Origin of the sequence: Grimontia sp. SpTr1, from assembly GCF_947387585.1 — a bacterium.
In the GTDB taxonomy this organism is placed as follows: domain Bacteria; phylum Pseudomonadota; class Gammaproteobacteria; order Enterobacterales; family Vibrionaceae; genus Enterovibrio; species Enterovibrio indicus.
This window is the reverse complement of record NZ_CANDOD010000001.1, coordinates 346,030-403,700: the sequence shown is the minus strand read 5'-3', so window position 1 is coordinate 403,700 and position 57,671 is coordinate 346,030. Positions and strand designations below refer to the sequence as shown.

General features: G+C 47.9%; 43 protein-coding genes (1 of these 43 running past the window's edge). 21 read left to right on the top strand and 22 right to left on the bottom strand.

Annotated features, from left to right (window positions below):
* Positions 1–50: 50 nt before the first annotated feature.
* The 3 genes from QL223_RS01900 to QL223_RS01890 all read left to right on the top strand — a co-directional run bounded on the left by QL223_RS01900 (position 51) and on the right by QL223_RS01890 (position 5,619).
* Positions 51–3,044, top strand: coding sequence for a methyl-accepting chemotaxis protein (locus tag QL223_RS01900; RefSeq protein WP_281543694.1), 2,994 nt, complete (start codon positions 51–53; stop codon positions 3,042–3,044).
* Between the two features lie 85 nt (positions 3,045–3,129).
* Positions 3,130–4,809, top strand: coding sequence for an Hsp70 family protein (locus tag QL223_RS01895; protein ID WP_281543693.1), 1,680 nt, complete (start codon positions 3,130–3,132; stop codon positions 4,807–4,809).
* Between the two features lie 273 nt (positions 4,810–5,082).
* Complete coding sequence (locus QL223_RS01890; RefSeq protein WP_281543692.1) at positions 5,083–5,619, top strand: hypothetical protein; 537 nt, start codon at positions 5,083–5,085, stop codon at positions 5,617–5,619.
* Between the two features lie 114 nt (positions 5,620–5,733).
* On the opposite strand, the gene QL223_RS01885 is transcribed toward QL223_RS01890, so the two are convergent.
* From QL223_RS01885 to QL223_RS01865, 5 genes are all read right to left on the bottom strand, one after another.
* Entirely contained in the window at positions 5,734–8,523 is a 2,790-nt protein-coding gene (locus QL223_RS01885; protein ID WP_281543691.1) for a J domain-containing protein, read from the bottom strand.
* The gene (locus QL223_RS01880) at positions 8,520–9,299 is read right to left on the bottom strand and encodes a DUF1266 domain-containing protein (protein WP_281543690.1); all 780 of its coding nucleotides are present in this window, start codon (positions 9,297–9,299) and stop codon (positions 8,520–8,522) included. Before QL223_RS01880 ends, QL223_RS01885 begins: the two co-directional genes overlap by 4 nt.
* A 130-nt stretch (positions 9,300–9,429) precedes the next feature.
* Positions 9,430–10,065, bottom strand: a complete 636-nt coding sequence (locus tag QL223_RS01875) for a YdcF family protein (RefSeq protein WP_281543689.1) — start codon at positions 10,063–10,065, stop codon at positions 9,430–9,432.
* 99 nt (positions 10,066–10,164) lie between these two features.
* The gene (locus QL223_RS01870) at positions 10,165–11,517 is read right to left on the bottom strand and encodes an AarF/ABC1/UbiB kinase family protein (protein WP_281543688.1); all 1,353 of its coding nucleotides are present in this window, start codon (positions 11,515–11,517) and stop codon (positions 10,165–10,167) included.
* 148 nt (positions 11,518–11,665) lie between these two features.
* Positions 11,666–12,001: a zinc ribbon domain-containing protein YjdM gene (locus tag QL223_RS01865; RefSeq protein ID WP_002541208.1), complete on the bottom strand. Its 336-nt coding sequence runs from the start codon at positions 11,999–12,001 to the stop codon at positions 11,666–11,668.
* Positions 12,002–12,482: 481 nt separating this feature from the next.
* Here QL223_RS01865 and QL223_RS01860 point away from each other — a divergent pair, with 481 nt between their 5' ends.
* From QL223_RS01860 to QL223_RS01850, 3 genes are all read left to right on the top strand, one after another.
* Positions 12,483–14,117, top strand: a complete 1,635-nt coding sequence (locus tag QL223_RS01860) for a methyl-accepting chemotaxis protein (protein WP_281543687.1) — start codon at positions 12,483–12,485, stop codon at positions 14,115–14,117.
* 332 nt (positions 14,118–14,449) lie between these two features.
* Positions 14,450–16,378 (top strand): EAL domain-containing protein, encoded by a 1,929-nt coding sequence (locus tag QL223_RS01855; RefSeq protein ID WP_281543686.1) that lies wholly within the window; start codon positions 14,450–14,452, stop codon positions 16,376–16,378.
* 150 nt (positions 16,379–16,528) lie between these two features.
* Positions 16,529–17,719 carry a diaminopropionate ammonia-lyase gene (locus tag QL223_RS01850; protein ID WP_281543685.1) on the top strand — a complete coding sequence of 397 codons (1,191 nt, stop codon included), beginning with the start codon at positions 16,529–16,531 and terminating at the stop codon, positions 17,717–17,719.
* 70 nt (positions 17,720–17,789) lie between these two features.
* Here the strand turns inward: QL223_RS01850 and QL223_RS01845 are convergent, their stop codons facing one another.
* Complete coding sequence (locus tag QL223_RS01845; protein ID WP_281543684.1) at positions 17,790–18,275, bottom strand: Lrp/AsnC family transcriptional regulator; 486 nt, start codon at positions 18,273–18,275, stop codon at positions 17,790–17,792.
* 235 nt (positions 18,276–18,510) lie between these two features.
* Here QL223_RS01845 and QL223_RS01840 point away from each other — a divergent pair, with 235 nt between their 5' ends.
* From QL223_RS01840 to QL223_RS01815, 6 genes are all read left to right on the top strand, one after another.
* Positions 18,511–19,284, top strand: a complete 774-nt coding sequence (locus QL223_RS01840) for an Asp/Glu racemase (protein ID WP_281543683.1) — start codon at positions 18,511–18,513, stop codon at positions 19,282–19,284.
* A gap of 87 nt (positions 19,285–19,371) precedes the next feature.
* Complete coding sequence (locus QL223_RS01835; protein WP_281543682.1) at positions 19,372–20,547, top strand: M20 aminoacylase family protein; 1,176 nt, start codon at positions 19,372–19,374, stop codon at positions 20,545–20,547.
* A gap of 122 nt (positions 20,548–20,669) precedes the next feature.
* Complete coding sequence (gene dctP, locus QL223_RS01830) at positions 20,670–21,713, top strand: TRAP transporter substrate-binding protein DctP (protein WP_281543681.1); 1,044 nt, start codon at positions 20,670–20,672, stop codon at positions 21,711–21,713.
* Between the two features lie 88 nt (positions 21,714–21,801).
* Positions 21,802–22,344, top strand: a complete 543-nt coding sequence (locus tag QL223_RS01825; protein ID WP_281543680.1) for a TRAP transporter small permease — start codon at positions 21,802–21,804, stop codon at positions 22,342–22,344.
* Positions 22,344–23,690 carry a TRAP transporter large permease gene (locus QL223_RS01820; protein ID WP_281543679.1) on the top strand — a complete coding sequence of 449 codons (1,347 nt, stop codon included), beginning with the start codon at positions 22,344–22,346 and terminating at the stop codon, positions 23,688–23,690. The genes QL223_RS01825 and QL223_RS01820 overlap by 1 nt, the downstream gene beginning before the upstream one ends.
* Positions 23,691–23,717: 27 nt before the next feature.
* Positions 23,718–24,899, top strand: a complete 1,182-nt coding sequence (locus QL223_RS01815) for a Xaa-Pro peptidase family protein (RefSeq protein WP_281543678.1) — start codon at positions 23,718–23,720, stop codon at positions 24,897–24,899.
* On the opposite strand, the gene QL223_RS01810 is transcribed toward QL223_RS01815, so the two are convergent.
* The 5 genes from QL223_RS01810 to QL223_RS01790 all read right to left on the bottom strand — a co-directional run bounded on the left by QL223_RS01810 (position 24,889) and on the right by QL223_RS01790 (position 27,991).
* Positions 24,889–25,491, bottom strand: coding sequence for an HAD family hydrolase (locus tag QL223_RS01810; RefSeq protein ID WP_281543677.1), 603 nt, complete (start codon positions 25,489–25,491; stop codon positions 24,889–24,891). The genes QL223_RS01815 and QL223_RS01810 overlap by 11 nt on opposite strands.
* Before the next feature lie 3 nt (positions 25,492–25,494).
* Positions 25,495–26,010 carry a GNAT family N-acetyltransferase gene (locus QL223_RS01805; protein ID WP_281543676.1) on the bottom strand — a complete coding sequence of 172 codons (516 nt, stop codon included), beginning with the start codon at positions 26,008–26,010 and terminating at the stop codon, positions 25,495–25,497.
* Between the two features lie 29 nt (positions 26,011–26,039).
* On the bottom strand, positions 26,040–26,363 hold the full coding sequence (locus QL223_RS01800; RefSeq protein ID WP_281543675.1) for a hypothetical protein: 324 nt from the start codon (positions 26,361–26,363) through the stop codon (positions 26,040–26,042).
* Between the two features lie 5 nt (positions 26,364–26,368).
* Complete coding sequence (locus QL223_RS01795) at positions 26,369–26,719, bottom strand: hypothetical protein (protein ID WP_281543674.1); 351 nt, start codon at positions 26,717–26,719, stop codon at positions 26,369–26,371.
* A 129-nt stretch (positions 26,720–26,848) separates the two neighbouring features.
* Entirely contained in the window at positions 26,849–27,991 is a 1,143-nt protein-coding gene (locus QL223_RS01790; protein WP_281543673.1) for a patatin-like phospholipase family protein, read from the bottom strand.
* 289 nt (positions 27,992–28,280) lie between these two features.
* Here QL223_RS01790 and speB point away from each other — a divergent pair, with 289 nt between their 5' ends.
* Positions 28,281–29,195: an agmatinase gene (speB, locus tag QL223_RS01785; RefSeq protein ID WP_281543672.1), complete on the top strand. Its 915-nt coding sequence runs from the start codon at positions 28,281–28,283 to the stop codon at positions 29,193–29,195.
* A 20-nt stretch (positions 29,196–29,215) separates the two neighbouring features.
* On the opposite strand, the gene QL223_RS01780 is transcribed toward speB, so the two are convergent.
* The gene (locus tag QL223_RS01780) at positions 29,216–30,103 is read right to left on the bottom strand and encodes an alpha/beta hydrolase (protein ID WP_281543671.1); all 888 of its coding nucleotides are present in this window, start codon (positions 30,101–30,103) and stop codon (positions 29,216–29,218) included.
* Between the two features lie 189 nt (positions 30,104–30,292).
* On the opposite strand from QL223_RS01780, the gene QL223_RS01775 reads away from it, so the two are divergent.
* Together QL223_RS01775 and QL223_RS01770 are read left to right on the top strand one after the other, a co-directional pair.
* On the top strand, positions 30,293–30,769 hold the full coding sequence (locus tag QL223_RS01775) for a DUF523 domain-containing protein (protein ID WP_002541197.1): 477 nt from the start codon (positions 30,293–30,295) through the stop codon (positions 30,767–30,769).
* 307 nt (positions 30,770–31,076) lie between these two features.
* Positions 31,077–32,099 carry a LacI family DNA-binding transcriptional regulator gene (locus tag QL223_RS01770; RefSeq protein WP_002541195.1) on the top strand — a complete coding sequence of 341 codons (1,023 nt, stop codon included), beginning with the start codon at positions 31,077–31,079 and terminating at the stop codon, positions 32,097–32,099.
* Positions 32,100–32,173: 74 nt separating this feature from the next.
* On the opposite strand, the gene QL223_RS01765 is transcribed toward QL223_RS01770, so the two are convergent.
* From QL223_RS01765 to QL223_RS01740, 6 genes are all read right to left on the bottom strand, one after another.
* Positions 32,174–35,632 carry a hypothetical protein gene (locus QL223_RS01765; protein ID WP_281543670.1) on the bottom strand — a complete coding sequence of 1,153 codons (3,459 nt, stop codon included), beginning with the start codon at positions 35,630–35,632 and terminating at the stop codon, positions 32,174–32,176.
* Between the two features lie 118 nt (positions 35,633–35,750).
* Positions 35,751–36,719: an ABC transporter ATP-binding protein gene (locus tag QL223_RS01760; protein WP_281543990.1), complete on the bottom strand. Its 969-nt coding sequence runs from the start codon at positions 36,717–36,719 to the stop codon at positions 35,751–35,753.
* A gap of 14 nt (positions 36,720–36,733) precedes the next feature.
* Positions 36,734–37,687 carry an ABC transporter ATP-binding protein gene (locus QL223_RS01755; protein ID WP_281543669.1) on the bottom strand — a complete coding sequence of 318 codons (954 nt, stop codon included), beginning with the start codon at positions 37,685–37,687 and terminating at the stop codon, positions 36,734–36,736.
* Positions 37,687–38,658 (bottom strand): ABC transporter permease, encoded by a 972-nt coding sequence (locus tag QL223_RS01750; RefSeq protein WP_281543668.1) that lies wholly within the window; start codon positions 38,656–38,658, stop codon positions 37,687–37,689. The genes QL223_RS01755 and QL223_RS01750 overlap by 1 nt, the downstream gene beginning before the upstream one ends.
* Before the next feature lie 11 nt (positions 38,659–38,669).
* Entirely contained in the window at positions 38,670–39,644 is a 975-nt protein-coding gene (locus QL223_RS01745) for an ABC transporter permease (protein WP_281543667.1), read from the bottom strand.
* Between the two features lie 40 nt (positions 39,645–39,684).
* Complete coding sequence (locus QL223_RS01740; RefSeq protein WP_281543666.1) at positions 39,685–41,319, bottom strand: ABC transporter substrate-binding protein; 1,635 nt, start codon at positions 41,317–41,319, stop codon at positions 39,685–39,687.
* An 840-nt stretch (positions 41,320–42,159) separates the two neighbouring features.
* On the opposite strand from QL223_RS01740, the gene QL223_RS01735 reads away from it, so the two are divergent.
* The gene (locus tag QL223_RS01735; protein ID WP_281543665.1) at positions 42,160–42,858 is read left to right on the top strand and encodes a hypothetical protein; all 699 of its coding nucleotides are present in this window, start codon (positions 42,160–42,162) and stop codon (positions 42,856–42,858) included.
* 74 nt (positions 42,859–42,932) lie between these two features.
* Here the strand turns inward: QL223_RS01735 and QL223_RS01730 are convergent, their stop codons facing one another.
* On the bottom strand, positions 42,933–50,147 hold the full coding sequence (locus tag QL223_RS01730) for a hypothetical protein (protein ID WP_281543664.1): 7,215 nt from the start codon (positions 50,145–50,147) through the stop codon (positions 42,933–42,935).
* A gap of 662 nt (positions 50,148–50,809) precedes the next feature.
* On the opposite strand from QL223_RS01730, the gene QL223_RS01725 reads away from it, so the two are divergent.
* From QL223_RS01725 to QL223_RS01710, 4 genes are all read left to right on the top strand, one after another.
* A complete protein-coding gene (locus tag QL223_RS01725) occupies positions 50,810–52,294 on the top strand; it encodes a carbohydrate porin (RefSeq protein ID WP_281543663.1) in 1,485 nt (494 codons plus the stop codon).
* Between the two features lie 74 nt (positions 52,295–52,368).
* Entirely contained in the window at positions 52,369–53,940 is a 1,572-nt protein-coding gene (locus tag QL223_RS01720) for a glycoside hydrolase family 16 protein (RefSeq protein ID WP_002541187.1), read from the top strand.
* 194 nt (positions 53,941–54,134) lie between these two features.
* Complete coding sequence (locus QL223_RS01715) at positions 54,135–54,857, top strand: YebC/PmpR family DNA-binding transcriptional regulator (RefSeq protein WP_281543662.1); 723 nt, start codon at positions 54,135–54,137, stop codon at positions 54,855–54,857.
* Positions 54,858–54,930: 73 nt separating this feature from the next.
* A complete protein-coding gene (locus QL223_RS01710) occupies positions 54,931–55,281 on the top strand; it encodes a hypothetical protein (protein WP_281543661.1) in 351 nt (116 codons plus the stop codon).
* Positions 55,282–55,332: 51 nt separating this feature from the next.
* Here the strand turns inward: QL223_RS01710 and QL223_RS01705 are convergent, their stop codons facing one another.
* The 3 genes from QL223_RS01705 to QL223_RS01695 all read right to left on the bottom strand — a co-directional run bounded on the left by QL223_RS01705 (position 55,333) and on the right by QL223_RS01695 (position 57,320).
* Positions 55,333–55,692 (bottom strand): hypothetical protein, encoded by a 360-nt coding sequence (locus tag QL223_RS01705; protein ID WP_281543660.1) that lies wholly within the window; start codon positions 55,690–55,692, stop codon positions 55,333–55,335.
* 209 nt (positions 55,693–55,901) lie between these two features.
* Entirely contained in the window at positions 55,902–57,011 is a 1,110-nt protein-coding gene (locus QL223_RS01700) for an agmatine deiminase family protein (protein ID WP_281543659.1), read from the bottom strand.
* A gap of 87 nt (positions 57,012–57,098) precedes the next feature.
* Positions 57,099–57,320, bottom strand: a complete 222-nt coding sequence (locus tag QL223_RS01695; protein ID WP_046306133.1) for a DUF2798 domain-containing protein — start codon at positions 57,318–57,320, stop codon at positions 57,099–57,101.
* 84 nt (positions 57,321–57,404) lie between these two features.
* Here QL223_RS01695 and QL223_RS01690 point away from each other — a divergent pair, with 84 nt between their 5' ends.
* Positions 57,405–57,671, top strand: partial view of a LysR family transcriptional regulator gene (locus QL223_RS01690; protein WP_002541180.1) — the 5' end (the start) only. 645 nt of this gene lie beyond the right edge of the window; 267 of the gene's 912 nt are visible here — the first part of the coding sequence; the start codon lies at positions 57,405–57,407; its stop codon lies off the right edge, out of view.

Sequence of the window (57,671 nt, the reverse complement as noted above, 5' to 3'; positions counted from 1 at the left end):
TCCTACACTCTTAACAATGCGACACTGATTTGACTCGGAGGGGGCGACCTGTGCTCGAAAATTGGAAACGACAATTTGAGGATTATGCACTCGTAAAGAAGATGACCGTCATCCTCTGTTTGATTGGTCTGGTACCCACCATCATTACAGCGTTTATCGGTCTCTACAGCTCGTCCAATTCCATCGAACAGCAGAAAAGTGAATCCCTTCAAGCCATTGCTCAGTTAAAGGCAGACTCGGTCGAACTTTACTTTCAAAACTCCAACGCAGTATTAAAAAGCATTGCCCAAAATCCGCTGACAGTGAACGCCATTACGCCTTTTCTGGAAGCCTTTCGCGAATATCCAGAAGAAAGCACCCAGCAAAAGATGCAAGACCTCGCAGCGTTTTATGAAGATAGCTTTGCCAAGACCTATCAATTTGAAACAGACTCGACATTAGAGACCGACTCACTGATGGAAGGCGCCAACGCGACCATGATTGCGTTGCAGCATGCCTACATTGTGAAGAATCACTACCCCATAGGACAGAAAGACCAGCTCCGTCAGGCTGGGCGTACTCCCTACGATGAAGCTCATAAGCGGTTTCATCCCACTTTCCGCCAGTACCTGAGTAACTTCGGCTTTTACGACATTTTTCTCGTGAGCCTCTCTTCCGGTGACGTGGTCTACTCCGTTTTCAAAGAGATCGACTTCGCCTCCAATCTGATTGAAGGTCCTTATGCGAACTCCGGTTTGGGCGAGGTGTACCGTACACTCAAAAGCAAACTGCTTAATGGCGAGCAAGTCGACACCGTCTTTCATGACTATAGCCAGTACCTGCCATCTTACGATGCGCCAGCTGCGTTCTCAGCCACACCTGTGTATGTGAATGGCGTGCCTAAAGCCGCGCTGATTGTTCAATTGCCACTTGGGCAGATCAGCACTGTGATGAGCAAAGGCTATGGACTGGGTGCCACGGGAGAATCTTATATCGTCGGCGCTGACCGCAAACTGCGTTCAGACACCTTTCTTAGCGAAGACATGACGGTCGAATCAGCGTTTCGAGATAACAAAACCATCAATACAGTAGCGATCGAAACGGCGCTTAGCAGCCAATCTCAGGTTCCTGATACCGCGATTCATGGATTGAATTACCGCGATCACGATGTCTTTACCGTGTTCAGAAAAATACAGATTGGTGATAACGCAGATTGGGTGATCATCGTAGAACAGGATGTCAGCGAAGCCTTGGAAGCCATCACTGGCCTGCAACTTATTTATCTTGTAGTCGCACTGGTGCTTATCGCTTTGGTGCTATTTTCTGCCAAACACTTTGGCCAACTCATTGCCAGGCCGATTCAAGAGCTTTCGGCTTTTATTCTTGGTCTTCGTCAAAGCTGGCGTTTTTCTGATCGCGCCAATGTACACAGCAAAGATGAAACCGGACAGGCAGCTGAGGCGCTCAATACCATGCTGGCGTCTTTGGACACTGCCGTCGGCAGCATTTCCAACACCATGGAAGGCCTTTCTGAAGGCGACTTCTCACAGCGCGTGAACTCCGACATGGCTGGCGATTTGCAGAAACTCAAACTCAGTATCAATGAATTTGCCAGCGAAATTGAAGTCACCGTGAAAGGCATTGGTCATGTGATGGCGAAAATCGAACAAGGTGATTTCAGCTCTCAAGTGACTACTGATGCCAAAGGGCAACTCGATGTACTGAAAACACAGGTTAACAGTTCAGCCCGCGCCACTGCTGCCTTTATCAAAGACGCCAAGCTGGTGATGTCATCCCTTGAAGTCGGTGACTACAGCAAACGCATCACCACGCCTGCCGCCGGAGAGCTTGCTTCCCTTAAAGAGTCCATCAACCAATCTATTGCCAATACAGAAGGCGTCATCGTTAACATCTGCGGCGTGATGGAATCTATTAGCCAAGGGAAATTCGGACAAACGGCGTCGATTGAAGCTGAAGGTAAACTGGACGAAATGAAAACAGCGGTGAACCGCGCCTCAACCTCCATTAACGGGGTGGTTGCCAATATTGTCACCGTCATGGCCCAGGTGTCAGAAGGTGATTTTTCGGCTCGATGCCAGACAGAAGGCGTCTCGGGCGATTTGCTCGAATTGGCAAACGCAGTGAATCAATCAGCAACCAACATTGACGACACCCTCGCCCACACTCAACAGATATTGGAAAAGCTGTCCAAAGGTGATTTGACTGAAACCTTCGACCATAAAGTGACTGGCGATTACCAGAAGCTGAAATCAGGCATTAACGACACCATCATTAGCCTGGCGTATATGGTGCAGGAGATTCAAACGTCTGCCTCAACCGCCACCAACAAATCAGAAGAAACCAATGCTGAGGTGTCGGATCTGAACCGTCAATTAGATGCGCAAGTCAAAGGCTTGAAAGATGTCACGCTGCGCATGGCGGCGATGCGCAGCAATATTGAAGAAACATTGGATCACGCCAAAGTCTCCGTTTCTGTCTCCCAAACGGCACTGGACCACGCCCATGAGAGCGAAGTGCTGGTGAAAGAAGTGGAAGATGCGATGAAGTCCATCACGGATTCCAGCCGTAAAATGCAGGTCATCATCGAAACCATCGAAGGGATCGCCTTCCAGACCAACCTTCTTGCACTCAATGCCAGCGTAGAAGCCGCAAGAGCTGGCGAGCAAGGACGTGGATTCTCTGTGGTAGCCGGTGAGGTGAGAAATCTGGCCCAACGCTCCGCTGATGCAGCGAAAGAGATTTCATCATTGATTAAAGAGTCTGATAACCGTGTCGCGTTGGGCGCGGAGAAGGTGAATCTGTCCGGTGAGTTGCTATCAAAAATCACCCAATCGAATAGCGAAGTCTGTGCCAATTTTGAACGGGTGAACATCTCTATCAAAGCGCAGTTTGACCGCGTCAGGGAAGCCTCAGAAGGGGTGACTGGTGTGGGTGACAACATTCAACAATGCGCGCGTATTTTGAATCGCATCAACAGCAATATGGATGGGGTAAACGAACAAGCTGAAAACCTCAACCGTATGATTGGTCGATTTAATTATTAGACCCTCAAGTCTCGATATCGATCATTTAAGCCGGAAAATTCTGCTGTTACCCTGTGCAGAGTAACGATGGACATGGATGTACAGGATGACAGCTCCAAACGAATTGGCGATCGGCATTGATTTAGGCACCACCAACAGCGCGATTGCTGTTTGGCGAAATGGAAACGCTGAACTGATCCCCAATGCCCTTGGCCACTTCCTCACCCCTTCAGTTGTCAGTATCGACGACAGCGGACAGGTGTTGGTGGGTGATGCTGCGCACTCTCGTTTGGTGACCCGCCCTCAGGAAACCGCTGCTGCTTTTAAACGTTACGTTGGCTCCGACAAGCAATACCAACTCGGCAAACAGCGTTACACGCCCACAGAGCTTTGTGCACTCATCCTGCGTTCACTCAAAGCGGATGCGGAAGCGTTTCTCGGTCATGCCATCAGCGAAGTCGTTATCTCCGTTCCCGCTTACTTCAGCGATCAACAACGCAAACAGGTTCACCTCGCTGCAGAACTGGCTGATCTGATTGCTGTTCGCCTGATCAACGAACCCACTGCTGCCTGTCTTGCATACAGCCTTCACGAATCTCATGAACGCCGGTTTCTTGTTTTCGATCTTGGCGGTGGTACCTTTGATGTCACCGTGGTGGAGCATGCTGACGGTTTTGTTGATGTGCGCGCCTCTGCTGGCGATAACCGTCTTGGTGGTGAAGACTTCACCCGCAAGCTAGCTGATTATGTCATCGATAAAGTCAAAACCGATGACGGTGATATTGCCCTGAATGACATGGCAAAGATCATCAGCGCCTGTGAAAGCGCCAAGAAAATCGGCGAAGGCGACGTTGTCATTAACCTGCCGGAACCCTTTGCCCAGTCAATGTCACTCACCCCATTCATGCTTGATGAAATCTGGAAGGAGACCATGTTGCGACTCTCCCAGCCACTTCGTCAGGCATTGAGCGATGCGCGTATTACACCGGAAGATATTGATGAGCTGATTTTTGTTGGCGGTGCCACGAGATTGCGTCAGGTTCAACAACTCGCCACTCGTTTGATTGGACGTTTCGGAAAGATTTCCATCGACCCTGACTTGGTCGTTGCTATGGGCGCTGCCACTCAAGCGGCGTGCCGTTTGCGCGATGAAGCGGTCGAGGAAATTGTGCTGACAGATGTCTCCCCTTTCAGCCTCGGCATCGCTTCAAACCGCAATGGTCAGGTGGATGTATTCAGCCCAATCATTGAGCGCAATACCGTCATCCCTACTTCCCGTGTTGAGCGTTACTACACCACCACTGATAACCAAACAGTCGTAAGAATTGCGGTCTATCAGGGTGAGCGCTACTGGGTTCGCGAGAATATCTTCATCAACGAATTTGAAGTGACCGTGCCAGAAAACAAAGCGGGCGAAGAAGCGATTGATGTACGTTTCAGTTATGACATCAATGGTCTGTTGGAAGTGGATGTGACTGTACTGTCGACACAGAAAAACACTCAGAAGGTCATCGACCGCACCCCTGTTGGCATGAATGAAGACGACAAGGCCGCCAGCCGCGAACGACTCGCCATGCTGAAAGTCCACCCCCGCGACAAACTGCCTAACATTGCGATGTCAGAAAAGCTCAACCGCCTCTACGAAGAAAAACTCGCAGAAGAACGCCAGTTGGTAGAGGAGCTTATTGTTGCCTTCACACTGGCTTTGAATAGCCAGGATGAGCGCATCATTCGCGAAGCGAGAGAGTCGGTTGATAAGCAGTTAAAGGTTCTGGGATTTAGTTGAGTGGGTGACTTTTATTCAAAATACACTCCGAGTTTCTCTCCGAGGATCTTATCTCATATTCACTATTACCGCTAAAATTATGAAATCACTCTTAAGTGTAAAGTAATTAAATCGCCCAGTCTCATAATTTATCCATTGCAAATACTTTGAGATCACTTTTCACTTGAAATAAACGCTACTTGGTCAATTATCAATTAGTGCTTTACCAAATTGAAAGCTAGTAAGTTAAACCAACTAGCTCATACTTCACTACATAACGAAATGGGAAACCTAATGAAAATGTCTCTAAAAAGCATTTATTTATCTTTATTCTCTTTGGTATTAATCGCGGGATGTAGCAGTAGTCAAAAAGCGCCTTCAGTTGATACAACAGAAAAGTTTCAAATCAAAGAGATATCTCTTAAGTTAATTGAACGTGTGACTCCAGAAATTACATATCATACTGCCAATGAAATTGAAAATAGGGTTTCGAGTGATATCAAAGGTCAGTTAAAAAAGGCCAACCTAATATCTTCAGATCCTACAATGAATACTTTGAAAATAACAATGACTTATCATAGAAGATTTGCAGGTGATCAAACGCCATTTCCATCTGACTCCCTAATTTATCCTAATTTCGATTATGACATAGAAATTTATGATGGAAATGATTTGCTAACAACTATCTCTAAGAGAAACCTCACATATAGCGGGGGGTTTAAAATGAATTTAGAAGTGCTAGGCGGTTCATTAAGAAGTAAAGAAGATGAGATAGTATTTTTCAACGCTCTATCAAACACTATTATTGATAGAATTAAAAGCCTGAACTAAAAAGCGTCAAAATAGTAAGGAGAAGCTCTGACTTCGCATTTATACTTCATCAGCTTCTCCTTTTTGAGTAAATCCCACATTGACTCCAACTTATGCCCAATTGGTTTCCATTCTCTAATCCTTAAACCCCAACACTTTCCTCATATTGATCTCCCTTCTTGCCACCACTTTTCTATCCCAACCTCCCCGGGAGTAAAGATCATTCAGCCCATTGGCTGTCATGTAGTGGGTAATAACATTGACGAAAGCGAGGAAGACTGAGCGGAATATGATGGCCGCCAGCAAGGTGAATACGCTGTAAAACAAATATTTCTTCCTGTTGCCTTTGGTGATGATAGGACGTGAAACCTGCCAAGCTAAAAGGCTGTGGGTGATGAACAGAAAGATGACCATGCCTCCCAACGTTTCTTGAGAGACGTCAAATCCCGCCATTACAGTCATTGGGAAAACAAATACCCAGGCCGCAAAGAAAACGAACGAGAGAAACTTCAACTTGGTTTTGCTGTAAGTTGCCGCCTTCTCGCCTTTCTCAGCGATGTCTTTCTCTAGCTTCTGACGATACATTTCGTCAAGGAACTCAACGGCTACGTCCGTGGTTTCCTGCTGAAGTTCAGTTTGCTTTTTACGCCTGTCTGCCAGCGCTTTGAGCGAAGCCATGTTGTATCCATCTCCCTCCAGCCCTAAATGCAGTTGGGTGAGAAGAATGCACATGGGGTAATGGAAGTCTTTCGCTTCGTCTTCTGGTGAATGTTCTTCAAACTCTTCAGGTGGCGCAAACCAAGCCCTGTTTGTGGTGATCATCGCATGAATAAACTCTGGCTTATCGTAATGGTAAGTCTCTTTCGCCAACCCTTTTTCTTGCTTTAATCGAATGAGAGTTTGTTGTTGCCAGTCCACCACCACATGGAAATGCGGATTGGCATCCAGGTTGGCTGCAACCAGATTCCAAAAGACAATCGCTTCGTCAAAATGCTCCTCGGCCAATAGACGGGAAAGCGCGATAGTGGCGCAAAGATCACGCGCTTTAGCCCTTTCCATTAACGTCTCGATACTCTCACTTTCGATCAGTAACGACACTTGGCTATCAACCACCAGCCGATAGACAAACTGTTCAGGGAATTGGTTAAAAGCATCGATACTCTCGGGCAGATAGTCATAAGGCTTGGCGGCAAAAGGCAGAATGAGCGAAATCGGCCCGCTAAGTTGCCGTTCAGGCAGTGGTGGCAAGGTATCCATTACCGGTTGCTTGAGTGCCCCACCTGCTCCGAGGTGGGAAAAGAACATCAGCGCCCAGTCAAAAACGCCCTCAAACGCAGTTTTCTGCCATACACTGGTAATCTCATACTGCGGGTTGGCACTTCGATAGAAACAGAGTGAATCTGCATAGTAAGGATACATATTGCTTTCATGAAGCTCTTCCATGACCAAAACTTCCGCTTGCTCCAACTGTCGATACCAAGTGTCAGGCAGCAAAGGATGGCGACGAATGCACTCGAGCCAATCATCCTTGGATAGTGAACTTAGCTCCTCCATGGTCAGGGCTTCTTGTGAGAAGAAGGCGTCGGTTTCATAGTGCGCTAATTTTTGCTGTAGCGTTTCAGAACCACCCTGCGTTTCCATCACTTCTTTTAAGCATTGCTGCGCGAGAAGAATGGCGACACGTTCACTGCCATTTCCCAATGACTCCAATTCCTGCTTTAACGCTTGCTTGAGCGAATTCATCCATGCCCAGCTTCCGGAATGCATCGCCCACAGCACTTTGACGACCAACGCTAAGGGTCCCTCTGCGCCGGTAAAATCCAATCTGTGGCTAATCGCATTATTGTCATGCCCAACAAGCTGACCACAAAGCCAGTCATACATCAGTTTTTCTGGGGCGCTTTCGGGTACCTCTAACAGTTTTCGCTCATTGCGCCAAAATACAGGTGGCAGCGGGTTCCAGCGCTGACGTAAACATGCCAATACCAAGGCCAATAGGCGATCTTGACTGAGTGCGGAGAAATACTGCAGATCGGCGGCCTCAGACCAGGCTTTGAGTGAAAGGAATTTTTCCGTCACTATTTCGATCGCTTTTGAATGACCGGTAAGCTTGGCTGCCTCCGCAATCACCTCCCATTGAGCGAGCGTGAGGGTTTCTGCCGGGCGTTCAATAAGCTCAGACACCAAGGCCTCGACGACTGACGATGACGCTGTTTTTATAGCGACATGCGCTTTAAGGAGGCTGATTTGAACATCGAGCAGGTTTGGCATGACAAACGTCAGCGGCTGCTGCAGGTGATAGTGCAACGCATCCACTTGCCCACGTGACAGTGCAATATGAAGAGGACGCAAAAAGCTCAGTACAGCCCTTTGTTCTTGTGCACTCAACTGAGCCAGCTCTTCGAGGGAGACAGACAGGGGAAACTGTCGCCACTCATCGAGAAATTCACCCAGTTCAACTTGCTGTTGGTCTCCGTTTAACAAGAGATTCCAACTTAAACCGTGCCAAAGCACATCAATGATCGCGGGGGGCAACCAGCGGTTTGCTAACACCAGAGTAACAGCGTCGTCTGAGATCTTCTGCTGCTCATCGATTTGCAGCATCTGGCCGGTTTCTGTCCAGACTTTCCAGCTCGTCAATTCCATCCGCTTTGACGCATCTTGAAGCAGTGCTTTCAACGCGCTGATGTGCGGGTGTTCTGTCGCTGTTTCTGGGTTTTCGGGGGCTGATTCCCTGTTGGTTTCTCCATTGTCATCAGCGCCGTCTTTCAGCCATTGAAGAATATTTTCATACGCTTCGCGTACCCGCTTGAATCCTTCTGGATCGTCTTCTGGGTGATGTTGGCGAAGCTTGACGCGATACGCCTTCTTGATGACCGATTCATCTTGCGTAGGTTCAAGGTCGAGGGTTTCCCACATGTTCATGACTGTGTCTCCCCTTCTTCTTCACTCAACAACGCGCGGAGTGATTCCGGCTGAGGGATCACCGGCAGCACGGTGCTCCATTCCAAAGCGGGAATGGGACAGTCTTTGTCTTGCTCAAGGCTTTGAAAGAAATTACTGAATCCGATATAGAAACCGTTATTGAGCAGGTATTTGACGTTGTCGATATCTTCATCTTGATCGTTGATATATTCCCAATAGTTGCGACCAAAAATGAAGCTCTGACTGTATTGTTCCCAGCTTGAGAAGTGCTTTTGAACTTGAAGACAGAAATAGTTGAGCAGGAAGGCAAATTCTTCCTGGGTTACTTTGCCCGCACTGAACCCAGCACGGGTAAGAAAAGAACCACGGCAAAAATCCCACGCTTTAAAACCGGCAATACCAACGTGGCGGTAAGCCGCATCGAGATACTGCATTTCAGCCTTAGCGACCTCATTCTGCACACTGTCGATACGTTGTTGCCATTCATTGGCGCTCATGCAGGCGCGGCGTCCGAACTCTCCTTCCCAGACATCACCGTGAACTTCCCCCATTGCGAGACGATGGATCATCTGGTGCCATTCACGGCGGGTTTCAATCCCCCAGCTATCAGCAAAGCTTTTCCCCCACGCTTCCGGATCCTCTGCATCGCGTTTTAGGGTGGGCAAGTCGTAGTCATATTCGCCACGGTTATAGCTAATTTGGGGAGAAGTTATCGCCAGCCACCATTGGCAATGGGGCAAGGACAAGTCGAATGTGTAAGGAGTTTGCGCTGTCATCCTGAGCCTGCTTTTCTTAATTGCTTCATGCAATTAGCTCAGGATGACGTTTTCGGGCGTTAAAGTGTAGTGAGATGGATCAGGTTATCGGGCATTGAGCAGTCTGGCTCAGTTTAAGTGTTCCCTTGTCTCACCAAAGTCCCGCTTTCTTAATCTCGTTATAGGCAGACATAACGTCATCAGGAATCACTTGTTCAATCTGAAAGCCTTGGGCTGGGTAATCCTTAATGCGCTCGAAATCACTCACTGTGGCTTCAACAACATGGTCAAACGTAAGGTCTGCCGTCGGATATTCCAGGAACGGGATTGGCGGGGAAGTACAAACAACGCTTTCCACGTCATCAGGCCACTGTTTTAGAAACGTCGCGTAAGCCCTGCGCTCCATAAAAGGCTTTTGCACCAGAATGAAACGGCTGAACGTCAATCCCTTCTTTGACAATACCTTGTGTGACAGCGTCACGTTTTCACCTGTGTTGGTGGCTTGGCTTTCCAGCAGTATTGCTCTGTCTGGCACACCCTCATCACGCAAAATCTCGGCAAACGTTTCGGCTTCCGATTTTTCGAAAACGTCTTCAGTAAACCTGCCTCTTCCCCCGGACACCAGTACGTAAGGTGCCATTCCTCGACGGTAAAGGTCGGCGGCGTGCTCAGCGACTCTCAAATCATTGCTGCACAATACAAACAGGCAGTCTGCGGGCTTAACTTCATGCCCCATAAGGTGGTAATTCCAGATGGTTTCAAGATGTTGATATAGACGTGCAGGCATTTCAGTATTCCCAGATAACGATGTATGGATACCAATACTCCTAACGCCCTTTCATTTCAAAGCAATGACACGCATTTTCTGAAATTCGGAAGCGAATGGTTAATTCGCCACCACTTTGGCAAGCTCAGACTCTGATTCCCAAGCAAATGGGGCAAACAGTTCAGGTAAATCGACACTCACGCCAAGACGCGCTGCGAGCAGGTACAAACCGCCGATTTTCCGGTGAAGGAAAAGTGCATCCACGGGTGGTGTGTGCCAATACCCTTGCTCGGTGCTCAGTGCCATGCCGGCATCATGAATGCGCTTGGCAAGATCACTGTGGCCGAAATCATAGGGCCCGTTATGGCGCAGAGGCTCACAGGCCGTCATCACCAAATTCACCACTGCGTTTTTTTGTTCTGGAAAGATATGCTCGCTGAAAAAGCCAATTTGGGACATGGCGTCCGCCACCCCTTCCCTGTCGTTGTGCATCGCTGACGTCAACAGCTTCTGGTAGCCCTGACTTATTGTGTTTGAATACAAACGGGTTGCGCCAAAATCCAACAAGACGATTTTTCCGGTTTCGCGCTGGTACAGGTAATTGGCAAAGTTGGGATCGGTCTGAACACGTTGGAAGTCGAACACTTCGCGGAACAACAAGGTAAACAGATTCGAAACAAGCTCGGTTTTCTCCGTATCTGGCAAATCACCGAGATTTTCAATCTGTTCGCCCTGTTCGTACCTCATGGTCAATATCGACGACGTGGTCAGCGCATCATTGATTGAAGGCACGACGAATCGGTCATCCTCTTTCAACAGCTCACCAAACACCTTGGCATGTTCGGCTTCCAGTTGATAATCCGCTTCGGCATGAAGTTGTTTTTTAGCTTCTTCAAGCAGGCTTTTGTAATCGACTTCTTTAGGCACTAGCCCTGTCAGGCGAAACAGTGTGACGACATTATCGACATCGCTGCTGATGCTTTTCTTTACGCCAGGATACTGCACCTTTACCGCCCGTTCCGAACCGTCGTCGTCATAAGCGAAATGTACCTGACCAATTGATGCTGCAGCGATAGGCTTGAATTTGAAGGAAAGGAAGTGTTTCTGCCAATCTGTGCCCCACTCGCTCGCCAATACATCAGCAAGTTGCTTTGCAGGCATTGGCGCGGCGTCAGAACGCAGTCGGGCGAGGATATCGGTGAGCTCTTTTGGCAAAGCATCACCCGCATCCATACTCAACAACTGGCCAACTTTCATTGCTGCGCCACGAAGCTGTGCAAGCTGGTCGGTAATATTAGAAATGTTCTTTGGAGTCAGCAGCAGGTCTTTGGCTTTCGGGCGCTTGCCTGCCATCAATTGCTTGGCACCTTCTGCCGCCATGTTGGTCGCTACTTTGGTGACCACAGAGCCAAACATACCGACTCTGCTCATTCGATGGGTAGGAACCTTTTTACCGTCGTCGTACTCAGCCACGATGTGTGTCCTTTTTGTTGTTTTTCCTTGAACCAGTACGAACCGAACAGAGAATCGTTCACTGGGCATCTTCATGTTGTTTGGGTATAAACCCAAGATACAAAAAAACCGCGCTAAAAAGCGCGGTTCTTTCAGGGTCAGTGAGGGTTTAAACCTTCTTCACGAACTCAGACTTCAGCTTCATTGCGCCGATGCCGTCGATTTTACAATCGATATCGTGGTCACCGTCTACCAGACGGATATTTTTCACTTTAGTACCCACTTTAACAACCAGTGACGATCCTTTCACTTTCAGGTCTTTGATCACTGTAACTGTGTCGCCGTCCTGAAGAACATTGCCGTTAGAGTCTTTAATTACCTTCGTCTCTTCTGCATCTGCAGATGCATCCTGAGACCACTCGTGACCACACTCAGGGCAAACGAACAGCGCGCCGTCTTCGTAAGTGTATTCAGAGTTACATTGTGGGCAATTTGGTAAAGACATGATTGATCACCTCGGTAAGGATGGAGAATACCAATTGGACTAAATCGTCAGTCCAATTGGTACAAAGAGGCGCTAGTCTAAACCAAACCCCTAGCTTCGCATATAGCGAAACGTGATAAGCACACACTTTTTCCGGGTTTAAGATTATTTAGCCTTTCACTTGCAACAGTTAGGTGAAAATCGAGCCACACTATTGCCTACAGCCGCATAACTGAACGATCCATTTCCTTACATTTAAATGCATCGGATCACATTTCAGAAAAATGTTAATTCGTCATAATAAATTCATTCCGGCTATGAATTTACAAGTTAAAAGCCCGCAGCCCTTTGTCTATCTAGTCAGACAGAATGCCATATTATCTCTGTGACATTTTTGCAACATATTCAGCAATTTTGACAGCAAGCAAATGTGAAACCAGTTGCTAGAATCATTTTTGATAAAGCCCATTATTTTAAACACTTAGTCTTTAGGGAGAGAGACATGAACGCCTTGTCCATCAGGCAACGTTTATCGTTGATCATCGTGATTGCCCTGCTGTCTTTGGTTTCAGTCACCACCATCTCGCTGATCATCAAGCGAGATAACATGCTCGAAGAGCGAAAAAATCAGATTCAGGTATTGGTAGAAACTGCCGAGAGTCTGGTTACCCGCCTATACCAAAAGTCCCAGACTGGAGAGATTTCGGTTGAGGAAGCACAGCAACGGGCGATCACAGCCATGGATGCGATGCGCTACGGCAGCAACGGTTATTTCATGATTTATGACATGAAGTCCACCATGGTGCACCACCCTATTGCGAGCAACCTGAACGGTAAAGATCTCACTGACCTTCAAGACGTTAACGGTGTTTACATCATTGCGGAACAAGTGAAAAAAGCCCGAAATGGCGGTGGGTTCGTTACCTATCACTGGAAGAAAGCCGGTGCCGATGAAACACCTTACCCAAAAATTGCTTACTCTCTGCCGTTCAAACCTTGGGGATGGGTGCTCAATACTGGATTGTATGTGGATGATGTTGATGCCATTTTCTTCGAGGATGTACGCAAGATGCTGCTAATTGTGGCGGCGGTGGCTTTGGTATTAGCAAGTATTTCATTCACTATTGCCCGAAGCATCACTACACCTTTGAGTACGTTGCAGCGCCAGTTCCAGAATGCTGAGAGAAACCTGGATCTCACCGTGCGCTCACGCCTGAAAGGCAAAAACGAAATCACAGATCTTGGCCGTGCGTTCAACAACCTGATGAATGCGTTTGAAGAGACGCTGACAGGGATTGCGCTAGGTGCCAACCAACTCAACAGCGAAGTGACCAAACTGGAAACCTTGTCCAATCACATCGTTGGTGCGTCTACTCAGCAATCTGAAGATACCGGGAGCATCGCAGCCTTGGTAGAAGAGTTTGCCGCCAGCATCAATACCATTTCCCATGACGCTGACAAGATGAAGTCACTGTCGAATGAGAATGGTGCTCAGGCTCAGCAAGGCGCCAATACCATGCAGTTGACCATCAGCAATATGGATCAGATGTCTGAGAAATCTCAGCGTTCAAGTTCAGCCGTGGCAGAACTCGACCAGCATTCAAAAGAGATTGAAGGTATTATCAGCGTGATTAACGACGTCGCAGAACAAACCAACCTTCTCGCCTTGAATGCTGCGATTGAAGCAGCACGCGCTGGCGATCAGGGGCGTGGGTTTGCTGTTGTGGCCGATGAAGTGCGTAACCTTGCGGTTCGTACCTCTGATTCCACCAAACAAATTGCTTCAACGATTCAAGAGCTCAGAAGCGGCATTGAAACCACTGTCAGTCACATTGAAGACAGTGTCTCTGTGGTCAGCGATAATATGTCGCAAACTCACTCGGCAGAACAATCTGTACGCGAAATGCATCAGAAATCGATGGATCTCATCAATATCATTGAAGAGGTCTCACGCTCATTGCATGAACAAACCATCGCAAACCAGGAGTTAGCGCGCCGTATTCAGGGCATTGCTGATATGGCCGCCAATAACCATGAATCAGCGGCCGATGTTCAGGGTTCAGCCCGTGAGGTCAATGATTTGGTGGGCAAGTTCAGAAGCTCAGTGAGTCGCTTCAAGGTATCCAGCGCCATCTAACCATATAAGCCCTTTTCTCCCTGTCCGCCCACTGCCGGGCAAGAGAACGAACAAAGCCCCATTACGGGGCTTTGTTCGTTTTTTCCTTAGGTGTTTTTAACTATACCCAAACGCCCTGAAAATGCAGGATTCAGGTTGTCCAGATATGAAACATTCTCTCAGTCTCTAAAGCTGCACATATCACCACGATCATTAGCGATACCATGAAGCAAATTTAATAACCCCGTCGAATATGACCAAAAAATCTTTTGGTGTTACAGGGGGATAGTAATCTGTCAGGAGTCTATTCAGTGCTCGCTATGCAAAGAATGTCGGCGTTGAAGATATTCGCAATGAGCTTTCGTGAAGCGGTTTTGGCCCTTCTTCCTTACATGTTTCTTCGTTCACTCTGGATTGTTTTCTATATCATCAATCAGCACATTGGGATATTGGATATAGATACCGCGGACACCCTGTCGAAAATGTTCGATCTGAGTTTCCCGCCGCTTCTCGCCATGTCTTTAGCTTCGCATTTGGCGCTTGGCTTTTCTTATGAGCGGGTCCACGCCACCATTCTCACTGTCCTGTTGTTTTTTAAGTTCTCTGGATTTGTTCAATTGGGCGAAGCCGGGTTGGAACTGACAGACAAATTTGTATTACCGCAGGCAATCGCAATTCCCATCTTTGTCTGCGTTATGTATGTGCTGCTGAACAAGTACCTGAGAATCACCATTGATCCCAAAGGGATTTTAAACCGTTCGCTGACACGGAATGTCGACGCCACACTGCCATATATCATCATCTATATTGTGGCAGTGTTCCTGGTACCAAAACTGCATTTGGTCTCTTTTACACCCTTTGTCGAATGGGTTGCCAGTCTCCCCATGCAGCTACAAGCCTTCTCTTACACCGTGTTTATCCACCTTTTCTGGATTACCGGTATTCACGGCGCTGCAGCCTACTACACCTTTTTCGATACACAGTTCGTTTCGGATATATACGTTTCCAATATCCCTTTCGCTAACTTTTTCGATTTGTTCGTGGTCTATGGCGGCGCTGGCAGTACATGGTCACTTATTCTGGCGTTGTTGCTGTTTTCTAAAAGCTCGCATGGCCGTGCGGTGGTGAAAATTTCCATTCCATTTGCAGTCCTGAATATCAATGAAATCCTGCTTTTTGGTTTACCGGTGATTTATAACCCTGCCCTTGCCATTCCTTTTGTGCTTGTCCCTTTGGTCAATCATGTACTGGCCTACACTTTTCTCTCGTTCATACCAGTAGAAATCCTTAGCGAGCCGATTTCCTGGGTCACACCCATATTTATGAATGCCTGGCTAATAACAGGTGGGGATGTGATTGCTGTTTTACTACAGATCGCTCTAATCACTCTGGGAGTCGCCATTTACCGCCCCTTTATCAAACATTTTGAAGACAAGAGTAATGAAGGGGTGAGAGACGCATTAATCCGGAAGTTGCGCCTTAACTCAAATGTACTCTCGTCTTCTGATGTACTGCTAAACGAAGCGCAACTCAACTTTGACAAAAAACTCGATAAAGTTAATGCCCACATGAAACAACTGATTGAGGGGGAATTGGTCTTGTTCTATCAACCTCAATACAACCTGAAAACGGGTCAATTGATCGGTATGGAAGCCTTACTTCGGCTGAAAAAAGGTGACCGTTTTTATGGACCTTCATTTTTGGAAGACTTCAACGATGCTGGATTAAGTTTGCCTATCGACCGCTGGGTGCTCGATCAACTCAGTTTCGACTTACAAGACTGGCAGGAAAGAGGAATGTTGACACACAAAGTCAGCATGAACATGACAGTAGATGCACTTTTAGATCGGGACTATATCAACTTATTCATTACACATTTGAAAGGCTTGCCCGTCGTGGTTGAGCTGACCGAGTCCAGCTATATACAGAACCAAAGCAAAGCTCAGAACGTCATTAACCGATTAAGAAAAGAAGGGTTCAGCGTGGCCATTGACGACTTTGGTTCGGGTTATTCCAGCCTCTCAATGCTGGCGAACCTCAATGCCGATTTCGTAAAGTTAGACCGCCAATTTCTAGAAAATACTTCGAGCGAATCGGGGCAAGTGCTTTACCGTCACATCAGTCAGGCATTGGAAGAAATGCACTATACGGTCATTGCTGAAGGCGTCGAAAACGATACGGAAATTTCCCTGGTGTCAGAATGCAATATCGATATCGCTCAAGGGTATTATTATCACCAGGCACTGAGTAAATCAGATATTGAAAAGCTATTTATTCGATAACCCTAGTGCATTGATCATGGTACGAGGGATTTCCGCAAGCAAATAACAGAAAGGGGGTAATTCCCCCAGCGCACTAGCCCAAGATGCAGAAGTTCCGCTACGAGTCGTTGTTAAGCTTCTTATACCCAAACAACACAAGGATGAATTTCAATGCCGCTTATCTCAGGGAATCTTAGTCATTTTGCTAACCCAAAATCTGATCCTTCCACTCGGTACTCTGACCAGCAAAAAGACGTTCTGAGTGTTAGCGCAGCAGAAAGTGCCATCACAGACATTACCCAATGGCCAGGTTATGAGGAAACGCCGCTTCTGAGCCTTTCTGATTTGGCTCACGCCAGTTGTCTGGGAAAAATTTGGTACAAAGATGAATCGAAACGCTTTTCATTGAAGAGCTTTAAAGCACTGGGCGGTGCTTTCGCCGTCGCACGCCAACTTCAGTCTATTTTATCGCAACGACATGGCGTCACGCCAACCATCTCCGAGTTACTCTCCGGCGATTGGAAATCACAAGCCAGCGAAATAGTGGTGACATGTGCCACCGATGGTAACCACGGTCGCTCTGTTGCATGGGGCGCCCAGATGTTTGGCTGTGGCTGCGTGATTTATATTCACCGAGACGTATCTGAAGGGCGCAAGGAAGCCATGGAGTCGTTCGGTGCCCACGTAGTAAGGATCACTGGTAATTACGACGATTCGATCAAAATTGCCGACGCTGAAGCTAAAAAGCATGGACGTGTGATTGTCTCCGATACCTCATATGAAGGCTACATGGAGATCCCTAAAGATGTGGCGCTTGGCTATACCGTTATGTTGTCAGAAATCGTCTCTCAGATGGATGGCGAAATACCAACCCATGTTTTTGTCCAAGGTGGTGTCGGAGGTTTAGCTTCTGCAGTATGCGGTTACTTCTGGGACCTTTGGGGAGAAAAGCGACCAAAGTTCATTATTGTTGAACCAGAGCAAGCAAACTGCCTGCAGCTCAGCGCCCAAGCCGGAAAGCCCGTTGTAGTTGAAGGGGAACTGGAAACCCTGATGGCAGGTCTCGCCTGTGGGGAAGTGTCAGAACTTGCTTGGAAGATACTCAGTAATGGTGCCGATGATTTTATGACTTTGTCAGAGGATGCTGTCCCAGCCACAATGAAAATGCTGGCCAACGGTTTTGAAGGCGATCCAGTCATTGAAGCTGGTGAGTCCGCTGTTCCGGGTTTGGCTGCCGCTATCATCGCACGTTCTCATCCATCCCTCTCGAAAGCACTAGCCCTTGATGAAAAAAGTCGAGTACTCGTTTTTGGCACGGAAGGCGCGACTGATCCAGAGTTGTATAAACAACTTGTCGGCTAATGTTTCGTTACCACATTGAGGGCAGCCCTGATGATTGACTGCCCTCCTTTTTCCAAGGCAACGACCCTTCTCACGACTCGTCAATCGGAACAGTCAGCCCTGTTTTTACCCTGTCCATCACTACATTGGTATGGAAGCTTTTGATGTTCACATTGTCGAAAAAGGCCTCTCGCGTGAAGACGTCGTACTCTTCCATATCAGCCGCGGTTACAATCAAAATAAAGTCCGAGCTACCCGTCACGTAATAGCATTGCTGCACTGATTTATTCCCCTTCATTTCCTTCTTGAAGTTATGCATCAGATCGACTCTTTCTCTCTCAAGAGAGACTTGAACCACAAACGTCATCGCTTTCCCAATAGCCTTAGGATCAACAACAGACACGTCAGCTTTGATAATTTTCTGTTCACGTAACTTTTTTAATCGTCTCTGAACCGCCGCAGGAGACAGACCCACCATGTCGGCGATTTGATCAGATGTCGCCCGATTGGAGTCCTGCATGATATTGAGAATTTTCCGGTCAAAACTGTCGATTGAAAAGGTCGATGAGCGCCCCATGCTCTATTTGCTCCATGTCTAATAAGATTTCACTCGTCATATAGAAATACTGACAATTCTAAGACTGGTTACACGTCTGGAAATTGCGTTTTCTCTCTTAACGTAAATCTCACTATAGCTTACAAAAATTGCGGACTTCCCTCGTTAAAGGCTCCGTTATTTTGGTTTTTCTTCAATGTTGTCGCGAGAAGATTGATGTTGTGAATGAAATGTAATCAATGCAAATGAGGTAACAATGAAAGCCGTAACCCTCTCGCCACAATACAGTTTGAGCCATCTGGCACCCAGTGGGCGCGTTGGGGTTATCGCACTAGCGACGGATTTCAATATTGAGCACGAGTTGACGAAGCTACTTCCCAGAGATGTTCGCGCTTTTACCAGTAGGGTAAAAAACATCAATCCATTGACTATCGAAAACCTGAAAACCATGGCGCCTGATATCACCCGCGCTGCTGATTGTATTCTACCCGGTACAGATCTCGATGTGGTGGTTTACGCGTGCACCTCAGGCACGATTGCCATTGGCGAACATCAGATTAAAGAGTTGATCCACATAGCACGCCCCGGCGTCTTGGTGACAAATCCTGTCAGTGCATGTCTCGCGGCCTTCGATAGCTTGGGCGCAAAAAAGATCTCTATCCTGACTCCCTATACTGAAGCAGTGAACAGGGAGTTGGCTTCATTTTTTGAAACCCAAGGTTTGGAGGTCATCAATATCGCTGGCTTTGCCTTTGAAGATGACACCGCAATGACGTTTATCTCTCCGGAAGATATTGCCCAAGCCGCAATAACGATTTGTGACCCAGAGGCCGATGCCCTGTTTATCTCTTGCACGGCACTGCGCGCCGCTGAGGTGGTATCGCGCATCGAAGCCGTCATCGAAAAGCCGGTTGTCACCAGCAACCTTGCCTTGGTTTGGCATACGTTGATGCTGTTGAATAACAAAGGGCCAATAAAAGGATATGGTGTGCTTCTGGAAGCGCCATACTCAATAAGTGATTCAAATTAGCGCCATCAGGGATCTAACACGGCGCCAAATCAAAAGAGACAGTCAAAAAGAGAGATTCAACCCTGAGCTAAGGAGAGCTTCAAGACTATGTCCAACCTGCCCCAACAACTGATCAGCGATATGGTTGCATGGCGACACCACCTACACCGATTTCCTGAGTGTGGCTTTGACGTCAATCTCACCGCTGATTTCATCGCGGATAAGCTTCAGAGCTTTGGCATTGAGGTGGTGCGTAACATCGGACAAACAGGCTTGGTTGGTGTACTCCGAAGCGGCACCAGCGAAGCCAGCATCGGCCTTCGTGCAGACATGGACGCTCTGTTCATTCATGAACAAAACGAGTTTGACCATGCCTCTCAGCACGAGGGACAAATGCATGCCTGTGGGCATGATGGTCACTCGGCGATGTTGCTTGGCGCAGCAAGCTATCTGGCAGCCAATCCCGACTTTGATGGCACTGTGTATTTCATTTTTCAGCCAGACGAAGAGCATGGGTGTGGTGCTCAGGCGATGATTGATGACGGCTTGTTTGAACGTTTTGCCATTGACGAAGTTTATGGCATCCACAACTTTCCCGGCTTGGCAGAAGGTGAGCTCATGATCCGTCCCGGCTCACTCATGGCCAGCGAAAGCGGATTTGAAATCAACATTGAAGGCGTTGGTGGTCATGCAGCCCTTCCCCATCAAGGTGTTGATCCGCTTGTCACCGGTGCGCAGGTCATTCTTGCATTACAAACTATCGTGTCCCGTAATCTCAGCGCGATCAGTGAAACGGCTGTGGTTTCAGCAACAGAATTTATTACTGATGGTACCGTCAATGTGCTCCCCGGAAAGGTAACGATCAAAGGCGATTGTCGCTGTTTTACGGAGAAAACGCTGGAACACATTGAGCAGCGAATGAAACACATCGTTGCCGGCATTTGTGAAGCAGCAGGCGCAAACCACACCTTTCAATTCACCAACACCTTTTATCCTACCGTCAATTCACCACAGCAAACGTCCTATGCAGTGGAGGCAGCGGAAAAAGTGCTTGGCAAAGACAAGGTCAATGCGAGTTGTGACCCACTGACAATCTCTGAAGATTTCTCCAGCATGCTGAGAGTCAAACCCGGTTGCTATGTGCTGTTGGGAAATGGCACAGAATCGGTAGGAGGCTGCGCCCTCCACAACCCTAAATACGACTTCAATGACAGCATCCTGCCTTTGGGTGCCCGTTATTGGATCCAACTGGTCAAAGACCGACTTGGTAGGCCCAATGGCTGACCTCTCATAAGCGACTCCCGCTCTTCATAGAGCACAGCTCCAAAAGCACAAAAGCCGCAAGTGGAATCGCCCTCTTGCGAGGGACAGTGCTGTCTGAATTTCGACATACGAGGAATGTAAGGATGAAGCAATTTGGCATTATGTTATTGAGTCTTAGCATGATTTTCAGTGCTCAGGCAGAAACGTGGAAGTTTGCGTCTGAAGAGGACAAAACCGACGTGCAAGACATCTACGCGCAAAAGTTCGCGGAGGTGATCAAGAAAGAGTCTGACGGAGATATACGCGTCCGTATTTACTATTACGGTCAACTCGGCACCGAGAATGACATCGTTGAACTGGCAGCCAAGGGCACCATTCAATTCGTGTCTGTGGGTTCGGGGCACCTTGGCTCTTATGTCCCGGAAGTACAAGCAGTCAGCCTTCCCTACGTATTAGGTACGGATGAAGCGGTGACCCATAAAGTACTGACTAGCAGCCCGACCATTTATAAAAATCTCGCCGCCAAGTTTGAGAACGTCAACCTAAAGCTGCTTTCAATGATGTCTGAAGGCGAAATGGTTTGGGGTGCCAATAAAGCCATCCGCACACCCGAAGATTTCGCTGACCAAAAGATCCGCACCTTCACTTCAACCATCCCCGTTGAAACCTATAAGACATTTGGGGCGACCCCAACCCCATTATCTTGGGGTGAAGTCTATGGCTCTCTTCAACTGAAAACCATCGATGGCATGGTCAACCCTATCTACTTCATCTACAACGCGAAATGGCATGAAGTACAGGATTACCTGATGTTCCCAGGTCAGCAGCCATATGTCAGCACAGTGTCCACTAACAGCAAATGGTTCAGCGAACTCGCGCCTGAAAAACAAGCCATGGTGAGAAAAGCGATCAAAGAAGCCGACAAAGCCGCTTATGACTATCAGCTGCGAATCAACCAAGAGAACCTCGACAAAATTATGGCCGAACGACCGAATATGAAGGTTGTGAAGCTCAATAAGGAAGAGCGCGAGAGATTTAAGCAGCTCAGCAAAAACTTGCATGAAACTTACTTGGACGTTGTCGCAAATGCCTATCCCGCCGAAGAACAAGCTGCGGCCAGAAAAGAGGCCAAAGCCATTCTCGAAAGTCTGATTCAGGAAGTCAAAGTCGCGGCTTCACAACAGTAATCGGTTGCCTTCAGAGAGCACTGTGATGTGCTCTTTGAAGGCACATTTGCCTTTCTCTGAGGCAAGCAGACTAGATGTGGGACGTTTTATGAAACATCTGCTGAAGAAAATCAGTGTGTTTACTGAGCAGTTGGAGCGGGTTCTAATTATCAGCGGCATCATTGCCATGATGGTAAATTCCACCGCCAACGCTATTGGACGGTATGCGTTTAATAAAAGTATTTTCTTTTCCGAAGAGCTTAATCAATTCCTGATTGTCGGCGTGACATTCATTGGCTTTGCCTATGCTGTTCGGAAAGGACGTAACATCCGAATGACCGCGCTTTATGACGCGCTTGGCTACAAAGCCAGAAAGGTTCTCACTACTATCATCGCTCTTTTTACTGCCCTACTGCTGTTCTACCTCGCGTACCTGTCTGTGTTTTATGTCGCTGAACTCAAAAGCATTAACAGGCTCAGCCCTGCGCTGCAATTTCCGGTGTATTACATCTACGCCATTATTCCGATTGGATTCGCGATGGCCGGTCTTCAGTACGCCATGAGTTTTGCCATGAACCTCCTTCACCCGGAAATCTACGTTTCTTTGGATGTCACTGAGGAAGAAGAAACAGACAGTATGGGAGCACTCTAATGAATGACATTTTTCAATTTTTATCTGACATCGTCGCGGGTGAACTCGATATTTACGTCATCACATTCACGCTCGTTTCCGTGATGATTGTGCTGCTTTTCCTTAGCTTCCCCATGGTTGTGCCACTGGCAATCGGTGCATTAATAGGCCTACTTCATTTTTCGCTCGTTGACCCTGAAGTGCTCATCCAACAAATGGTGACTGGGATTTCCCCCAACGCACTGATCGCCGTACCTATGTTCATCTTCGCTGCAGACATCATGACCCGCGGCCACACTGCCAATAATCTGCTCGGTCTGATTCAGGCTTTTGTAGGCCACTTAAAGGGCGGCTTGCCGATTACCACCTGCATCAGTTGTACATTATTTGGTTCTGTCTCTGGCTCTACACAGGCGACCGTTGTATCCGTGGGACAAATCATGCGGCCTAAATTGCTGCAAGCTGGCTACAAAGACAGCTTTGTCATGGCACTTATCATCAACGCCAGCGACATTGCTTTTCTGATCCCGCCCAGTATCGGTTTGATTCTGTATGGCACGCTTGCCAATGCCAGTGTCGGTGAACTCTTCATTGCGGGCATTGGGCCCGGCATTGTCCTCACTATCTTCTTTTCCACTTACAGCTACGTTTATAGCCGCAAACATGCAGACAGCATCAGCTTGGTTGAAGAAACTAACCGTGAAGAAAAAATGGAAGCCATTAGAAAATCTATCCTTCCTTTAGGCTTCCCTGCACTGATCATTGGCGGAATCTATTCAGGTATTGTCACACCAACAGAAGCGGCGTCCTTCGCCGTACTCTACGCTATTGTCGTTGAGTGTGTGTTTTACCGAATTCTAGGTACCACAGATGTGCTTGATGCTGCATTAAGCACGGGCCTGATTACCGCGGTCGTATTTGTTTTGGTTGGGATTGGACAGGCTTTTTCTTGGTACATCTCGTTCGAACAAATTCCGCAGGACTTGCTGGCTCCGTTAGATCTCAGCAGCTCTTCTCATGAATACATTCTGTTTGTTATCGCGTTGGCGTTTTTTGTCGGCTGTATGTTCGTCGACTCTCTGGTGGTACTGCTGATCCTAACACCTATTTTCGCCCCAATTGTTGATGCAGCCGGGCTAGATCCAGTCCACGTAGGCGTGCTTATCACCCTGCAAATGGCGATTGGTTCTGCAACACCCCCTTTCGGTTGCGACATCTTCACTGCAATCGCGATTTTTCAGCGTCCGTATCTTGAGGTTATTCGTGGCACCTTGCCCTTCTTCCTCATTCTGTTGGTGATGTCAGCATTGCTGATTTTCTTACCAGAAATTGCGCTTTTCCCGAGAGACATACTATTCAGTAAGTAAAACCAGATAACCAAGGAGAACAAAGTAATGCCGCTATCGCCACTGAATCCACCAGCCAGAGGCTTTGCTCAACGTGAATTCGAATTGCGCACATGTGAGCTACAAAAGCAGATGAGGGGAAAACAACTTGATGCCGTTTTCTTCACGACTGAGGCTGAGTTTCGCTATTTCAGTGGTTTTAAATCGCAGTTCTGGGAAAGCCCTACCCGACCTTGGTTTCTGGTTGTTCCTGCCGAAGGAAAACCCATTGCGGTCGTCCCTGAAATTGGCGTCTCTGGTTTTGAACTCACCTGGATAACGGATGTGCGAAGCTGGCCCTCGCCCAGGCCTGAGGATGATGGCATCAGCCTACTCGCCACGACACTGCATGAAGTCAGCACACGGTTTCGCCGTATTGGCGCCATGCTGGGGCCGGAAACCCATTTACGCATGCCGGCGAACAACTTCGCCTCGCTTCAGAAATTGCTGTCACATCACTCCTGGGTAGATGTATCGGACATTATCCAGACCATAAGAAGCGTTAAATCCAAAGCAGAGATAGAGAAGATCCGGTTTTCCTGCAATATCGCCGCCGCAGCCTTTGACTACCTGCGACAACACTTATCTGTGGGCGTTACTGAAAGAGAAGCGTGTAAAGTAATGCATTTAGAAATGCTCAGGCTTGGCGCGGATTCGTGTCCGTATCTTATTTCAGGCTCTGGCCGCGCAGGGTACGGCAGTATCATCATGGGTCCTACAGACCGTGTACTTGCAGAAGGTGATGTACTCATTATCGACACGGGTGCCAACTTTGACGGCTATTTCTGCGATTTTGACCGAAACTATGCGCTGGGTAGTGCAACCAAAGAAACAACTGACGCCTATGATGCCGTTTATGCTGCCACGGAAGCAGGTCTACGCGCTGCCCAACCGGGTCGCACGACTGGCGAGGTGTGGCAAGCCATGTGGTCAGTACTAGAAAAAGCGGGCGCACTTGGCAACGATGTTGGGAGAATGGGCCACGGTCTTGGCATGCAACTGACAGAGTGGCCCTCTTTTATTCCTAAAGGGGATGTGGTGCTAAAGCCCGGTATGGTGCTTACCTTGGAACCAGGCATGGCATTTGCCCCGAACCGCATGATGGTGCTCGAAGACAACATTGTGATCACGGAAAATGGGTGTGAACTTTTACACCCGAGAACCTGGGACAAACTGCCTGTTATTGGTTAGTACTGATTCTATTTCCACATAAGTACTTCACATCCGCTAAGGCAAGCATAGGTAGATCTTCGTCAGTATCCCCATAAGCATAGACTTGGGAATATGCGTTAAGATCTACCGTTTTCTGCACTGCAACAGCTTTGTTTTCGCAACTACAATCACCATTCACATATCGACCTGTGAACCTGCCATTTTTAACTTCCATGGTACTGCAAAGCAGCTTGATACCGTGCTGTTGGCAAAAATGGCGGAGGTAGATATTCAGCGTGGCAGACACCAAATAAACGTCGTCACTGTTGGCCTTATGCTCAGCGAGCATTTCCATCGCATCAGGCCTTAATACGGTTGTCAGATACTCCGCAGCAAAGCGCTTGGAAATCAGATCAACGTCTGCTTCCCGGCGATGCCAAAACGCAACGTATGCAAGTACTGGGCGTGTTTTTCTGGCAGGAAGAATGCCAAGCTTGTATAGCAAAATAACTGGCCAAACCAACGCAAAACCTATCGCGAGCCGACGTTTTGGGGTCGCGTAGAAAAGAAACGCAGTGAAGGTATCTTCCGTGGTGATGGTGCCATCAAAATCAAATAGCGCTAAGTTCATCGGTTAAAATGGCAGCCCCAACAGCTTTACGTCGCCTGATGGCCAGACTTTGTTCAGGCTTTTCGCCATGGTTTTTCCAGACAATATCCACCCATTTTCCGGGTTATGCATGAGGACATTTGTCGTCGTTTCATAGCCGCTGGAGCTGTAAATCTCTGCTTCCCCAAACAACAACGCAAAATCATCGCCTGCGGCCAATCTATGCTGGTGCACTTCTTTGAGTATCTGCTTGACCAGCCCCTGACCACGAAATGCCTGATTGACACAAACTTCCGCAATACCCGCAATGGAATACTCAATTCCATCAATAGACACCTGTTTTTCGTGGACGGCAATATGCGCAGCGAGTTCATCACCTTCCCAAGCCATATATCGGTGTTGAGGCATTTCTTTGTAGTAACGGTGTTGGGCAAAATGCTCTGGATCATTATTGTTTAGAAAACTCTTGCTGAGTAATACTCGAATTTTCGCATCAACGGATGCATTAACCTCAGAATCAGGGAGATATTGAATGCGCATAATACACCTTTAAGCATGTCTGATGCGGGTTACTCTATCTTATTGATTTTGTGGTTTCTACGTTGCAGGAGGGTTGAAACAAGATTGACTTGTAAGAACCCGTAAATAAGTTGAATCGAAAGAATAAGGGGAAAGACCCAAGTAGGGAGATCAGTATCGACAAACGAAACAAGTACGGACGGCAAGCCAAGTAAAAGCAAACTGACAGCAACAATTGTTGTTAATCCGTAATCAAACAGGTTCCAGTCTGATTTGAACCCCAAACCTAACACCACGCCCAGCGCCAGATACCAGAGAAAAATGACGGTAATAAAGTGCACCAAACTCAAGAGAAGACGTTTTGAAAGTGACAAGCAATTCACCAATCACGCCAGTTTTCAGTGATGTCTTCTTCGACACTGTGCCCTGCCTGAGCGACAACATAGAATATCAGCTCACAAATACCTTCACGCTGATCGGTTTCTATCAGGCATTCACCGCATTGTTTGTTCAAGTCGTTCAACGCCAGAACCAAAGCTTTCGCTTGCGCATCCACCCAAGATCTATCCGCTTTTTTGCCTGACAACATCACGTTACCGGCAAAGGTATTGAGCAGTTCACCGCAGTATTCGACCTGTGACAGCTGATACGGTGGATTGTCATCATTTGCAATGAACTCCGCCATCCAATAAAGGATGCTTTCGCGCATCGATTCGACTTCCTTATCCAAGACCTAATATTCCTTTTATTGCAGTGTCTGGTAATTAGTATGCCCGGGGAAGAAAAGAAGGAATGTTTAGTCATCAAGACTGGAAGGTAGAAATCCAGCGGGCACATTTGTCCCGCTGGTTGAGTTTTTCTAGGAAGCTTTGTCGAGCTTATTGCTTTCCACTTTATTGCCTTCTACCCAACATCCTTCAAACTGGCGTTGATGGAAATGGCAAGGTAAACCTTCATTAGGTTGCGTCCATGGTGATTCTTTCAGCGCCTGTTTCATGTCGTTATAGCCGCATTCGCGGCGCAGACGGATAGAACGGCGGGAGAACTCTGCATCGCTGAGTGGAATATGCCCCTGAAGCGGATCGAAAGTGATATGTACGATATCTATCTTATTGCCGACTTTCAGCGTCGCCACATCCGGTACTTGCGCGCTGCCTACCAGTTCTGGGGAGGTTTTCAGCACATGGTCCAGGTTACGTTTGGCAATCAAAGCTTCTACGTGCTCGCTGGTGCGACTGGCATATTGAATTTCCTTCTCGCGCCACAGCACTTCACTCATGGTTTTCGGTAACTCTCCATTCGCGTTCCAAAGGTCGACCATGAAAATCAGCAGTTCATCATCGCCCGCCAGATCCAAAATGCCATTCACTGGCGTGTTTGAAACCACACCGCCATCCCAGAAGTATTCTTCCCCAATCTGAGTGGCAGGGAAGCCTGGAGGCAAGGAGCCGCTTGCCACCGCGTGTGCCGGTTCAATTTCGTCTGTTTTGCTGTCAAAGAACACCAGTTCGCCATCTGTCACACGCGTCGCACCGACGGTTAAACGGGTTTTGTTTTGATTGATCAGCTCAAAGTCAGCGAGTTCAGCCAAGGTTTTGAAAAGCGGTGAAGTATCGTAGAAACTGGTCGCCGCTTCACCCGGAGGCGCGAGCCAAGGATTAATCGGACGCGGTGTAAAGAAATCAGGTTGACCAAACATCAGTGCTGAAGAAGCACTCATGGTGTTGAATGCCATCGCCAGTGACGATGGAATATTTGCATCGGTATCTGGACGTGAAATGCGTTCCCAAAAAGCTTCCAGTTTGCCTAATCTGTCTTCAGGCTTATTACCCGCCAACACGGCTGAATTCAACGCGCCAATAGAAATGCCTGCAAACCAGTCTGGCTCAAACCCCGCTTCTTTCATCGCTTCATAAGCACCAATATGATACGCCCCTAAAGCGCCGCCACCTTGCAGCACCAAACAAACTTTAGGCTTCTTGTTGCGTCTTGTTGTTGCCATGTCCCTGTCTCCTGTGATTTGAACTGACTTCTTTATAGACCAGTAAATTGGGCATTGGCATGACGTTTTTTATTTGTTCGGGGACAAGCACGGAGCGGTCACAGTTTGTGTTTAGTGCTTACACCCAGACAATCTGAAGATGCAGGATTCAACAAGCCGCTTCGATTGTAAGTTCACAAACTTTTCGGTGAATTGTTCGCTGATGCAGAAAATAGACATAGGCATTTGCCCCACCTGCTAATTTGTAGAAATAACGACCAAACAATCATTAGCCACTAGAGAAGCTGGTATGGAAGACGTATTTTCAAGAAAAGATGATTCATTGTATTCCAATCCCTATTCGTTTCTTCGCCTGCCCATGGTTAAAGATCCAAGAGATACCGCCGCCGATGTGGTGGTTTTGGGTATGCCGTATGACATGGCAACAACCGGACGTTCAGGCACGCGTTTAGGGCCTGATGCCATCAGGCGTGCGTCGGTGAATCTCGCGTGGGAAGGGTTTCGCTACCCTTGGCCGTTCGATCTTCGTGAGCGATGCAATATCGTTGATGCCGGAGATCTCATTTTCACCTGTGGTGACAGCGAAGATTTCCTCAATATGGCAACCAGTGCAGCGAATGACATTCTCACCACAGGCAAAGCCATGCTAACTCTGGGCGGAGATCATTTCGTCACCCTTCCTCTGCTTCGCGCACATCACGCCAAGCATGGTGAAATGGCGCTCATTCATTTCGATGCCCATACCGATACATACAGCCAAGGCAGCAAGTACGACCATGGCACCATGTTCTATCACGCGCCCAAAGAGGGGCTGATTGACCCATCAGCCTCAGTACAAATTGGGATCCGGACAGATTACGACAGAGACCACCATGCGTTTAACGTGATTTGTGCGGAAGCCGCCAATGACATGACGCCGGATGAAATCGCCAATCATGTCAAAGCCTTGGTAGGCGGAAAGCCCACGTACATTACTTTTGATATCGATTGCCTTGATCCCGCCTTTGCACCCGGCACAGGCACGCCGGTGATAGGCGGAATAACCTCCGACAAAGCATTGAGGATCTTGCGTGGATTGCGCGGTATCAATCTGGTTGGGATGGATGTAGTGGAAGTCAGCCCGCCTTTCGACAATAGCGAAATTACAGCGTTAGCCGGGGCGACGATCGCAACTGAGCTGCTCCACCTTTGGGCATCAAAGTAACCTCGTAGAAGCTTGGGGAATCAGCCAGCGTTGCGTTTCTGGCTGACTTCCTGCTCGATGGGATGCGCTTCAATAAAGTGCTCGACATCATGCCGATAGGACTTGTAGAACAGGTTAGGCGCATGCCCACATCCCAAGTAGTAATTTACGGCCATTTCCGGCTGAACTTCCCGCATTTTTTTCACAATGCTTTTGGTGAGCACGTCTGAGTGCAAACCGTGCATCAGCATTAACGGCAAATTCAGGTTCCCAAAATGTCGCCAGAGATTCATCGGCGGAGAGTTGGGATCGTACTGCGCCAGAATTTGGGGATCATAGTGCGTGGTGTAGTCACCGTTTTCCAGCCTGCGGACGGAAGCCGAAATCATGGTGTGCCATTGCTGACAGGTGTGAGGGCCAAACGGTTGATAGAGGGTTTGGAGATATTGATTGATTTCGTTATACCGACGGAAAGCAATAGGCGCTTGCACGTAATTAACGATTCTTTCCAACGCTTCTTTCGGTACTTCTGGGCCAATGTCATTGAGAACCAACGAAGAGATACGGTCACCAAATTCCTGACTGGATGCGATTAACATACCGATTAAACCGCCCATGCTGGTTCCCACCCAATGCACTTTATCGCAACAATAGAAGTCCATCAGTTTCACAGCCATATCAATGTAATTGGCGTAGCTGTATTCGGTTTTTGGATTGTCCGCCCACTGAGAAAGCCCTCGTCCAAGGGTATCAGGTGCAAGTACCCGGTAGCCTTTTGCAGCCAGCTCATCCCCGAGTTCAACAAAATCGATGCTGTTGCGTGCCAAGCCATGCCAGCAAATCACTGTCTCCCCGCCTTCAGGGTTCCATGCACGAACGTGGATTTCGCGTCCGTTGATAATTGGATACTGATGCAGCATTTCAGACATGGTTTGGCTCTCCCTCCGTGTTCCCCTTCGCGTACATCACCATCTATTGGTTTGGATTTCACAGGGGGTAAGACTAATTATTTGACCGATTTCACATTTCCTCAACTCTACTGTGAAAAAAAGTCTGTTTCTCTTTAATCGAGATCCGATACCATCGCCGTTAACGATGTTAAAACCGCATGAACCTCTATGAAAAAAGTGCTGGTCAGCGCCTGTCTAATGGGCCAGAAAGTCCGTTACGACGGCAATGATCTTCTCCAAGAATCTGAAGCATTTCAGCGATTAACTCAGCAGGCGGAAGTGATCACATTCTGTCCTGAAGTCGCAGGTGGCCTTCCTACCCCGCGCCCGCCGGCTGAAATCGATGTTGCCGATGGCGATGCGGTGATTGCCGGTACGGGAAAAGTCATTTCCGTCCAGCAGTTAGATGTGACAGACGCCTTTATCTCCGGTGCCCGTCAAACCCTCGCACTTTGTCAGCAACATGGCATTAAGATCGCCGTGTTAACCGAATCCAGTCCTTCCTGCGGCAGTTCCCTTGTCTATAGCGGCGAGTTTGCTGGCAACAAAATTCCCGGTCATGGTGTGACCACCGCATTACTCAGACAGCACGGCATTAAAGTGTTCAGTCAGTTTTCAATCGAAGACGCTTTGGCTGAACTATAATTATGAAAGCGCTTTCAGTGAAATCAGTGACTCACAATTGAGCACTTCAGTATCAAAAGTGTTAATTACTGAACATTTGTGAGCTATGCAAAGCCTTTCTATTTGGCAATGCGTCGCATTTCGTGGCAAAACTTACCCTATTTGAAAAAATAGCTGCGCCAAATGAATAACGTTGCGAACTCGACTCACCCTAGATTTAAGATGAAGATTCGCTTCCATTAGTCATCACTTAAGAAAGCACTTTCATAGCAATGGAAGGCAATAAAATCACGGCGTGCAACATCACGTAAATGAAAGGAAGAGCTCGTTGATTACCATTAAAGAAGTGGCAGAGCTGGCGAATGTGTCCCAGTCCACCGTGTCACGGGCATTGAATGGTCACAAGTCGGTGAAGGAAAAAAACCGCGTGAAAGTATTCGATGCCATCGAGAAACTCGGCTATCAGCCTAATGCCTTTGCCCAGGCATTGGCATCGAACAAGTCGCACAGTATCGGGATGCTGGTAGGTACCTTCGATGGTCCCTACTTTGGCCCTTTGATGCACCATGTCGAAAAAGTGGTTCGTCAGAAGAATTATCACCTCATCATCACCAGTGGCCACGAAAACTATGATGAAGAGCAGGAGTCTATCTGTTTTCTGAATGCGAAAAAGATCGACGGTTTGGTACTGACTTCAGACATGATGAGCGACGCGGATATTCTACAGATTGTGGAAAAAACGCCTGCAACCATGCTGATGAACCGCTACATCCCTGAAATCTCAGATCAATGCATCTGCATGGACAATGAGTGGGGTGGCTATATCGCCACCGAGCATCTGATCAAAAACGGTCATCGCCGCATTGGTTGTGTCACTGGTCAGCTCAGCAAGATAGACAGCCGCGAGCGCCTTCAGGGTTATCGCAATGCGCTGGAAAAATATGGCATCGAATACGACCAGAACTTGGTGGTTGAAGGACGATTTGACCACGATGGCAATGACAAAGCAGTTCGCCGTCTGATGGATCGCGACAGCAGCATTACCGGCATTTTCTGTTTGAATGACAGTATCGCATTGGCCGCTTATGGTGTTTGTCATGACCGTGGCATGAAAGTAGGCGAAGACATCTCCATTGTTGGATTCGATAACCACACCTACAGCCAATACATGACGCCAAGCCTCACCACTATCCACTTCCCACTGGAAGACATGGCGTGTCAGGCTGCCCGTGGTGTTTTGAATATGCTGGAAGGCAAGCCTCTCTCTAACATCAACACCCGTTTGTTCCCCACTCTGATGGAGCGCGGATCAGTGAAAACCCTCTCCACAGCTGAGGTCACTACGGCTTAACAACTGTTGATTTATCAAGTCGCACATAAAAAAACAGCCGCATGATGCGGCTGTTTTTGTTTTCACAGTTGTCATTAACCGGCAGGGTTCAGTTTGCTGCGCGGTACATCAACAATGATTTGTGCGATTTCACCGGTACGGCTGAATAGCTTCTTACAAACAGATTCCGGCATCTTGTTATCTTCGATGGAAAGCACATCACCAGAGGTCAGCGTCACCACGATCTTAGTATTTCCGCTGTCGTTCAGGCGGTAAACAAACGGTACCTGACAGTAAGTAAACGCCAGTTCACCTGCATTCAGCGCAATGCTTCTCTGCTCACCCTGCATGTTCACATACGGGAACTCAGCCTCTTTGCTAGAGAACTCGCGTTCGAAAAGCAGTGACGGAGAAATGGTGATCGCACCACTTTCCACCAGCACACCGAGCTCACCAAATCGGGTGATGATCTCTTCTTTCACCTGACCTGTCATACCAGGCTGTTGGGCGCCCGCATGTTTTGGTGTGTGTGAGTACGGGTCAACCGGGAATGCACCGTATTCCGTTGGTGTTTTGTTGAAGCCAATCCCTTCACGTACTCGGTAGTAGTAATCCGCAAGTTTACGGGTTTCCGCGCTGTGCGGGTTTTCTTTCCAGCTTGCGAAGTAAACTTCCTGAACCGCCAGCAGCAGCTTGGACACCATGTGCCAGTAGATACAACCCAGACCTTCGTAACCAAACATGGTACCGGAACGACCGGTGAACTCACGGTGGTTAAACACAGACTCGTACAACGCCAGCACGTTTTCGTATTGCTCGTCTGACATTTGCGGGTAGTCTGCACGAACTGAATCCAGTGTTGCCTTCAATGCACCTGAATTTTCAAACATAGCGTTGAAGTGGAATACGCCATCAAGGTCTGCGTACACCACTCGCTTGTCACCGCGCTTGTTCATATCACGCAGCAGATCGTTCTTGCGAACCGCTTCCGCTTCGATGCAGTTACGACGGCTGAATCCTGCCAGTTCGCGATCCGGATACAGCATGAAAGATTTCTGATCTTCACGATACATCTCGCTGTTGAACAGGTTATCCAGCAGAGTCACTGCCTGAGAGCTGCTCAGTGCGCCAGAACTCAGGGCTGCGACCTGACCTTCCAACATTGGGTACAGCGGCAGGGAATCCAATGACTCGCTGTTGTACTGAACCACGTTGTAGGCATTGAACAAACCATCTTCGCGCAGGTTACGCTGAGTACTGCTGTGCAGCAGATCCAAACTGGTGTTCAACAGCGCTTCAATGTCGTGCTTGTTAACCAATGTTTTACCACTGAAGCCTTGCTGTTGGTAAACCTGATGACGGAAGCGGCTCGCCGCATCCACCAACTCGGTCAGCAACTTATGCTTGGTCTGGCGAGTGATCGTTTTCTTCTTCACATCAAGAAGCGTTTTGCTCAGGATTTCGCTGGTCTCTTTCAACCAGGTTGCTACTTCATTAGAAATGCGCACTTTTTCCGGTGCTTGTGCAAACAGTGCTTGCATGAACTCAACATAACGACGCATGTAGTACAGCGTTACCATCGACAGACCATTACCTACAATCGCATTATTGGCGTCATTCCACTCTGGACGCTGCGTATTGAGCCAAATACCCCCATCGACGACCCAGTTACCCAGTTTCGACAACAACGGCACCAGCAGCTTCTCAGAGAGGTTGACGAGGTACACTTCTTTGTCTGAATCCAATAGCAGACGACCATCGCTACCGATCATCTCGCTCAGCTTTTCTGTCTTCTCGTGCAGCTCGGTATCAAACGTCACTGTGTCCTTCGGGTTCGAGAACAGCGTGCGTGTGTCTCCGATGCGATATGGCACGTTGGCATAGCTGTAGATTTCACGGGACAGGTTTGCTGTCAGCTGTGCTGGTTCAAAACGTTCAGACCATTCCAGGAACTTCAGCAGGTAGATGATCTGGTGGTCGCCCCAGTAACCGATGTTGCTCCATGGGTCTTCCGGCTCCAGCACTTCCCAGTCGATACCGTCTTTAGTGATGCGGTAAGGGTTGTAACCATCAATCGTTGAGGCATTCACGAATTTTGCGATGAACGAGCGCAGGTAACCCGGATAGCTCAGCGCCAATGCTTCCCAGTTCTGGAAAATATCACGCCAGTTACCCTGATACGCCAGCAGAGGATTGCCTTCCTTGTCTTTCACTTTGATGTCGTAGTGGTTCCAAGGACGGCTTGGGTCACCGTGACGACGACCAAACGTCAATGGCAGGTACTCGTAGCAAAGACGCAGCAACTGAATGTCATCCGCCTGCTCTGCGCGTTTTACCAGCTCTTCATGGGTAAATGTTGCAGGCAGTGCGTCATAAAACGCCTTGTTACGCAGTACCACTTTCTTGTTCGTATTTTCTGCGGTTTGCAACACGTCGTCTTTACGCAGGGTATAGCCTTGCTCAAACACACCGCCACGCATGCTGTTGAACAGCACGTTCGCGTAGTGGTGATTACTGGTGGCCTCTTCTTCCGAGAACTGCCACCCATCGACTGCTGAAATGAGAGAAACCAGCTCTTCGTGGTTTTTCGCACAATCTTGCTCTACCTTTTCTCGCAGTGATTGCTGGTCTTTTTGCTCGTTACGCAAAACAACCACACCTGCGTGATCTTTTTCGATGTCGATAACAAACAGCCAATCGTTAGTTTCGTTCGCTGCCAGATCGATCATTTTGTGGATGAAGTACGCACCGCGAACACCGCGTGTCAGCGTTTCGCTTTCAATCACGTCACCACGACGGAAAGCCGGGACTTGCTGGCTGCTGAGCAGCACTTCAACGTCATCGTTGTCAATGCAGAAAACCGTATTTGCAGTTAGCGCTTCTGCAGGGTCTGCACGGTCACTTAGCTTTGCATACATGGTGTAGAGCGCCACCGTGGTATCTTGAACGCGCTCATTCCATTTGTAGGCATCCACCAACGCACTGCTCTTTTGCAGTGCCACCATTGGCGCACCATTTGGCAGGATGTTTTGTACACCGTCCAGGATTTCAATCTTGCGCGAAGTCCCTGAGAAATCACTCAGTTCGGCTCGGCGTACAAAACCATAGGTATTACCGCTCTGCCAGGTATATTTGAAGGTCAAGCGCAGTGTTGGGTTAATCTCTTCAAACACCACTTTGTCGCCCGTAATATTTTTATAAAGATTACGGATAACGCGGTACTTACCATTGTGCTGTGGATTGAAAGGTTCCCACGTCACGACATCACCCACTTCATCTTCAAGGCGGATGAAGGTTTTCGGGCCAGTGTTTTCCGCATTCTCATGGATCATATCCACTGAGCGGTACGGAAACAGGGCGTTTTCAGGGTTGCCGCGGCCCGCTGACAAACATCCGGTCGACGACGCAAACAACCAGTGATCATTGGCAGACACCACACTCATAAAGAATGCAGGCATTTGATCCACATTCTCGATGCGATAAAAACGTTCGCCATTTACGTCTACGAATTGCCCCTTAACAGGGGTACTTGCCAGTTTAAAACAATGTTCCATATTTCTTGGTTCCTAAAAAGAAAGCGCTTTCTTTTTGATTTCAAAATTTCCCGGTGGGTTTTTCAACCATCACCGGGAGGTCGATAAAAAGTTTACGCTTAGTTAGGGCCTTATAGCCTTAGAGGTGGTGACACCTCGCGTAATGTCCTGGTTTGACTTCCGTCGCCTCAGGCATGGATTGTGTGCACGCTTCCGTCGCAATTGGGCAACGCGAAGCGAACGGACATCCGACACTACTGGGTTTCCACAGCGGTATCTCGCCCTTTTTAACCGATAGATCGCGGCGTCCTGCACGTCCCACTTCCGGCACGGCTGACAGCAGCAATTTCGAGTAAGGGTGCTGGGGTGTCTGCGTCACGCTGTCGCTATAGCCCCACTCCACCATATGACCGACATACATGACGGCCGTTTTTTCTGCAAAATACCGCGCGGTGGCAATATCATGCGTTATGTACATAAAGGCGATCCCGTGTTGCTCTTTGAGATCAGCCATTAAGTTCAGAATGCCCAGACGTACTGAAACGTCCAGCATAGAAATAGGTTCATCGGCCAGAATCACTTCCGGGTCGACAGCAATGGCTCTTGCGATCGCCACACGCTGACGCTGGCCGCCACTCAACTCGTGCGGGAATTTCTCTGCGGTTTCTACCACCGGAGACAAGCCCACCAGTTCGAGCAATTCGTACACTTTCTCCGTCACATTTTGCTTGGTCGCACGCTTGTGGATCAAGAGCGGACGCGCAATGTGATGATGAATATTGTGTACCGGATTCAAGGAGCCAAACGGATCCTGGAAAATCATCTGCACTTGTCGCGCATATTCCAGTTCACCGTTTTCCTTGATGTATTCCGCCAGCGGCTTGCCCTTGAACATAACCGAGCCGCCGGTGTTTTCATAAATACGGGTCAGGATCCGAGCACCGGTACTTTTACCCGAGCCAGACTCTCCCACAATCGCTAACGCTTCCCCTTTCTTCAACTCAAAGGAAACGTCGTTTACCGCACGCATCAAATTGGACTTGGAATGCCCGATGCGAAAATCCATCACCAGGTTTTTAATTTCAAGAAGGTTCTCTTTGCTTTCCATTTTAAGCTCCTTCATTAAACCAGATGACACGCGACCTGATGCTCAGGCGCGATAAGTTTTAACTGCGGATCCTGCTCAGTGCAGGGCGCAAAACACTTGCTGCAACGTTCCTGAAAATTACACCCTTGCGGTGTATTCAGCAGGTTCACCGGATTCCCCGGAATCCCATACAAACGCTCTTTCGGACCATGAATGGTTGGAAACGATGAGAGCAATCCTTGTGTATAAGGATGCTGTGGCGCACCGAACACGGTTTTCGCATCGCCCAGCTCAATCATGTTGCCCGCATACATCACGCCGATACGGTCTGCAATTTCGCCCATCAGACTTAAATCATGGCTGATGAACAGAATGGAAAAACCGAACTTTGCTTTAAGGTCATAAAGCTCGTTCAGAATCTCCCTTTCAACGACAACATCCAATGCCGTCGTTGGCTCATCCATGATGATGAGCTTTGGTTCCAACGCCAGTGCCACTGCAATCACCACGCGCTGTCGCATGCCGCCACTCAACTGGTGCGGAAATGCTGACAGACGATCCGGGTGAATCCCTACAATTTGCAGCAGCTCTGCCGCTTTTTCTGTCGCCTGTTTCAACGACACCTTTTTGTGCGCCAGAATCACATCTGTCAGCTGCTCACCAATGTTGATCACAGGGTTAAGAGAGTTCATCGCACTTTGAAAAACCACTGACACTTCATTCCAACGGAATGCGCGCAGTTGTTTATCATTCATCTTCAGCACGTCTTCGCCTTTGTAGAGGATTTCACCCTCTGAGATCAGCGCAGGCGCTTTATGAAGACGTGAAATCGCAAACGCCAGTGTGCTCTTTCCGCAACCAGATTCGCCAGCAATACCCAGCGTTTCACCTTCGGCAATGCTCACACTGACATTGTTCACTGCTCGTGCCACGCCATTAGGCGACACGTAATCCACACAGAGGTTGTTAATTTCGAGCAAGTTTGCCATTACAACCCCCTTTTCTTGTCTGCCGCTTTTTTCAGTTTGCGCCAGAGCTTCATGTGTGGACCGGTTTTGAGTTTCGGATTACTGACCTGATCAATCGACATATTGATCAGCGCCAGTGCGCCACCGGTGATAGCCAGTGCCAAAGCCGGCACCATCATCTCCCACCAAGCGCCCGTGTAGAGTGCCGACGACGTTTGAGCCCAATAGAGCATGGAGCCCCAGCTCACTTCTGTCGCGTCACCCAGGCCTAAAAAACCCAACCCTGCTTCGGAGCCCATAGCGTAGATGACGGCACCCAAGAATCCGCCGAACACAATGGAAACAAGGTTGGGTAAAATCTCGACCAAAATAATACGCAGTTTCGATTCACCCATGACTTCTGCAGCCAGAATGAATTCTTTGTTGCGAATTGCCATGGTTTGCGCGCGAATCACGCGTGCGCCCCAAGGCCAGGAGGTCACCCCAAGTAAAATCGTTATCACCAATGAGCCCACTTGCCCCAGAAACGCCGCCAGGACGATCAATAAGGGGAGCTGTGGAAACACCAAGAACACATTGGTTAAAAAATTCAGTCTTTCATCAATTTTGCCGCCGAAGTAGCCAGCAGACACACCCACTGCCACCGCAATGCCCATCGCAATCAGGCCCGCAAACAGAGAAACCGTCAGCGTTTTACGTGCGCCATAAAGCACTTGGCTGTATACATCACGCCCGCTTCGCGTTGTGCCCATCGAGTGCTTCTCACTTGGCGGCTGGTGCGGACGTGCAACACGTTTTTCCGCTGAATATGGTGCCAACACGTTGGCAAATATCGCTCCGACCAGCACCATGGTCAGCAGCAAGGTGCCAAGAATCGCTGGCGGATTGCCATAGAAAAAGGCGTAAATACTTTTGCCAGCGCGCTTTATCGCCCCGCCTTTGTTTGGCATTTTCACTGGCTTGTTCTGGCTCGATTCCATCGTCTTATCCATGTGCCCGCTCCTTAATTCGCAATGCGCGGGTCAAGCCAGACATACAGCAAGTCGGCGATGAAATTCGCGGTGAGAACAGCCGTCACCAATATCAGCAAGATGGCCTGAATTAACGGATAATCCCGCGCCACAATGCCTTTCAATAAAATGTTGCCCAACCCCTGATAGTTGAACACCACCTCGGTCATGATCGAACCGGCAAAGGAAAAACCAATCGCCATCGCCACTGCAGTTGCCACAGGCAATATCGCGTTACGCCCAGCGTAGCGGTACATCACACGGGTACTGCTCAAGCCCTTGGCTTCTGCCATGGTCACATAGTCTTCGCCAAGCACATTGATCATGGCGTTACGCATGTTGAATACCCATGCAGCAATACCAACCACCACCATAGAGCCGACCGGCAAGATGGCGTGTTTCAGCACGCTGCCGATAAATTCCAGATTGAACCCCGGATCCAGCGACGGGTCGTAGGTGTAGGCAATCGGCAGCAAATCCCATTTAATCCCGAACAGGTAAAACAGGAACAAGGCAGTCACCACGTAAGGGAAGTTACTGAGAAACGCCAATACAGGCGGTACCACTTGCCCGACAAAACCCGTGCGGCGGTAAGAGGCATAAGTGCCAATCGACACACCAATAATCAACGCCACGATCAGAGAGCCAAGCGCGAGGAACAAAGTCCAAGGCAGTGCATTACCAATCACTTCCGATACGCTGATGGGGAACATCAATACTGACGGTCCCAAATCCAGCGTGAACACACTTTTGATGTACGCCAGATATTGCTCAAAGACATTGCCATCAAGGAAGCCGTACATTTCACGCACAGCATCCATTTGCGCTAGATCCATTTTCCCTTGCGCCGCCGCGAACAAGGCTTCAACAGGGTCACCAGGCATTAAACGTGGCAACATAAAGTTGAACGTTATCGCGATAAGAAACGCGCAAAAATAGAATATGAATCGCCGAAATAAAAATGCCATCGATTCGCTCCTCAATAGTCCATGAATTCAGCGTAATCGCTTATTTCAGGTGCAGGTTATTGAGGATGATGACGCGCTTACCGCCGTCGTACCAAACTGGCTGAACGTAAGGGTTTTCCTTTGTTGGCCAGCCATCGATTTTCTTGGTGCTGTACTGGAACCAGGTAGGGTTCGAGAACAACGGAATAAACGGCATGTTTTCGGCAGTAAAGACCTGCAGCTTGTCCAAAATCGCTTTTTGTTCTTCCGGCGAACCGGTCTGACCGAAGCTGTCGATCAGCGCATCAATTTCTGGGTCGTTAACACCGTGTCCCGCGTGCCAGCTGTTACCCACGCGCGAAGAAGAGAAGTATTCCTGGTATGCGATGATGGGGTTAGTCGCCACCATTGACCAGTTAATCGCGACGTCATAGTTGCTTTGCTTGAGGTTGCTGTCATAGACCGCCCAATCCACCGTTTTGACGTTCGATTTGATACCGATTTCGTCATAGAACTCGGTGACCATCTGAACCACCTGGATCCAATCAGTCCAGCCATTAACCACCTCGATGTTGAACTCCAGCTTGGAGCCGTCCGGGTTGTCACGGTAGCCGTCCCCATCGACGTCTTTCACACCGGCTTCATCAAGCAGTGCTTTGGCTTTGTCCTGGTTGAATTCGGTCAGAGAAGCATATTGCGCGGAGATGTCTTTATTGATGTTTTGCGCATACAGCTCACCGATACCACCTGCGTTGAAGTTAGCCGTCGGGTAACCGTAAGCTGCGATATCAACAATCAGGTCACGATCCAAAGCCATCGAGAGCGCCTGGCGCACTTTCAGATCGTTGAAAGGCACTTTTTTAGTGTTCAGGTAAAGGTGAATCGCATCGTTCGCTGGATACCAGAAATGGTTGTTGTCTGGGTCACGCTTCACGAACGTGGTTTCAATGTCTGCGATAAAGTTAGAACCCCAGTCCACTTCCCCTTTCATCAGCGCAGGTTGCACCTGAGAGTTATCGTTGTATGAACGGAAGTTCACACAATCCAGATAAGGGCGACTTTCAAGGTAATAATTCGGGTTACGGCAAAGCTCCATCTGTTGAGATTTAAGGAACTTCACTTCCGTCATTGGGCCTGTCCCGATTGGATTCGGATTAGTGAAGGTGGTGGCGTTTTCCGCTTTTGACCACACCTTCTCAGGCAGAATGTGGTATTTCTCGAGATTCCAGAGGAAGGTGGAATCTGGGTTTGCCAAAGTAAATACCACAGTGCGGTCATCGCTGGCTTCAACAGATTGGAGATTACCACCTGACCAGATGCCTTTTGAATCAAATGCCGGGTTGTCTTTGGCAAGTACGAAGCTGAACACCACGTCTTCTGCGCTCAGTGGTGAACCGTCTGACCATTTCAGACCTTCACGCATTTTCACTGTGATGGTTTTCAAGTCATCTGAATAGTCAGCAGACTCTGCAAGGCGGAAATCTGTTTCGCCCGTCATGTTGTTGAACACCATCAACGGTTCAAACATGATGCCGTGGAAAACGTCTTTTGTTGTGTAAGGGTTATAGTTTTCGACAAAACCAGTGGTAATGATCGGCACATTCAGCGTTCCGCCCTGCTTAATGTCAGCGGCCTGAACACCCGCAGTCAGTAACGCACTGCAAACGAGAGAAGCGATGATATTCTTGTTGTGCATCTTGCCGTCCTTTTGTCGTTTTATAATCCGTTTTCAATCACTGGAACTGCCCTTACTGCCATTCCAATGAAAACTTATCTAAATCTTTAATTTTTATGAGTGTAGCCAACTACTTTCCGTACGCCTTCTTGTTTAAACCCAAAAGAAAGCGCTTTCTTTGCGATAGATATTAGAAAATCCATCGTTCTCAACAAGCCGTCGTTTACCTTTTTGTAACAATGATCACAAATACTCACTCGTCTAATTATCATGAGTATCAATAGTGAGAGCCATTACATCATTGCAGAACAGTATGTGGTGGTGAATCGCAGGATTTTTGGCAAATAAGACGAGGTCGTTCCTAGCCATGAAACGCTGGAAGCAGCCAACGTTAACTAAAGTAGGAGAACGCTAACCGTTACAGAGGTTCACATGCGTTCATTTTCAACACAGTTCGCCCAAGGCATTGAGAGTGCTTCTAAGCCAGGCTTTTTGTCTAGCAGTCTGACGCGAAAGCGTAGTCCCATTCTTTCCGATTCCCACAACCGCCTTAACACGCGAAGTGACCTTCTCTCAACCCCGACAAAAAGCCTTGGAGACAAGGTAAATACCTCCACATCCACGGAAGAAACAGACGGGTTGATAGATCAAGCATCCGGCCCTTCAACCGCGCCAACAACCACTTCCGCTCCAATAGCGCCCACAACGACGCCAGCAGCACCTGGGGTCGCATCCTCTGGCGTACGAGTCACTTTTCCTCGACACATCAGGCCCAGCACGTCTCCAACAAGTATGCCTGATAGAATCCCACCTCGCGTTGACACGCCGATACAAGTTAATGTGCAAGGGTGGCAAATACCCATGAATGATGTTGCTATCAGTGTCGTCGGTGCTGGCGGTGGCAATGGTTCGTTAACCATCAATGGCAGTGCTAAAGCGCACATCACTGCGAATCAAACTTTGCGATTACGTGGCGTCAATCAAACTGCGGTCGGAAACGCTGGCAAACTCAGGTTAGTAGCGGATTTCTCTGGCAATAGAATTGCCCAAAGCGCACCGTTTTCTGTGTCAGCTATTCCTCAAAACGGCACCATTTCTTTCAACTCTGTAGCCACAGGTGCACGACGCGGAATCATTGTTAATTTCTCCGTTGAATCTGATTCGAATACGCTTAGCGACCTCAATGAAGCCGAACATTCTGAACAGGTCGAATACGGTTCTGGAAAAGGATGCCTCGCGGGCGCAGGAGCGAGTGCAAATAACTCCTCTTATATGGCAGCCACTACAACGGGACTTACAGACAGGCATAGGACACCTGTTAGCCTTATGACCAGCCCTGGAAGCATAGTGGCCGAGCAGGTATTCACTTTCAACGACAAGCGGACTGGCGCGACTGATATTCCAGCCAGAAATACGGGATTTCGTATTAGCAGGATCGTCACTGAACCCTCAGCAGGCAATTTTGTGATTACAACGTCCAAAGTCGGCGTTGCAACAAAGGCAAAAGGATTTTCCTCTAAGGCAGGGTCTGGCTCTGTGTCGAGAACACAGAACGTTTGATTTTGGGCTTTCACTAAAAAAACAAAGGGAGCCAAACGGCTCCCTTATTTTTTAATTGCATTTAAATCAGAGCATTATTTACTGAAGTAAATGTTGTCCAGGTAGATGTCTACCGCTTGGCTTCCATCCGCACGTGCCGCTGAAATTACGATTTGAGCAATGGCGTCTCTTGATAAGTCGCCACTTCCACTCGCGTCGCTGAAATCAGCCAACGGAATAGCCAAGGTCACCACATCAGTGCCTGAAGGAACGCTGGTGTATTGAATTGCACCAGTTTCGCCTGCTCCACCAGCATGGTTAGACAGCTTAATGTTAATCACCTGACCTGCTAACAAAGGATCCACTTTGTATTGCATATTGAAAGTCGTGAAGCTTGAAGCATCAAACGCCGCCGATGAGAAATCAATACCGGCAAATATTTGACCTGCACCAACTGTCATGACTTTCGCTGGGCTGCCATTAAGCTCGCCATCAATGATACGTGCTGAAGAATCACCCCAGTTAGGGCCCCACTCATTGACAGTGATATCCGTGTAGTCATCACTGAAGATGGAAACAACGTCTCCTGTTGTGTCAGTGCCGCCATCAGTACCACCATCGGTGCCGCCGTCAGTTCCACCATCAGTCGGGGTAGGAGAGATAACAACATTGTCTATCACGTACTGAGAACCGATTCCTGTACCCCAAGCTGGGAACACCATAATCAGGTCTATCGCAGTGAGGTCTAGACCATTGTTTGACAGGTCGCTTAGGTTGAACGAGTAGTTTTTCCAAGTATCCAACTCTGGGAGGCTATCTAGAGCGACTTCGACAAACTCGCTCCCGCCGTTAGATTCAATTTTGAAGTTCCAAACATCAGCTGGTGTTTCACCGGCAGCAATTAGCTTGATATCAAAGGAGATAACGCCTTCTACCATCCAGGCATTCACATCGACTGGCTGAGGATCGGTAGCAACACCTTCACGGGAACTAAAGCCGTTCACTGTCGCATTAACTACCTCGAAGAAGGTCACTTCACCATACTGAGCATCGCTATCAGTGATAACTGGTGGTGTGGTTCCACCACAGCAGTCCCACGCTACCCACTGAGGATTCGCTGCATCGTTGAAGATAACAATTGGCGTGGTGCCAGTTGTTCCACCGTCAGTACCACCATCGGTGCCGCCGTCAGTACCACCATCAGTGCCGCCGTCAGTACCACCATCAGTACCACCATCGGTGCCGCCGTCAGTACCACCATCGGTGCCGCCGTCAGTACCACCATCGGTGCCACCGTCAGTGCCGCCATCGGTGCCACCGCCAGTACCACCATCGGTGCCGCCGTCAGTACCACCGTCGGTGTTGTTTACGAACGCAATATCAGCCAGTTGAACAGTTCCATTCTCTCCCAATACCATGGCAAAAATGGTCATATCGTCAAAGTCAGGTAATGGAATTTCCATTTGAACCCAACCACCATCCAGAGCAGTACCAGACGAAAGCAAGTAATCATTCGCATTTTCGCCTTGGCTCAGGCTGGTGATAGCAACACGAACTTGCTCAAGATCTGTTTGAACCTTGAACTGCGCATGTGTATATGACGAGATATCGACAGGGTTGAGATTACTTACCCATGCGATCGCGCCCCAACCGTTAGTCGCCGTGACTTCGAGCACAGGATCATACGTTCCACCTGTGATGTTTTCGATGCCAGACTCATTCCAAGATTGCACATCGTCAAAGACGATATTGGTCTGTTGGCCAGTGTAGACAACATATCCAGTTTCTGGAGCTGTTGTATTGCCGCCATTGTTTACAAATGCAACATCTGCAATTTGCAGTGATCCATTTTGAGTAAGCACAACAGCGAACGTCGTCATATCTGTATAGGCAGGCAAAGGTACTGTCATCTGTACCCAACCATTGCCTAGGTCAGTACCCGTAGAGAGAGCATAATCACTCACACTCTCGCCTTCAGTCTGGCTTAGGATTGACAGACGAATTTGGTCCAGACTTGTCTGTACTTTGAACTCCGCATGTGTGTATGGAGTAATGTCTAATGGGTTGATGTTGCTCACCCATGCCAGTGCTCCCCAACCATTGGTAGCAGTGAGTTCAAGCGCAGGGTCGTAAGTACCACCCGTCATGCTTTGAATACCTGCATCGTTCCATGATTGAACATCATCAAACAGAATATTAGTTTGCTGACCGGTGTACATGATGTACGCGGTTTCAGGAGGGGTAGTATTACCGCCACCATTATTCACAAACGCAACATCAGCGATTTGCAGTGTACCGTTTTCTCCCAGTACAACGGCAAATGTTGTCATGTCTGTATAGTCTGGCAGAGGGACAGTCATCTGAACCCAGCCGCCAGATAAAGCGGTGCCTGTAGAGAGCGCATAATCATTTGCGCTCTCACCTTCACTTTCACTGATGATTGATACACGAACTTGTTCGGAATCAGTCAGTACTTTGAATACAGCATGAGTATAAGGAGTAAGATCAATAGGTGATGAGGTGTTTACCCACGCCAATGCTCCCCACCCGTCTGTAACAGTCAGGCTAAGCGCTGGATCATAAGTACCACCTGTAACGCTATCAATGGTTGCACCGTTCCACGCTTGCACATCTTCAAAGATCACAGTAGCGTCTTGGCCGGTGTACAGGATGTAACCAGTTTCGGTAGAGCCGGAACCTCCGTCAGTACCGCCATCAGTGCCACCGTCTGTTCCACCATCGGTACCGCCGTCAGTGTTACCATCAGAGCCACTTTCAGAAACCAGTACGACATCAGCAAAGTTTACTGAGCCTGCACCATTGAAGATTAAGCCAATCCACGTCATGTCAGAGAATGCAGGGAAAGGCACTTCCATTTGGATCCAACCGTTACCGAGGTCTTCGCCGCTTGAGAAGTTATAGGTATTTTTAACTTCGCTTTGGGTAGCGCTCTGAATCGACACATCAACCGCTGTGAACGCGTCAGATTGCACTTTGAAACGCAGGAATGAGTAACCAGAAGCATCTACTGCATTTGCGTCGTCATTACCCCATGCTACAGCTGCAGCATCTACGCCCCAGCCATTACCACTTGCTAAAGTGAAAGCCTTAGAATAAGGAGCACCCGTCATTGCAGACAAAGTTGCGCCACTACCCCAGTTATCACCCCAGAATTCCATTGCAAAGGTATCGTCTTGATCGCTGTAAGCAATGTAGCCAGGGCCAGAAGTTGATGTTGCAGTACCACGTTCGATGAATTCAATATCTGCTATAAGTGCTGTACCCTCACCACCAAAAAGAACACCAAACCAGGTCATGTCAGTGAAATCAGGAAGCACAACTTCCATTTCTACCCAACCGTTTGACAGCGCAGTGCCATCGGCCAACTGGTGTGTCGTTTTCACTTCATCTTGTGTTGCACTTTGTAAAGACACATCAACACTTGTGAAATCAGAGGTTTTCACTTTAAAGCGTGCGTGAGTGTAGCTACTGATATCGATGGCGTTGGCATCTTGATTACCCCACGCGATAGCGATATTTGGCGCGCCCCAGTCAGAACCACTGGTCAGTTCAAAGGTCTTAGCGTAGTCCTCACCAGTAATCTGCTGGTAAGTAGTACCGCTTCCCCAGTTGTCACCCCAAAATTCCATCGCAAAGGTGTCTTCTTGACCACTGTATGCAATGTACGCTTGGTCAATAACCTCACCAGTTGCACCGCCGTCTGTACCACCGCCTGTGTTACCACCATTATCTTCCCCAGTTTTGCTGAAACGAACATTGCGCAGTTCCAGCACGCCGCCGTCGTCAGAAGTACCTTGGAAGAAAATTGGTGATGTCACATCAGTGAAGTCTGGAGATGAACCGCTTGCCAGCTCAGTAACAGGAATCGCGTAAGACTGCCAATCTGTTGTGACTGAGTAACCACCTGGGCCAAAGACAACGCTGTTGCTGGTTTGCGGACGTGTATTGTCTCCAAATACACCAGTCTGGAAACCAACGTTGATAGCAGTCGTCGTTGTGCCTTTGATGTCGAACATCAAGTAACCAGTTTCAAAACCAGTCAGATTTTGACCAGAGCTGCCGGATACTGCAGTACTTGCACCCCAACCCCAATCTTTTGCCACACCAGCCGTTGGAGGTGTTGTCAATTCAAGCACTTGGCTGTTTGAGTTATCTGCAAGCCAAGAGGTGTTTTCCCATGCAACAGCAGTCAGGTTTGAATTCAATGATCCGTTGTGAATCGTGTATTCATCGCCTTCAATTTCGCCACCCGCATTGAATGCGTAAGGGATAGGCAGGATGCCGTCAATAACAGTTTGTGCATTGCCGCCATTAGATTTAACGATTGGGTTGCCACCACGGGTAATACCGTCGAAGACACCTTCATCAACCAAATCCCAGATAGCGTATTTCGCATTACCGTTAATATCGACCAGACCAAAGTGCTGCTCTGAGTGGCTCGGGTTGCTTGAATCACCTTTCCAAGGCTCATCAAATGCTTGGAAGAAGAACACAGACGCGCCATATTCAGCTGCCCAAGCAGTCATTGCATCATAGTACTCTTTCTGTTTGTACTCATCTGCAGCACCAGTACCACCAGCACCATATGCTTCGCTGGAAAGTGTTGACCAACCTGTTTCACCGATATGAACCTGTTTTGTGCCATCAACTGCCAAAACACTGTCCTGCGCGGCCTTGAACTGAGTCAACGCCATGGAGAATGAACGCTCCATTGCTTTATCAGCTTGCTCTTGTCGAGACAGCGACTGCTGGTCTGCTGGAACACGCCAGAACTCAGGATCAAATTGCGTATCATGGAACGGATAAACGTGAACAGACACATAGTCAACGGCTTGCATCAAGGCTTTGATGTCTGCCTCATGACCACGGTAGTAGTCATTATTGATTGCCCAAACCGCCCAGTTCTCAGAACTTGTAATCCAGATATTTTCGCTGATCGTTCCATCAGCTTTCATTTCTTGGAATTCATTAACACGGTTCAGGATAATGCGAGGTTCAACACGGTAGCTGCTCGCCCATTCAACCATCGCCTCATTACCAACAGCAATCACTTTGATAATGTTTGGATAAGCCTGAGCAAACTCAACAGCTTTGTCCATTTCAGCCTGGTTTTCAGGGCTTTCTTGAGAGTGATCAATTGGTTGATCAGAGAATGCATTCAGCGCTGAAATCCAAACGCCAAGCATCACATTCATTTCGAAGCTTGGATCATCTTCTTGCAGCTGGCTGATTGCCATCAGCAGATTTTCTGTATCAGAGAAGCCTTGCGTGTTGTAGGTACGAAGCATACGTACACCCGTAGCGTGCATGATCTTCAAGTCTTCTTTCAGATCTTCAACGCTTGGAACGTTTGCCTCTGTACGGGTTGTCGTACGGAATGCACCGTAAGAGATAGCTGGAAGTTCAGCAGTACCAAGCACAGGCTGACCTGGTGCATCACCACTAGTCACGCTTGAAACTGGATAGTTGCCAGTTGGCGCTGGCTGAGCTGCCAGATCAACCCCACCATATGTACCACCATCGGTTCCGCCGTCTGTACCACCATCGGTGCCGCCGTCAGTACCACCATCGGTGCTGCCGTCTGTACCACCATCGGTGCCGCCGTCAGTGCCACCATCGGTGTTACCATCAGAGCCGCTCTGAGAAACCAGAACAACATCTGCAAAGTTTACCGAACCTGCTCCGTTGTAGATCATGCCAATCCACGTCATGTCAGAGAATGCAGGGAAAGGCACTTCCATTTGCGTCCAGCCATTACCTAAATCTTGGCCACTGGACATGCTATAGGTGTTTTTAACTTCAGTTTTTGAGTCGCTTTGGAAAGAAACATCCACTAAGGAGTAATCGCTTGACTGCACCTTGAAGCGTAGAAATGAAAACGCCGATGCATCAACGGCGTTTTCTGGCTCATTGCCCCAAGCAACAGCAGCGGCATCTACGCCCCAGCCATTTCCACTTGTTAAAGTGAAAGCTTTAGAGTAGGGGGAATTATTGAGTTCAGTTAAGGTTGCGCCGCTTCCCCAATTATCCCCCCAATATTCCATTGTGAATGAATCTTCTTGGCCGCTATATGCAATGTATCCTTGTGTATTCGCAGAACTCTTAGACCTAGTAATTAGTTCAATATCAGCTAATTTCGCCGTTCCACTATTACCTTCAAGAAGCAAAGCAAACCAAGTCATGTCTGAAAACGAAGTAAGAGGTACCTCCATCTCAACCCAGCCATTATCTAATGGCTGCCCGTCGGACAAAGGATAGGTCACTTCACTAGCGTCTTCCGTGGCACTTTGAACGGACACCTTGATGTTAGAATAGTCACTTGTTTGAACTTTAAAACGAGCAAAGTTGTATGACGAAATATCAATCGCATTTTCAGGCTCATTACCCCATGCGATAGCTATTGCATCAGCTCCCCAGTCCGAACCGCTTGTTAGGGAAAATGTTTTTTCATACTGGTCTTCGGTAAGCAACTCGTAGGTTGTACCACTACCCCAATTATCTCCCCAATACTGCATTGCATAGGTATCATCTTGACCGCTATGAGCGATAAATGCCTGAGCAGTAACCTCGCCTTCACCGGGAGCAATAGTTTGACCTCCAGAGCCCCCATTATCTCCAGCACCTCCAGAGCCTGAGCCCTCTAAATCAGAACCGATTGTCCCAGAGCTCGATTTGGTGTAGTAGATATTCCGAACTTCAATTACCCCACCGTCATCAACGGGATTGACACTGCTAAAGAAGAAAGGAGATGTAACGTCACCCAAATTAGGTGCAGGGGTTTTAGTACCAATAAGTTCACTCATTGGAATAGAAACACTTTGCCAATCGCTGCTAATTGACCTGCCACTTGGACCAAAAATCACACCGTTGTTGGTTTGAGGGCGTTCAGCATTGTCGAAAATACCAGTTTGAAAGCCGATATTGATATCGGTAGTCGTCGTACCTTTAATTTCAAAGTGCAGGAACCCTTCTTCATAACCTGTAAGGTTAGTTGAGCCTTGATCTGGGTAACTAACACCAGCGCCCCAACCCCACTCTTTACTCGTCCCACCTGTGGGGGGAGTAGTTAATTCCAAAGTTTGCTTGTCAGGATTGGCCGCAAGAAATGATGTTTCTTCCCAACCATTGGCCTCGGAGCTATATTGTAGAGCTCCATTATAATAAACCGTATATACAGCTCCCTCAGTCTCAGGAGCTGACGGCGGCACATAAGGTTTTACCGTCTCATCACCACAACCACTTATAATAAGTGAAGCGGCAACGAGCATTTTCGCTAAGTAGTTTTTCATCGTTTTAATCCATTACTGCTGTTACGTCAGCAAACGCTCACAACTTGATAAAGTCGCAGCTCGCTAATTTCCAACCACCAGAATGTTGATGGATATTACTCATAGCGTTCCGCCCAAAAGAAAGCGCTTTCTTATTTGAGCAAAGTAAAACCCGAGAACAGGACACCACCCCAATACTCAAGGAACACCATTGGTACTTGTAACAATATTGTTACCAAAAAAGCTTGTACAGACTTATTAGTGAGACAACCCCAATTTCACTTAAACTCTCATAAATACAATGAAATTCAGTGCAATTTTCCCAAATGTGAAACATCCGTATACTAAAAACCTCTGTAAAACCCTCTTTCATCAAAGCCAATTGGAACCACCTAGGAATGTTGTCAACTTGTGAAGTTTATGTGATCAATGACATAGTTTCGCCAAGCCACATTTGCGATTAACATCTCATTTACTTAATGTTCGGCAAGATATCGCTTTCTTTATTGTGTCTTAGAGATCTCCTCAAAAAGCCATAAATCATGAAAGCAATACTGTAACCAACCGATTTTAAAGATCTTATTCTTGCTACCACCACCCAGCTGAAGCCTGATCAAGTCGGTTTAAGACAACGAAGCAAGAAAGCGCTTTCTTGCTTGGACAGAGATTTGATGGAGCAAGGAATGAAGAAGTCCATTTTATCCACACTGGTTTTGGGAGCGCTGGGAGGGTTATCTTTGCTACCTTCTGCCGCCTCAGCAGTGGAAACAGAGTTTGAGTTTCATGGTTATTTTCGCGCTGGTTTTTTTGCTAGTGCTGAAAACGACTTTAAGAAAGCTCCTATCGCTGGCCAAAAAGAGTTACTCGGTAGGCTGGGGATAGAGTCTGATAACGATGGAAGCTTAGACTTTCTCACGAGATTTATCTTTGATGAAGAGCGTGTCCTAAATATTCACATTGGTATCGGTGATACAGAATTTGACGACCTTATAGGTTTCGTCGAAATGCAGGGTATTGTGCCTAGAGGCGCAAACCTTTGGGCTGGTAAACGTAAACTAGGCAGCGAAAACTACATTTTTATGACTGACTTCTCTTACACCGACCTAGATGGTTTAGGTGCAGGTATCAGTAAACTAGAAGTTGGTAATGGCTTTTTAGACTTTGCTTACATTTCAAGCTCGAGAAGTTCTGCCTATAACAATAGCGATTACGATGACTTCGTCAATAACGCTCTGACTAATTCAAATCAAATTAGCGTAGGCGCTGATAAGCAACCTGAGTACGAATATCAAAACAAGCCATTCGTCGATTACTACAACTCTCTTTCTCAAAGCGATCAAGAAAGGTTAATTTCAAACCAAAACAACACCATGCACACTCTGCATGCAGCCTATAACCTTGGTCGAATGACTGTCCATGGTAACTACAAATTTATGCCTAATAATTGGGATTTATTGGGTAATGAATGGGCAGACACAGGCTATGATGTAACAGCCATTTACCATATGCCTCATTTCTTCGGAGCTAAAGGTAATGCCTTTTCTTACGCAATACTCCAAGCTGGGGAGGGTTTAGGATCTGGTAACTTGCTAGGCGGCACTATAACCGACTACTCAGCAACTAGACCTGGCTCAGCCGCTCAAGGTTTCAAAGCGAATCGCTGGAAACCGGAAGATACAAGAGGCTGGGGCCCTACCGCAGGCGACCCTTATTATCTCATTTCTCATAGAGCAGAAGACGCCACGTCGGCTAGATTGCTGCTTTGGGGGGGGTACACTCTTCACAATGGGATCGCATTCCTTCCTTCTTTCCAAGCTCAATATAATGACGAAGGCACGCATCCAGCTGGTGTAGACAGCGACCAAGGATACAACTACTGGTATTCAGGGATGGTTCGAAACGTATTCCCAGTTAATGAAAACTTCTTTGTTCAATCTGATGTGGGCTATTACAAATACAACTGGAATGGTACTACTTGGGATCAATCAAAATTTACCGTAGCACCTACTTTCATTATGTCTGATGGGGAATCAAGTGCAGAGATTCGTTTCTCAGTCTCTTATTTGCCTGATTCATGGACAAACGAAGGCGCTACTCCTCCAGGTGAAACTTCACCAAGTGGTGCAAGTGACGTGATATTCGGCATTCAGGCGGATGCATACTGGTAAGAGTGAACCATAACTCTACAAATCATCATTCAGAATTTTTGGTGCCAAGCCACCATTAAGTAAGGACACGAATAATGCGTAACTTCCCTTTAAAGCTAACTGTAGTATCAGTAGCAGTGCTAGGAGCATTAGTCGGCTGTGAAAGTAAAATCTATCATCCAATCCAGCCAACATCTTTGGATACTAGCGCTCCAGAAATAAAAGCAAATGAGTCATGGACTCTCATCTGGAATGACGAATTTAACGGCGACAAAATTGACAAGTCCAAATGGAGTCATGAAGAAAACTGTTACGGTGGTGGTAACAACGAACGCCAATGCTACACAGACCGCAGTGTCAACTCCCATGTAAAGGACGGTAAGCTATATATAGTCGCTCAAGACTATCAGTTTACTGGCGCTGCTGACCCCGAAGGCAAGAGCCGCCGCAAAGCAACTCTTCCATACACTTCAGCACGCTTGCGTACGCTGAACAAAGGTGACTGGAAATACGGCCGCTTTGAAGTCCGAGCAAAACTGCCATTTGGTCAAGGTACTTGGCCAGCGATCTGGATGCTGCCTACTGACTATGTATTTGGTGGATGGGCAGCTTCTGGTGAAATTGATATTGTCGAAGCAGTTAACCTTAAAACCCCTACTGACCAACTGGGTGCTGAGCCTGGCACGGAAGAAGCACGTATTCACGGTACGCTTCACTATGGCCGCGAGTGGCCAGATAACGTAAGCACCGCTGCGGAATATCACCTTCCAAACCATGTTAACCCTGCAGACGGTTTCCACACTTACTCTCTGGAGTGGGAAAAGGACGAAATGCGTTGGTATATCGATGATATCCACTACGCTACGCAGCGTTCGGATGGTTGGTATAGCCAATACAAAGAAGGCGGTCGTTGGGTAACAGGCGAATCAGATGCACCGTTTAACCAACGTTTCCATATGATCCTAAACCTGGCTTTGGGTGGTTCTTGGGCATCGAACGCTAACGAGGGTGGCATCGATCCCTCTATCTTCCCTCAAACCATGGAAGTCGATTACGTACGCGTCTACGAGTGTTCGAAAGATGTTGAAACCGGTAAAGGTTGTGCGACCGTTCAGGACACCGCGCAATTCATCGCAGGTACACCTGCACCTGAGATCATCATCCCAGGTCCGGATTACGCTACTGGCCCAGAGTTTGTGCTGTTCGGCGACAAGCCAGACAAACACCTGCGCTCGAAAGAGTACGATCCACAGTTCAAGATCTACACCGAAACCAAGCCTGTTGAAGGCCGTGGTGATGTGCTGGCAATGAAGAAAACCGGTGAGATCGGTAACTTCTACTTCGAGTCTCCAGAAGTCAATATGGGCGAATGGATGCAAGGTGGCGAGCTGGTCTTTGATCTACTGGTTGAAGAAAAAGCACCTGAAACCAAGATCATGGTGAAAGTAGACAGTGGCTGGCCAGCAGCAAGTGATATCGACGTTGAAGTACCGCCTATCGGTCAATGGACTGAGGTTCGCATCAACTTCGCTGAACTGATTGGAAATGGCAACCGCTTTGCTTCAGGCGCGAAAGCGAATGTAGAAGGCCTACGCAATATCTTTGTTATGGAGCCAACAGGACCGATGGTTCTGCAACTCGATAACATTAGATACGAGAAGAAATAGTCCCTCTTCTTGAAACCCCAAAGGGAGGCGAAAGCCTCCCTTTTCTTTTGCATCAAGTCATTTAACTCGGACAACACTTGATCAAACTCAGCAAAACCGAGCCTTATCGCGCTTTTAGTGCTGGAAAAAGCCTGCGGGTGATTGATAAAATCCCTGCCACTTCAATAAACGCATATCAAAGAGAGTGACTCCCCATGGGACGCAGTTTCGAAGTTCGTAAAGCTTCAATGGCGAAAACACAAGGCGCCAAAGTTAAGCTGTACTCTAAGTACGGTAAAGAAATCTACGTTATCGCGAAAAACGGCGGTGGCGACCCAGATTCAAACCTGTCGCTTAAGCGCATGATCGAGAAAGCGAAAAAAGATCAGGTGCCAGGGCACGTTATCGATAAAGCAATCGAAAAAGCAGCTGGCGGTGGCGGTGAAAACTATGAAGTTGCGCGCTACGAAGGTTTTGGCCCGGGCGGTTGCTCAGTGATCGTTGACTGTCTGACTGACAACAACAACCGTACCTACATGGAAGTGCGTCAGTGCTTCGTGAAAACCAACTCAAAGATTGGTGGCCCGGGTACTGTTGCTCACATGTTTGATCACCAAGCTGTATTCCAGTTTGCTGGTGACGATGAAGAAGCTGTGCTTGAAGCACTGATGATGGCAGACGCAGATGTGACTGACATCGAATGTGAAGATGGCGTGATCACTGTGTTCGCCCCTCACACAGAGTTCTTCAAAGTGAAAAGCGCACTGACTGAGTCAATGCCAGAAGTGACTATCGACGTTGAAGAAATCACCTTCGTTCCACAGACCATGACTGCAGTGAGCGGCGACGATGTTGCGACGTTTGAGAAGTTCATGGACATGCTGAACGACTGTGACGACGTACAGAACGTTTACCACAACGCAGAGGTCGAGGCCTAATTCCTCAACGTTTGCGTTCTAAATGCCCGGTTCGACCGGGCATTTTACTTTTTGACTACATTAAGGCTCCACCATGGAACATAAAGATTTTGAAGCGCTGGTAAAAGCCCTTTGCGAAAAAGCCAGCCTTCCTGAAGCGCTCGACATGCTAAAAGCGAGCGAAGATGAAGCGGTTGCAGAAGCCGCGAACGCGTTGACTGGACAATTCGCACTTGCAGAAGTGGAAGGTCAAAACCGTGTTTACCACGTATTCACTGACGAGAACGACGACGGTGAAGAGCAGGAGTTTGTTGAGCACATCATGAATGTGGGTGACGATGTTATCCTGTTCGTCGCTTGGTTCTTCTATACCCAATTCGACATTAAGAACCGTGATACTTATGCCGCAGCCGGTCGCACTTACAAGCAACCTAAACGCAGCTAAGTAAAAAGCCAGAGCGCTGCTCTGGCTTATCTCGTTTTATTGCTATTTCTGTCAGCAAGCATTGAGCTCTGCATTTTCCCATACCCATTCATACCACACCCACTCGGCGCTAATTTGCGATTCCCATACTTGGTTGTTAGAAAGATGAATAGCATTGCATTCCCACCTTCCCCAATCATTTCCATTTTTCATACAAGCTTTGACAAAAACACGTTCGGCACATTCGCTAGTCAAGCTAATAACTAACTTATCAGGCATCCAGTAGGAATCATCCGTCACGACGCATTTAGCGCTGACATCAGACATTTTGGTTGGTTTTGTGCAGATATTTTCTGATGCACTAGCGAGATTTATTACGGTAGATAAAGGGAGTAACAGCGACGCAAGCGTTCTTTGAAATTTGATTTTCATGATCTTTGTATATATTTATTTTTTCAATAAACACCTGTATACAAACCCACACAATCAAATACTATGCATTACACCATTATCTTTTTTGTCTGTGAATTTAGGCAAATTTAACGCTCAGTTAATAGTGGCCTTATCAGTTACACTTCCAGAATCTAAATTTCCAATAGCAAAATTATCTAGCAAATGGTTGTTAGAAACTGTTTACGGTACTAATTTATCTGAGGCTCTTGCTGAGTTGCACAGTGAATACTGCCTCCCCCCGCAGCAATGGCATCTACGTTTATTACCTCCACAGTGCGTTCTGGGAATAGTCTCTCCATCGTTGCTTTGGCTTTCGCATCCGCAGCTTTGTCACCAAACTCCTGCATGATCACTGCATGGTTACAAACATAAAAACCGATATAGCCAGCGGCGAACTCTTTGCTGTCAAACTCTTCACGAATCGTATCTGGCGTTTCTAGTGTATGAAGGCTCAGCCTGTTTCCTTGTGCATCGGTCGCTGCTGACAAAATCTCCCAATGCTCTCGGGTAAGCTCGTATTCGTATGACTCTGGGTAGGTATCAATACCAACGACCACATTGCCTGGGCTGGTAAATCGAGCGTAAAAATCTGTATGCCCATCAGTGATGTCACGGCCTCGTATTCCTGAGATCCAAATGATTTTTTCCAACCCTAAAAGCGGCATCACAAGATCTTCAAATTGGGCTTTAGAAATACCAGGGTTACGGTTTGCATTCAGAGTACAGCTTTCAGCAATAATAGCGGTACCCTGCCCGTCTACCTCTATGCAGCCACCTTCCATTACAATTCGCGCTTGAATACGTTGAGTATGGCTAAGGCGGGCAATTTGCTTTGCCACAGCAGCATCCAAACTATGTTGTTGCTTGTTTCCCCACCCATTGAAATTGAAGTCGACAGCAGCTTTGTCGCCTTGCTCGTTCAATACGAACAATGGTGCAGTATCTCTCGCCCACAAATCGTCGAGTTGACCTTCGATTAGATCAATGTTGTCTCCCATCAAGGCCCGAGCGATTTCTATATCCTCTTTTCGTACCAACATGGAAACGGGTTCGTATTTGGCAATCGTCAGCGCAATGTCCGCGAGGTTTTTTTGAACCGCAGGAAGCAATCTCTCTCCCCAGATTTGCGCTGATGCCCCAAATGCCATCCATGTGCGCTCATGAGGTGCCGCTTCATCAGGCATTATCCAAGCCGCACGATTCGGGCGCGTTATTTCTGTTGCATGAAGTCCAGGAACAAAAGGCAACGTGAGTGCCGCTGCACCAGCCTGTTGAATGAATCGTCGGCGAGAAATCATAGAAGGTACGCAATCAGTTTTATATCTTTCAAATACAGAGGGTTAATTAAATATTGCGTAAAGAAGCCTAACTTTCATCTTTGATGTTTAAATTGCTTCCGCTAACCACTCTGAAAACTGCTTAACTTTCGGCAACACAGTCACACTCAATACAAATGCACATGGCCAAGCAACCACAAAGCTCTGCCCCCAAACTTGAGGCCAATCAGCAGAAAACCCCATTTTGTAGCCAGAGATCAACCCAGACATAGTGACTGCCATCACTAATGTGCTGAGTGCTGTTGTTATCCAAAACCGTTTCCTTTCCATTCTCACCTCAAACTTGCTGTGCTTTTGTCTTTGGACTTAAGATAAATAAATCCATAAACGAGATATACAGGCACAATTTGAACCATGAATTCCATTTTTGGAAACATTGACGATCTCTATCTCTTTTGCCAAATCATCCGTGATGGCTCGCTGCTTTCGGCATGTAAGTCATTAGGGTTACCCGCTTCTACGGTGTCTCGCCGGATCAGCGCGATGGAAAAAAGGCTCAATGTTCGATTACTGGAAAAGCGAGGGCGAGAGCTCGTTGCGACAGAGTCAGGAGAGCGAGCTTATGAACAACTCATTAGCAGCATGGAGCAACTTGAATCCGGGATTGAGCAAATTCTACAA

Coding starts and splice junctions, on each gene's coding strand:
- QL223_RS01895 (WP_281543693.1), top strand. CDS start 3,130: ATGACAGCTCCAAACGAATTGGCGATCGGCATTGATTTAGGCACCACC.
- QL223_RS01890 (WP_281543692.1), top strand. CDS start 5,083: ATGAAAATGTCTCTAAAAAGCATTTATTTATCTTTATTCTCTTTGGTA.
- QL223_RS01885 (WP_281543691.1), bottom strand. CDS start 8,523: ATGAACATGTGGGAAACCCTCGACCTTGAACCTACGCAAGATGAATCG.
- QL223_RS01880 (WP_281543690.1), bottom strand. CDS start 9,299: ATGACAGCGCAAACTCCTTACACATTCGACTTGTCCTTGCCCCATTGC.
- QL223_RS01875 (WP_281543689.1), bottom strand. CDS start 10,065: ATGCCTGCACGTCTATATCAACATCTTGAAACCATCTGGAATTACCAC.
- QL223_RS01865 (WP_002541208.1), bottom strand. CDS start 12,001: ATGTCTTTACCAAATTGCCCACAATGTAACTCTGAATACACTTACGAA.
- QL223_RS01860 (WP_281543687.1), top strand. CDS start 12,483: ATGAACGCCTTGTCCATCAGGCAACGTTTATCGTTGATCATCGTGATT.
- QL223_RS01855 (WP_281543686.1), top strand. CDS start 14,450: ATGAGCTTTCGTGAAGCGGTTTTGGCCCTTCTTCCTTACATGTTTCTT.
- QL223_RS01850 (WP_281543685.1), top strand. CDS start 16,529: ATGCCGCTTATCTCAGGGAATCTTAGTCATTTTGCTAACCCAAAATCT.
- QL223_RS01845 (WP_281543684.1), bottom strand. CDS start 18,275: ATGGGGCGCTCATCGACCTTTTCAATCGACAGTTTTGACCGGAAAATT.
- QL223_RS01840 (WP_281543683.1), top strand. CDS start 18,511: ATGAAAGCCGTAACCCTCTCGCCACAATACAGTTTGAGCCATCTGGCA.
- QL223_RS01835 (WP_281543682.1), top strand. CDS start 19,372: ATGTCCAACCTGCCCCAACAACTGATCAGCGATATGGTTGCATGGCGA.
- dctP (WP_281543681.1), top strand. CDS start 20,670: ATGAAGCAATTTGGCATTATGTTATTGAGTCTTAGCATGATTTTCAGT.
- QL223_RS01825 (WP_281543680.1), top strand. CDS start 21,802: ATGAAACATCTGCTGAAGAAAATCAGTGTGTTTACTGAGCAGTTGGAG.
- QL223_RS01820 (WP_281543679.1), top strand. CDS start 22,344: ATGAATGACATTTTTCAATTTTTATCTGACATCGTCGCGGGTGAACTC.
- QL223_RS01815 (WP_281543678.1), top strand. CDS start 23,718: ATGCCGCTATCGCCACTGAATCCACCAGCCAGAGGCTTTGCTCAACGT.
- QL223_RS01810 (WP_281543677.1), bottom strand. CDS start 25,491: ATGAACTTAGCGCTATTTGATTTTGATGGCACCATCACCACGGAAGAT.
- QL223_RS01805 (WP_281543676.1), bottom strand. CDS start 26,010: ATGCGCATTCAATATCTCCCTGATTCTGAGGTTAATGCATCCGTTGAT.
- QL223_RS01790 (WP_281543673.1), bottom strand. CDS start 27,991: ATGGCAACAACAAGACGCAACAAGAAGCCTAAAGTTTGTTTGGTGCTG.
- speB (WP_281543672.1), top strand. CDS start 28,281: ATGGAAGACGTATTTTCAAGAAAAGATGATTCATTGTATTCCAATCCC.
- QL223_RS01780 (WP_281543671.1), bottom strand. CDS start 30,103: ATGTCTGAAATGCTGCATCAGTATCCAATTATCAACGGACGCGAAATC.
- QL223_RS01775 (WP_002541197.1), top strand. CDS start 30,293: ATGAAAAAAGTGCTGGTCAGCGCCTGTCTAATGGGCCAGAAAGTCCGT.
- QL223_RS01765 (WP_281543670.1), bottom strand. CDS start 35,632: ATGGAACATTGTTTTAAACTGGCAAGTACCCCTGTTAAGGGGCAATTC.
- QL223_RS01760 (WP_281543990.1), bottom strand. CDS start 36,719: ATGGAAAGCAAAGAGAACCTTCTTGAAATTAAAAACCTGGTGATGGAT.
- QL223_RS01755 (WP_281543669.1), bottom strand. CDS start 37,687: ATGGCAAACTTGCTCGAAATTAACAACCTCTGTGTGGATTACGTGTCG.
- QL223_RS01750 (WP_281543668.1), bottom strand. CDS start 38,658: ATGGATAAGACGATGGAATCGAGCCAGAACAAGCCAGTGAAAATGCCA.
- QL223_RS01745 (WP_281543667.1), bottom strand. CDS start 39,644: ATGGCATTTTTATTTCGGCGATTCATATTCTATTTTTGCGCGTTTCTT.
- QL223_RS01740 (WP_281543666.1), bottom strand. CDS start 41,319: ATGCACAACAAGAATATCATCGCTTCTCTCGTTTGCAGTGCGTTACTG.
- QL223_RS01735 (WP_281543665.1), top strand. CDS start 42,160: ATGAATGATGTTGCTATCAGTGTCGTCGGTGCTGGCGGTGGCAATGGT.
- QL223_RS01730 (WP_281543664.1), bottom strand. CDS start 50,147: ATGAAAAACTACTTAGCGAAAATGCTCGTTGCCGCTTCACTTATTATA.
- QL223_RS01725 (WP_281543663.1), top strand. CDS start 50,810: ATGAAGAAGTCCATTTTATCCACACTGGTTTTGGGAGCGCTGGGAGGG.
- QL223_RS01720 (WP_002541187.1), top strand. CDS start 52,369: ATGCGTAACTTCCCTTTAAAGCTAACTGTAGTATCAGTAGCAGTGCTA.
- QL223_RS01715 (WP_281543662.1), top strand. CDS start 54,135: ATGGGACGCAGTTTCGAAGTTCGTAAAGCTTCAATGGCGAAAACACAA.
- QL223_RS01710 (WP_281543661.1), top strand. CDS start 54,931: ATGGAACATAAAGATTTTGAAGCGCTGGTAAAAGCCCTTTGCGAAAAA.
- QL223_RS01705 (WP_281543660.1), bottom strand. CDS start 55,692: ATGAAAATCAAATTTCAAAGAACGCTTGCGTCGCTGTTACTCCCTTTA.
- QL223_RS01700 (WP_281543659.1), bottom strand. CDS start 57,011: ATGATTTCTCGCCGACGATTCATTCAACAGGCTGGTGCAGCGGCACTC.
- QL223_RS01695 (WP_046306133.1), bottom strand. CDS start 57,320: ATGGAAAGGAAACGGTTTTGGATAACAACAGCACTCAGCACATTAGTG.